This window comes from Maritimimonas rapanae (genome assembly GCF_057837205.1).
Genome location: NZ_JBYQFI010000001.1, coordinates 1,499,459 through 1,556,535 on the forward strand (window position 1 = coordinate 1,499,459; position 57,077 = coordinate 1,556,535).

60 protein-coding genes, 2 tRNA genes and 1 other RNA gene (2 of these 63 running past the window's edge) are annotated in these 57,077 nt (G+C 31.6%); 34 read left to right on the forward strand and 29 right to left on the reverse strand.

Going from position 1 to position 57,077, the window contains the following annotated elements; translation table 11 throughout:
* Window positions 1-635, reverse strand: the 5' portion of a protein-coding gene (bamJ, locus tag AC3IF2_RS07145; RefSeq protein WP_489166388.1) for a BamJ family beta-barrel-assembly machinery protein. It extends 94 nt beyond the left edge of the window; 635 of the gene's 729 nt are visible here — the first part of the coding sequence; its start codon is at window positions 633-635; the stop codon falls past the left edge of the window.
* Window positions 636-763: 128 nt separating this feature from the next.
* On the opposite strand from bamJ, the gene ftcD reads away from it, so the two are divergent.
* The 3 genes from ftcD to AC3IF2_RS07160 all read left to right on the forward strand — a co-directional run bounded on the left by ftcD (window position 764) and on the right by AC3IF2_RS07160 (window position 3,485).
* Window positions 764-2,455, forward strand: coding sequence for a glutamate formimidoyltransferase (ftcD, locus tag AC3IF2_RS07150; RefSeq protein WP_489166389.1), 1,692 nt, complete (start codon window positions 764-766; stop codon window positions 2,453-2,455).
* 72 nt (window positions 2,456-2,527) lie between these two features.
* On the forward strand, window positions 2,528-3,031 hold the full coding sequence (locus tag AC3IF2_RS07155) for a MarR family winged helix-turn-helix transcriptional regulator (RefSeq protein ID WP_489166390.1): 504 nt from the start codon (window positions 2,528-2,530) through the stop codon (window positions 3,029-3,031).
* Window positions 3,018-3,485, forward strand: a complete 468-nt coding sequence (locus AC3IF2_RS07160; RefSeq protein WP_489166391.1) for a GNAT family N-acetyltransferase — start codon at window positions 3,018-3,020, stop codon at window positions 3,483-3,485. The genes AC3IF2_RS07155 and AC3IF2_RS07160 overlap by 14 nt, the downstream gene beginning before the upstream one ends.
* Here the strand turns inward: AC3IF2_RS07160 and aroQ are convergent.
* The gene (gene aroQ / locus AC3IF2_RS07165; RefSeq protein ID WP_489166392.1) at window positions 3,482-3,898 is read right to left on the reverse strand and encodes a type II 3-dehydroquinate dehydratase; all 417 of its coding nucleotides are present in this window, start codon (window positions 3,896-3,898) and stop codon (window positions 3,482-3,484) included. The two genes, AC3IF2_RS07160 and aroQ, sit on opposite strands and share 4 nt — an antisense overlap.
* Window positions 3,899-3,959: 61 nt before the next feature.
* Window positions 3,960-4,451: an outer membrane beta-barrel protein gene (locus tag AC3IF2_RS07170; protein WP_489166393.1), complete on the reverse strand. Its 492-nt coding sequence runs from the start codon at window positions 4,449-4,451 to the stop codon at window positions 3,960-3,962.
* Window positions 4,452-4,752: 301 nt separating this feature from the next.
* On the opposite strand from AC3IF2_RS07170, the gene AC3IF2_RS07175 reads away from it, so the two are divergent.
* The gene (locus AC3IF2_RS07175; protein ID WP_489166394.1) at window positions 4,753-5,232 is read left to right on the forward strand and encodes a DUF3575 domain-containing protein; all 480 of its coding nucleotides are present in this window, start codon (window positions 4,753-4,755) and stop codon (window positions 5,230-5,232) included.
* Between the two features lie 51 nt (window positions 5,233-5,283).
* Here the strand turns inward: AC3IF2_RS07175 and AC3IF2_RS07180 are convergent, their stop codons facing one another.
* Window positions 5,284-5,865 (reverse strand): porin family protein, encoded by a 582-nt coding sequence (locus AC3IF2_RS07180; protein ID WP_489166395.1) that lies wholly within the window; start codon window positions 5,863-5,865, stop codon window positions 5,284-5,286.
* Window positions 5,866-5,921: 56 nt separating this feature from the next.
* Between AC3IF2_RS07180 and xerD the strand changes: the two genes are divergently transcribed.
* Window positions 5,922-6,818 carry a site-specific tyrosine recombinase XerD gene (xerD, locus tag AC3IF2_RS07185; RefSeq protein WP_489166396.1) on the forward strand — a complete coding sequence of 299 codons (897 nt, stop codon included), beginning with the start codon at window positions 5,922-5,924 and terminating at the stop codon, window positions 6,816-6,818.
* A 57-nt stretch (window positions 6,819-6,875) separates the two neighbouring features.
* On the opposite strand, the gene rny is transcribed toward xerD, so the two are convergent.
* The 4 genes from rny to AC3IF2_RS07205 all read right to left on the reverse strand — a co-directional run bounded on the left by rny (window position 6,876) and on the right by AC3IF2_RS07205 (window position 9,237).
* Complete coding sequence (gene rny / locus AC3IF2_RS07190; protein ID WP_489166397.1) at window positions 6,876-8,441, reverse strand: ribonuclease Y; 1,566 nt, start codon at window positions 8,439-8,441, stop codon at window positions 6,876-6,878.
* Between the two features lie 47 nt (window positions 8,442-8,488).
* Window positions 8,489-8,597: non-coding RNA, 6S RNA (gene ssrS, locus AC3IF2_RS07195), on the reverse strand.
* 51 nt (window positions 8,598-8,648) lie between these two features.
* Complete coding sequence (locus AC3IF2_RS07200) at window positions 8,649-8,939, reverse strand: cell division protein ZapA (RefSeq protein ID WP_489166913.1); 291 nt, start codon at window positions 8,937-8,939, stop codon at window positions 8,649-8,651.
* 7 nt (window positions 8,940-8,946) lie between these two features.
* Window positions 8,947-9,237, reverse strand: coding sequence for a hypothetical protein (locus AC3IF2_RS07205; protein ID WP_489166398.1), 291 nt, complete (start codon window positions 9,235-9,237; stop codon window positions 8,947-8,949).
* Window positions 9,238-9,400: 163 nt separating this feature from the next.
* Between AC3IF2_RS07205 and AC3IF2_RS07210 the strand changes: the two genes are divergently transcribed.
* The 7 genes from AC3IF2_RS07210 (at window position 9,401) to AC3IF2_RS07240 (ending at window position 16,419) form a co-directional block, all read left to right on the forward strand.
* Entirely contained in the window at window positions 9,401-11,095 is a 1,695-nt protein-coding gene (locus tag AC3IF2_RS07210; protein ID WP_489166399.1) for a M23 family metallopeptidase, read from the forward strand.
* Window positions 11,096-11,120: 25 nt separating this feature from the next.
* The gene (locus AC3IF2_RS07215) at window positions 11,121-13,580 is read left to right on the forward strand and encodes a carboxypeptidase-like regulatory domain-containing protein (RefSeq protein ID WP_489166400.1); all 2,460 of its coding nucleotides are present in this window, start codon (window positions 11,121-11,123) and stop codon (window positions 13,578-13,580) included.
* 56 nt (window positions 13,581-13,636) lie between these two features.
* Complete coding sequence (locus tag AC3IF2_RS07220; RefSeq protein ID WP_489166401.1) at window positions 13,637-14,176, forward strand: RNA polymerase sigma factor; 540 nt, start codon at window positions 13,637-13,639, stop codon at window positions 14,174-14,176.
* Window positions 14,177-14,215: 39 nt separating this feature from the next.
* The gene (locus AC3IF2_RS07225) at window positions 14,216-14,809 is read left to right on the forward strand and encodes a hypothetical protein (protein WP_489166402.1); all 594 of its coding nucleotides are present in this window, start codon (window positions 14,216-14,218) and stop codon (window positions 14,807-14,809) included.
* Between the two features lie 7 nt (window positions 14,810-14,816).
* Window positions 14,817-15,284, forward strand: a complete 468-nt coding sequence (locus AC3IF2_RS07230; protein ID WP_489166403.1) for a sensor of ECF-type sigma factor — start codon at window positions 14,817-14,819, stop codon at window positions 15,282-15,284.
* A 51-nt stretch (window positions 15,285-15,335) separates the two neighbouring features.
* Complete coding sequence (locus tag AC3IF2_RS07235; RefSeq protein ID WP_489166404.1) at window positions 15,336-15,662, forward strand: DUF6515 family protein; 327 nt, start codon at window positions 15,336-15,338, stop codon at window positions 15,660-15,662.
* Between the two features lie 97 nt (window positions 15,663-15,759).
* Window positions 15,760-16,419 (forward strand): hypothetical protein, encoded by a 660-nt coding sequence (locus AC3IF2_RS07240; RefSeq protein ID WP_489166405.1) that lies wholly within the window; start codon window positions 15,760-15,762, stop codon window positions 16,417-16,419.
* Between the two features lie 39 nt (window positions 16,420-16,458).
* Here AC3IF2_RS07240 and AC3IF2_RS07245 read toward each other — a convergent pair whose 3' ends face one another.
* A complete protein-coding gene (locus AC3IF2_RS07245) occupies window positions 16,459-17,016 on the reverse strand; it encodes a DUF6252 domain-containing protein (protein ID WP_489166406.1) in 558 nt (185 codons plus the stop codon).
* 90 nt (window positions 17,017-17,106) lie between these two features.
* Window positions 17,107-18,723 carry an ABC-F family ATP-binding cassette domain-containing protein gene (locus tag AC3IF2_RS07250; RefSeq protein ID WP_489166407.1) on the reverse strand — a complete coding sequence of 539 codons (1,617 nt, stop codon included), beginning with the start codon at window positions 18,721-18,723 and terminating at the stop codon, window positions 17,107-17,109.
* A 155-nt stretch (window positions 18,724-18,878) separates the two neighbouring features.
* Here AC3IF2_RS07250 and AC3IF2_RS07255 point away from each other — a divergent pair, with 155 nt between their 5' ends.
* Window positions 18,879-20,279 carry a TlpA family protein disulfide reductase gene (locus tag AC3IF2_RS07255; protein ID WP_489166408.1) on the forward strand — a complete coding sequence of 467 codons (1,401 nt, stop codon included), beginning with the start codon at window positions 18,879-18,881 and terminating at the stop codon, window positions 20,277-20,279.
* A 115-nt stretch (window positions 20,280-20,394) separates the two neighbouring features.
* The gene (locus AC3IF2_RS07260; RefSeq protein ID WP_489166409.1) at window positions 20,395-22,137 is read left to right on the forward strand and encodes a DEAD/DEAH box helicase; all 1,743 of its coding nucleotides are present in this window, start codon (window positions 20,395-20,397) and stop codon (window positions 22,135-22,137) included.
* A gap of 63 nt (window positions 22,138-22,200) precedes the next feature.
* On the opposite strand, the gene AC3IF2_RS07265 is transcribed toward AC3IF2_RS07260, so the two are convergent.
* Both AC3IF2_RS07265 and AC3IF2_RS07270 read right to left on the reverse strand, forming a co-directional pair.
* Window positions 22,201-23,496, reverse strand: a complete 1,296-nt coding sequence (locus AC3IF2_RS07265) for an MFS transporter (protein WP_489166410.1) — start codon at window positions 23,494-23,496, stop codon at window positions 22,201-22,203.
* A 66-nt stretch (window positions 23,497-23,562) separates the two neighbouring features.
* Window positions 23,563-24,381, reverse strand: coding sequence for a M48 family metallopeptidase (locus tag AC3IF2_RS07270; protein WP_489166411.1), 819 nt, complete (start codon window positions 24,379-24,381; stop codon window positions 23,563-23,565).
* 60 nt (window positions 24,382-24,441) lie between these two features.
* Here AC3IF2_RS07270 and AC3IF2_RS07275 point away from each other — a divergent pair, with 60 nt between their 5' ends.
* The 5 genes from AC3IF2_RS07275 to AC3IF2_RS07295 all read left to right on the forward strand — a co-directional run bounded on the left by AC3IF2_RS07275 (window position 24,442) and on the right by AC3IF2_RS07295 (window position 27,542).
* The gene (locus AC3IF2_RS07275; RefSeq protein WP_489166412.1) at window positions 24,442-25,308 is read left to right on the forward strand and encodes an alpha/beta hydrolase; all 867 of its coding nucleotides are present in this window, start codon (window positions 24,442-24,444) and stop codon (window positions 25,306-25,308) included.
* A 3-nt stretch (window positions 25,309-25,311) separates the two neighbouring features.
* Entirely contained in the window at window positions 25,312-25,812 is a 501-nt protein-coding gene (msrB, locus tag AC3IF2_RS07280; RefSeq protein WP_489166413.1) for a peptide-methionine (R)-S-oxide reductase MsrB, read from the forward strand.
* A gap of 67 nt (window positions 25,813-25,879) precedes the next feature.
* Window positions 25,880-26,434: a DUF1572 family protein gene (locus AC3IF2_RS07285; RefSeq protein WP_489166414.1), complete on the forward strand. Its 555-nt coding sequence runs from the start codon at window positions 25,880-25,882 to the stop codon at window positions 26,432-26,434.
* An 8-nt stretch (window positions 26,435-26,442) separates the two neighbouring features.
* On the forward strand, window positions 26,443-26,949 hold the full coding sequence (locus AC3IF2_RS07290) for a DinB family protein (RefSeq protein WP_489166415.1): 507 nt from the start codon (window positions 26,443-26,445) through the stop codon (window positions 26,947-26,949).
* A gap of 68 nt (window positions 26,950-27,017) precedes the next feature.
* Complete coding sequence (locus tag AC3IF2_RS07295) at window positions 27,018-27,542, forward strand: DinB family protein (protein ID WP_489166416.1); 525 nt, start codon at window positions 27,018-27,020, stop codon at window positions 27,540-27,542.
* Here the strand turns inward: AC3IF2_RS07295 and AC3IF2_RS07300 are convergent.
* A complete protein-coding gene (locus AC3IF2_RS07300) occupies window positions 27,539-28,357 on the reverse strand; it encodes a methyltransferase domain-containing protein (RefSeq protein WP_489166417.1) in 819 nt (272 codons plus the stop codon). The two genes, AC3IF2_RS07295 and AC3IF2_RS07300, sit on opposite strands and share 4 nt — an antisense overlap.
* A 159-nt stretch (window positions 28,358-28,516) precedes the next feature.
* Here AC3IF2_RS07300 and AC3IF2_RS07305 point away from each other — a divergent pair, with 159 nt between their 5' ends.
* Window positions 28,517-28,975, forward strand: a complete 459-nt coding sequence (locus AC3IF2_RS07305) for a hypothetical protein (protein ID WP_489166418.1) — start codon at window positions 28,517-28,519, stop codon at window positions 28,973-28,975.
* A gap of 40 nt (window positions 28,976-29,015) precedes the next feature.
* On the opposite strand, the gene AC3IF2_RS07310 is transcribed toward AC3IF2_RS07305, so the two are convergent.
* Together AC3IF2_RS07310 and AC3IF2_RS07315 are read right to left on the reverse strand one after the other, a co-directional pair.
* Window positions 29,016-30,536 (reverse strand): hypothetical protein, encoded by a 1,521-nt coding sequence (locus AC3IF2_RS07310; RefSeq protein WP_489166419.1) that lies wholly within the window; start codon window positions 30,534-30,536, stop codon window positions 29,016-29,018.
* 40 nt (window positions 30,537-30,576) lie between these two features.
* Window positions 30,577-31,596 carry a glutaminyl-peptide cyclotransferase gene (locus AC3IF2_RS07315; protein ID WP_489166420.1) on the reverse strand — a complete coding sequence of 340 codons (1,020 nt, stop codon included), beginning with the start codon at window positions 31,594-31,596 and terminating at the stop codon, window positions 30,577-30,579.
* Between the two features lie 113 nt (window positions 31,597-31,709).
* On the opposite strand from AC3IF2_RS07315, the gene AC3IF2_RS07320 reads away from it, so the two are divergent.
* Window positions 31,710-32,000 (forward strand): type B 50S ribosomal protein L31, encoded by a 291-nt coding sequence (locus tag AC3IF2_RS07320; protein ID WP_480198014.1) that lies wholly within the window; start codon window positions 31,710-31,712, stop codon window positions 31,998-32,000.
* Window positions 32,001-32,105: 105 nt separating this feature from the next.
* Here the strand turns inward: AC3IF2_RS07320 and AC3IF2_RS07325 are convergent, their stop codons facing one another.
* Both AC3IF2_RS07325 and AC3IF2_RS07330 read right to left on the reverse strand, forming a co-directional pair.
* On the reverse strand, window positions 32,106-32,621 hold the full coding sequence (locus AC3IF2_RS07325; RefSeq protein ID WP_489166421.1) for a DUF2892 domain-containing protein: 516 nt from the start codon (window positions 32,619-32,621) through the stop codon (window positions 32,106-32,108).
* 46 nt (window positions 32,622-32,667) lie between these two features.
* Entirely contained in the window at window positions 32,668-33,798 is a 1,131-nt protein-coding gene (locus AC3IF2_RS07330; RefSeq protein WP_489166422.1) for an AAA family ATPase, read from the reverse strand.
* A gap of 163 nt (window positions 33,799-33,961) precedes the next feature.
* Here AC3IF2_RS07330 and AC3IF2_RS07335 point away from each other — a divergent pair, with 163 nt between their 5' ends.
* The 7 genes from AC3IF2_RS07335 (at window position 33,962) to AC3IF2_RS07365 (ending at window position 40,781) form a co-directional block, all read left to right on the forward strand.
* Window positions 33,962-36,205 (forward strand): transglycosylase domain-containing protein, encoded by a 2,244-nt coding sequence (locus AC3IF2_RS07335; protein ID WP_489166423.1) that lies wholly within the window; start codon window positions 33,962-33,964, stop codon window positions 36,203-36,205.
* A gap of 106 nt (window positions 36,206-36,311) precedes the next feature.
* The gene (locus tag AC3IF2_RS07340; protein WP_489166424.1) at window positions 36,312-37,088 is read left to right on the forward strand and encodes a hypothetical protein; all 777 of its coding nucleotides are present in this window, start codon (window positions 36,312-36,314) and stop codon (window positions 37,086-37,088) included.
* 104 nt (window positions 37,089-37,192) lie between these two features.
* Entirely contained in the window at window positions 37,193-37,837 is a 645-nt protein-coding gene (locus tag AC3IF2_RS07345; protein ID WP_489166425.1) for a DinB family protein, read from the forward strand.
* Window positions 37,834-38,106 carry a hypothetical protein gene (locus AC3IF2_RS07350; RefSeq protein ID WP_489166426.1) on the forward strand — a complete coding sequence of 91 codons (273 nt, stop codon included), beginning with the start codon at window positions 37,834-37,836 and terminating at the stop codon, window positions 38,104-38,106. Before AC3IF2_RS07345 ends, AC3IF2_RS07350 begins: the two co-directional genes overlap by 4 nt.
* Before the next feature lie 12 nt (window positions 38,107-38,118).
* Complete coding sequence (locus AC3IF2_RS07355; protein WP_489166427.1) at window positions 38,119-39,702, forward strand: amidase; 1,584 nt, start codon at window positions 38,119-38,121, stop codon at window positions 39,700-39,702.
* Between the two features lie 5 nt (window positions 39,703-39,707).
* The gene (locus tag AC3IF2_RS07360; protein WP_489166428.1) at window positions 39,708-40,067 is read left to right on the forward strand and encodes a cupin domain-containing protein; all 360 of its coding nucleotides are present in this window, start codon (window positions 39,708-39,710) and stop codon (window positions 40,065-40,067) included.
* Window positions 40,068-40,073: 6 nt separating this feature from the next.
* Window positions 40,074-40,781, forward strand: coding sequence for a DUF4197 domain-containing protein (locus AC3IF2_RS07365; RefSeq protein WP_489166429.1), 708 nt, complete (start codon window positions 40,074-40,076; stop codon window positions 40,779-40,781).
* A gap of 6 nt (window positions 40,782-40,787) precedes the next feature.
* On the opposite strand, the gene AC3IF2_RS07370 is transcribed toward AC3IF2_RS07365, so the two are convergent.
* From AC3IF2_RS07370 to AC3IF2_RS07400, 7 genes are all read right to left on the reverse strand, one after another.
* Complete coding sequence (locus tag AC3IF2_RS07370) at window positions 40,788-40,991, reverse strand: hypothetical protein (protein WP_489166430.1); 204 nt, start codon at window positions 40,989-40,991, stop codon at window positions 40,788-40,790.
* 65 nt (window positions 40,992-41,056) lie between these two features.
* Window positions 41,057-43,120, reverse strand: coding sequence for a methylmalonyl-CoA mutase (gene scpA / locus AC3IF2_RS07375; RefSeq protein ID WP_489166431.1), 2,064 nt, complete (start codon window positions 43,118-43,120; stop codon window positions 41,057-41,059).
* Complete coding sequence (locus AC3IF2_RS07380) at window positions 43,121-43,765, reverse strand: hypothetical protein (RefSeq protein WP_489166432.1); 645 nt, start codon at window positions 43,763-43,765, stop codon at window positions 43,121-43,123.
* A 2-nt stretch (window positions 43,766-43,767) separates the two neighbouring features.
* On the reverse strand, window positions 43,768-45,138 hold the full coding sequence (locus AC3IF2_RS07385; protein ID WP_489166433.1) for a methylmalonyl-CoA mutase subunit beta: 1,371 nt from the start codon (window positions 45,136-45,138) through the stop codon (window positions 43,768-43,770).
* A gap of 1 nt (window position 45,139) precedes the next feature.
* Window positions 45,140-45,457: an FtsB family cell division protein gene (locus tag AC3IF2_RS07390; protein WP_489166434.1), complete on the reverse strand. Its 318-nt coding sequence runs from the start codon at window positions 45,455-45,457 to the stop codon at window positions 45,140-45,142.
* Window positions 45,458-45,464: 7 nt separating this feature from the next.
* Complete coding sequence (gene udk, locus AC3IF2_RS07395; RefSeq protein ID WP_489166435.1) at window positions 45,465-46,070, reverse strand: uridine kinase; 606 nt, start codon at window positions 46,068-46,070, stop codon at window positions 45,465-45,467.
* 33 nt (window positions 46,071-46,103) lie between these two features.
* On the reverse strand, window positions 46,104-47,210 hold the full coding sequence (locus AC3IF2_RS07400; RefSeq protein WP_489166436.1) for a PQQ-dependent sugar dehydrogenase: 1,107 nt from the start codon (window positions 47,208-47,210) through the stop codon (window positions 46,104-46,106).
* An 87-nt stretch (window positions 47,211-47,297) separates the two neighbouring features.
* On the opposite strand from AC3IF2_RS07400, the gene AC3IF2_RS07405 reads away from it, so the two are divergent.
* The 5 genes from AC3IF2_RS07405 (at window position 47,298) to AC3IF2_RS07425 (ending at window position 51,556) form a co-directional block, all read left to right on the forward strand.
* Window positions 47,298-47,372 (forward strand) — tRNA-Pro (locus AC3IF2_RS07405).
* A 51-nt stretch (window positions 47,373-47,423) separates the two neighbouring features.
* Window positions 47,424-47,498, forward strand: a tRNA-Pro gene (locus AC3IF2_RS07410).
* Window positions 47,499-47,634: 136 nt separating this feature from the next.
* Entirely contained in the window at window positions 47,635-49,665 is a 2,031-nt protein-coding gene (locus tag AC3IF2_RS07415) for a protein-disulfide reductase DsbD family protein (RefSeq protein ID WP_489166437.1), read from the forward strand.
* Between the two features lie 88 nt (window positions 49,666-49,753).
* Window positions 49,754-51,262 carry an aminotransferase class V-fold PLP-dependent enzyme gene (locus AC3IF2_RS07420; RefSeq protein ID WP_489166438.1) on the forward strand — a complete coding sequence of 503 codons (1,509 nt, stop codon included), beginning with the start codon at window positions 49,754-49,756 and terminating at the stop codon, window positions 51,260-51,262.
* 168 nt (window positions 51,263-51,430) lie between these two features.
* A complete protein-coding gene (locus tag AC3IF2_RS07425; protein ID WP_489166439.1) occupies window positions 51,431-51,556 on the forward strand; it encodes a hypothetical protein in 126 nt (41 codons plus the stop codon).
* A gap of 46 nt (window positions 51,557-51,602) precedes the next feature.
* Here the strand turns inward: AC3IF2_RS07425 and AC3IF2_RS07430 are convergent, their stop codons facing one another.
* Entirely contained in the window at window positions 51,603-52,142 is a 540-nt protein-coding gene (locus tag AC3IF2_RS07430; protein ID WP_489166440.1) for a hypothetical protein, read from the reverse strand.
* A gap of 228 nt (window positions 52,143-52,370) precedes the next feature.
* On the opposite strand from AC3IF2_RS07430, the gene trxB reads away from it, so the two are divergent.
* Complete coding sequence (gene trxB, locus AC3IF2_RS07435) at window positions 52,371-53,321, forward strand: thioredoxin-disulfide reductase (RefSeq protein WP_489166441.1); 951 nt, start codon at window positions 52,371-52,373, stop codon at window positions 53,319-53,321.
* A gap of 49 nt (window positions 53,322-53,370) precedes the next feature.
* On the opposite strand, the gene AC3IF2_RS07440 is transcribed toward trxB, so the two are convergent.
* From AC3IF2_RS07440 to AC3IF2_RS07455, 4 genes are all read right to left on the reverse strand, one after another.
* Complete coding sequence (locus tag AC3IF2_RS07440) at window positions 53,371-54,045, reverse strand: hypothetical protein (RefSeq protein ID WP_489166442.1); 675 nt, start codon at window positions 54,043-54,045, stop codon at window positions 53,371-53,373.
* Window positions 54,046-54,190: 145 nt separating this feature from the next.
* Complete coding sequence (locus AC3IF2_RS07445) at window positions 54,191-54,904, reverse strand: head GIN domain-containing protein (RefSeq protein WP_489166443.1); 714 nt, start codon at window positions 54,902-54,904, stop codon at window positions 54,191-54,193.
* Between the two features lie 135 nt (window positions 54,905-55,039).
* Entirely contained in the window at window positions 55,040-55,489 is a 450-nt protein-coding gene (locus AC3IF2_RS07450; protein ID WP_489166444.1) for a nuclear transport factor 2 family protein, read from the reverse strand.
* A 58-nt stretch (window positions 55,490-55,547) separates the two neighbouring features.
* A protein-coding gene (locus tag AC3IF2_RS07455; protein WP_489166445.1) for a PspC domain-containing protein crosses the window boundary here: on the reverse strand, window positions 55,548-57,077 show its 3' portion. It continues 267 nt past the right edge of the window; only the last 1,530 of its 1,797 coding nucleotides appear in the window; its start codon lies off the right edge, out of view — the gene reads right to left on this strand; the stop codon is at window positions 55,548-55,550.

Genomic DNA, 57,077 nt, shown 5'->3' on the forward strand with positions numbered 1-57,077 from the left:
TCTTGAGGTACAAAGAATTTATACTTAGAACCAACAGACATCAATTGCAATCCTTCAGACCATCCTTTAATAACTTGATTTGCAAAAAATTCTTGAGGCTTTCCTCTATCTACAGAACTATCAAAAACTGTTCCGTCTATTAAAGTACCATGATAGTGTACTTTTACTTTATTAGTTGCAACAGGTTTTTCTCCTGTACCTTCATTAATAACAATATACTGCAAACCACTTTCTGTAGTTTCTACTCCTTCTTTAGATTTATTATTTTCTATGAATTTTGCGCCGGCAGCTTTCACTTCTCCAAATTCTTTTTCAGCTTTTGCTAAGGCTTCTTCCTGTTGCTTTTTACGTTGTTCTACTTGTTTCTTGGTCATATATGATCTAACAACATTTGCAACTTTGTCGTAATCAATTAGTAAATTAGTAGAATCTATTCCATTTCTAATACCTTGTAATAAAAGATCTTGATCCACCTCGTCAAATCCTTTTTTTAAGTTACTTGCTATATCCAACCCTATAGCATAGCTTACTGAATCTATTTCGTTATCTAATGACTTTTTTGTTACACTTTGACTATTACAAGAAGCCAACATTGCTATTGTAATAATAGCACTAAAAATTTTAACTAATCTCATCCTTTTATTTCATTTTAATAAGCGCCAAAAATAGAAAATTTAAATGACTATTCTTTATATATTTTTTTAATGATTTTTGGGATAACATTTAGAAAACAATTTTAAATTTGAAAACCTAAATTTCGAAAATGCAAAAGCAACTTATAGAATGTGTTCCTAACATAAGTGAAGGACATGATGAAGAAAAAATAAATGAAGTAGCTCATATCGTTGAAACGGTAGAAGGAGTAAAACTATTAGATATAGATCCTGGTAAAGCTACCAATAGAACAGTTATTACATTTGTTGGTGAGCCCGAACCTGTAATCGAAGCTGCATTTTTATTGATAAAACGAGCTTCTGAACTAATTGATATGAGTAAACATTCTGGTGAGCATCCTCGTTTCGGTGCTACAGATGTATGCCCATTAGTTCCTATTTCTGGTATCTCGTTAGAAGAAACTGCAAAGTATGCTCATAAATTAGGTGAACGTGTAGGTAAAGAATTAGGCATCCCAGGGTATTTTTATGAGAATGCTGCAAAAGAAGATAAGCGTAAAAATTTAGCTAATTGTCGTTCAGGTGAATATGAAGGTTTACCAAAAAAATTAGTTGATCCTGATTGGAAGCCAGATTTTGGTCCAGCCGAGTTTAACGATACTGTTTCAAGAACTGGAGCTACGGCTATTTCTGCGCGTGATTTTTTAATTGCCTATAATATAAATTTAAATACTACATCTACACGACGTGCAAATGCTATTGCTTTTGACATACGAGAGGCCGGTCGTATCAAACGAGAAGGTAATCCAGTAACAGGAAAGAAGGTATTAGATAAAAACGGTGAACCCGTTAGAATTCCAGGTAAATTAAAAGCAGTAAAAGGTATCGGTTGGTATATAGAAGAATATGGTATTGCTCAAATATCATATAATCTAACTAATATATCTATAACATCTATGCATGAAGCTTTTGACGAAAGTTGCAAAGCTGCTCAAGAAAGAGGATTGAGAGTAACAGGTTCTGAGTTGGTAGGCCTCGTACCATTAAAAGCTATGCTAGATGCAGCTGACTATTTCTTAACAAAGCAAGATAGGTCATTAGGCATTGCAGAAAATGAAAAAATTAAAATTGCTATTAAATCTCTTGGTTTAGATGATTTAAAGCCTTTTAATCCAGAAGAAAAAATCATAGAATATATATTACAAGATGATTCTAAGAAGTTAATCGATTTTAAGCTTGATGCTTTCGCTGACGAAACGGCTAGTGAATCTATGGCTCCAGGTGGTGGATCTATATCAGCTTATGTTGGAGCTTTAGGAGTTTCATTAGGTACTATGGTAGCAAATCTATCTGCTCATAAACCAGGGTGGGATGATAAATGGGAATTCTACTCTAAATGGGCAGAAAAAGGACAACAATACAAGGATAAATTATTATTCTTGGTTGATGAGGATACTAATGCCTTTAATAAAATTATTGAAGGATTTAGAATGCCTAAAGGAAACGATAAAGAAAAAGAAGCACGCAAAGAAGCTATCGAGAGTGCCACAAAATATGCAACCGAAATACCTTTTCAAGTAATGCAGACTGCTCATGATTCTATAGAAGTTATGCAAGCTATGGTTAAAGATGGGCTTCCAAGCTCATTATCTGATGCTGGTGTTGGTGCTTTATGTGCTCGAACTGCCGTATTGGGTGCTTATTTTAATGTTCGCATAAACGCAAAAGATATAAAGGATAGAAAATTTGCGGATTCCATCATCAATAAAGCTCAAAAAATCTATCAATCTACTTTAAAAAAGGAAAAAGATATCATTGATTACATAGATAGTAAGATGTAATACTACTACCCTATTTTGATATTTAAATAGAATTTTATAAATTTGTATAAGTATTTATATAAATATTTATATATGTTTAAGCAACAAGATCAATTAGTACAATTTAAAGAACTCGCAATTGGATCGAGACTAAAGCGGTTAAGCGATCTATTGATGAAAGAAACTACTGTTGTTTACAATACTATGAATGTAGATTTCGACCCATATTTTATGCCGATATTTAAATTGGTCAAAGAGCAAAGCGGTTTAACCATAAGTGAAATAAGCACAATTTTAAATGTTACCCAACCTGCAGTTACACAGTATGTTAACGCGCTAATAAAAAAGCAATTAGTGATTTCAAGAGTTGGAAAAATTGACAAAAGAAAGCGAAAAATTGAATTATCAACCAAGGGAGAAAAAGTATATGATCAATTACAACCTATTTGGAACGCAGTAGAAAAAGAGGCTAAAAAAATTACCCATGTTACCAGTAACAAGACCTTGTTAGATCATGTAACCTATATAGAAAATACCTTAAAAGAAAAATCATTTAGCAAACGAATACTTGAAAATTTAAAAAATGATAACAACTAAAATAACCATTGTACCTTTTAAAGATGAATATGCTAGTCATTTTAGAGATCTAAATATAGAGTGGCTAGAAAAATTCTTTTATGTTGAAGAACATGATAAAGAGGTATTAAATAATGCCAAAAAATATATAATAGATAATGGAGGTTATATTTTCTTTGCCTTATATCAAGGAGAGATTGCTGGTACAGTAGCTTTAATAAACGAAGATGAAGGTTACGAGTTAAGTAAAATGGCTGTTTTACCTAAATTTCAAGGGTTAAAAATAGGACAACAATTAATGCAACATTGTATAGATTTTGCAAAAAGAATGGGTTGGAAGGAGATTCTACTCTACTCCAATAGAAAACTTGAAAATGCCATTTATATTTACAGAAAATATGGTTTTAAAGAAGTACCCGTACAAGCTGATAGTCCGTATGAAAGAAGTGATATTAAAATGGTATTAAAGCTCTAATGTAATAATGAATCTATTGCCAGCTCATATCCTCTAAGACCAAATCCTATTATAATGCCTTTTGCATTTGGTGCAATATAAGAATTATGTCTAAACTCTTCACGAGAATATACATTGGAAATATGCACTTCTATAACTGATGTTTCTATTGCTTTGACTGCATCGCCAATACCAACAGAAGTATGTGTATATGCAGCAGCATTTAGAATGATACCATTATAATCAAAACCTACTTCATGTAGTTTATCAATAATTTCCCCTTCTATATTTGATTGAAAATAATCCAACTGAAGTTCAGAATATTTATTCTGTAGCTTTTTAAATAAATCTTCAAAAGTGGTATTACCATAAACTTCTGGTTCTCTTTTACCTAACAGGTTCAGATTTGGGCCATTGATAATTATTAACTTCATATCGCTAAAATAAAAAAAGGAAACTAATGCTTCCTTTTTTAATCAAAATATTATTAGTCTCTTATAATCCGAAATTTACGCCTAAATTAATAGTTGAAAAACTTCCTCCATCAACACTAATACCTCTATAAGAAACTGTAATCTGTGTATTTTCTCCAACATTATATCCAACCATAGGGCGATAGTAAAAACCTCCATCTCCATCTCCAACAGCAATAGCATAACCTAGGTCAGCACCAATTTGAAAATCATCAGATGCGTTAAATCGAGCAGCCCCAGCCAAGGGAATATATTGAAAATCATCAACTTCAATTGATCCTAAAGGGCCTAAATCAATATCATCACCGAATGAATGATTATAACCCGTTGCAACACCTGCTTTAAAATCGTCAGACACCTCCCATAAAGCATCTAAGTCTATTCCCGCATTAAATGTGGAAAGGTCGCCTGCATCTCCAATAGGTAAACCTACTGTTAAACCAGCTCTAAAATTTTGTGCGTTTACACTAGCAAATGCGCAAACTGTCATTACCGCTAAAATTATTTTTTTCATAATTCATGTTTTTTTGAAATTTCATACTTCAAATTATATATTATAACATTAAGAAAAGTGAATTTGTTAACATGTTGTAAACATGGTTATTAACAATTATTGAAACAAAAATCAATAATAAAAATGTATAATATTCTTTCTATTTGATTTTCAGCTATCTACAATAATTAATTAAATTAATATTTTATAAAATATTGATAATCAAATATTTAATAATTTTTGATGAAAAAAGAATTTGTACAATAAAAGCTATTTATAACGTTTATATTAATTCAAAAATTAATCATTAAAACAAAAAATTATGAAAAAATTAATTTTAGCAGCTATTGCTCTAGTAACATTCTCATTTGTTAATGCTCAAGAACAAGCTATTAAAGCTAATCCTATTGGACTTGCTTTTGGTGTAGCTAACGCTGGGTACGAATTCTCTACAAATGATACGCAAACTTTAACGATATCTGGTTTGTATTATAACATTTCTGATGTTTCAGGTTTTGGAGCTGGTGCTGAATATAGATTTTATTTCTCTAGTGGTGAAGCTCTTAGAGGATGGCATGCTGGGCCTTCTGCTGGATACTTTTCTTTAGAAGATGATTTCAATAATTCAGCAGGCTTTTTCACTATAGGAGGAGAAGTTGGCCATCAATGGATTTTCGGTGAACATTTTGCTTTAGATGTTTTTGCAGGCTTAGGTTTTGTTTCTGGTAGCTCAGATGATTTAGCAGTTTCTGTTAATTCAACCGCTATAAGCTTAGGAGTAGCTCTAGGTTATGCTTGGTAAGAAAATATTACTTAAACTATAAAAAAGGCGGCCAGTTAGCCGCCTTTTATATTAATTAAATTTATAGACTAATCCTATTTGAAAAGTATTTACTTTAAGTTCTGGATTGATCAAACCTCCAATAATTGGTATATTTAAATCATCAATAAGGTCAGTTAAACCACTATCAACTCTATTATTTAACCCAACATTATATCTAGCTTGTACCGCAAAATTTTCATTTATATCAAATCCTGCACCAAAACCTAAACTAAATCCTGTTGTTTTAATTGCTCTTTTTTCAAGTTCATTTAATCCTGTTAAAAAGTCTAACTGAGGTCCAGCTTGTAAGTTAAATTTTTCTGCAATATAATATTTAGCCATAACTGGTATTAATATCACTCCTTCTCCATCTATTCCAGCATAAAGTACTTCAGGCTGAACACTAAATTTTTCAGCCACGCCAATGTCAGCTAATAATCCAATGAAGAACCCAGAACCATTCTGTACTTCAGCTACATCAAAACCAGCTACAGTAGCTTTACCAGAGCCATTAATAAAACCACCTGTTACACCAAAACTAGTTTCTCCTTGAGCATTTATAGAAGTTATACTAAAAACTGCTAATAGGATAACTAAACTCATTTTTTTCATAATAATTGATTTAAAGTTATATTGCAATATACTAAAAAAAGAAGTGGTTTTTGGTTATGAATTGGCAGAACGCATTAAAAGATTATCAGTTATATCTTAAAATTGAACGAGGCTTATCGCATAATTCAATTGAAAGTTATGCCAGAGATGTAAAAAAATTAATTTTATTTCTAGAAGAAAACAATATTACCACTTCTCCTTTTAAAATATCAGAAGAAACAATTCAACAATTTGTTTATGAGATTGCCAAATCTGTAAATGCTCGATCACAGTCTCGTACCATATCTGGGCTTCGTAGTTTTTTTGATTATTTAATATTTGAAGATTATAGAAAAGATAATCCTACACAACTAATAGAAACTCCAAAAATTGGCAGAAAATTGCCAGATACCCTTTCTGAAGGAGAAATCAATAAAATAATTAACTCTATAGACCTTAGCCATTCTCAAGGACAACGAAATAAAACTATATTAGAAACTTTGTATAGTTGTGGCTTACGAGTTACAGAACTTATTACTTTACAACTTTCAGATTTGTTTTTTGATGAAGGTTTTATTCGTGTAATTGGCAAAGGTGATAAACAACGTTTTGTACCTATAAACTTACATACACAAAAATTGATTCTAATTTATATAAATCAAGTACGCAATCATATAAAACCTCAAAAAGGGTTTGAAGACACACTTTTCTTAAACCGAAGAGGGAAGCAATTAACTAGAAATATGATTTTCTTAATTGTAAAAGAAGCTTCTGAAAAAGCAGGGGTAAGAAAGAATGTGAGTCCTCATACATTTCGTCATTCCTTTGCTACTCACCTACTCGAACGTGGAGCAGATCTGCGGTCTATACAACAAATGTTAGGACATGAAAGTATTACTACTACAGAAATTTATATGCACGTAGATAAAACTTTTTTAAAGGAAATTGTAGAAAAATACCATCCTAGAAAGTAAAAAGTCCTTTTCAAAAAACTTAAAAAGGACTTTCTACAATATTTGAATTAGTATATTTTACTTAGCTATATTTACAGCTCTTGTTTCTCTAATTACCGTTACACGAACCTGACCTGGATAAGTCATATCGTTTTGAATTTTCTGAGATATATTAAAAGATAATTCTGACGCCTTCAAATCATCGACCTTTTCACTTTCTACGATCACTCGTAATTCTCGACCAGCTTGTATTGCATATGCTTTTTGAACACCTGTAAAACCAAAGGCAACATCTTCTAGATCTTTTAATCGTTGTATGTACGAATCTAACACTTGACGTCTTGCACCCGGTCTTGCACCTGAAATAGCATCACAAACTTGAACAATAGGTGCAATTAACGATTTCATTTCTATCTCGTCATGATGAGCTCCTATGGCGTTACATACATCTTTCTTTTCACCGTATTTTTCAGCCCATTCCATACCCAGTAAAGCATGTGGTAATTCGCTTTCTGTTTCTGGCACTTTACCTATATCATGTAATAATCCTGCTCTTTTGGCAACTTTAGGATTTAAACCTAATTCTGCTGCCATTAAAGCACAAAGATTAGCAACTTCTCGTGAGTGCTGTAATAGGTTTTGTCCATAAGAAGAACGATACTTCATTCGTCCCACAGTTTTAATTAATTCTGGATGCAATCCATGAATTCCAAGATCAATTACTGTACGCTTACCTACTTCAATAATTTCTTGATTAATTTCTTTCTTTGTCTTTGCAACTACTTCTTCTATACGGGCAGGATGTATTCTACCGTCGGTAACTAGTTTATGCATAGACAAACGTGCAATCTCTCTGCGAATAGGGTCAAAACAAGAAAGAATAATAGCTTCTGGTGTATCATCAACAATAATTTCAACTCCCGTTGCAGATTCTAATGCTCTAATATTACGTCCTTCTCTACCAATTATACGTCCTTTAACGTCATCAGACTCTAAGTTAAATACCGAAACGCAATTTTCTACAGTTTGCTCAACACCAACACGCTGAATAGTGCTTAATACAATTTTTTTAGCTTCTTGCTGTGCAGTTAACTTAGCTTCTTCTAAAGTATCTTGTATAAAACCCATAGCATCAGTCTTTGCTTCTTCTTTTAAAGATTCGACTAATTGAGACTTTGCATCATCAGCAGACAGACCAGAAATTACTTCTAATTGTTCTACTTGTTTTTTGTGGAGTTTTTCAGTTTCTACTTTTCTCTTTTCTAAAAATTCTAAGCGATAATTATAATCAGCTTCTTTCGCTTCTAAAGATTTATTTAGCTTCTTATTTTTGTCTAGTTCTTGAGATACTTTAGATTCTTTTTCTCGTATTCTCTTTTCGCCTTCAGAAACTTTCTTATCGCGGGCTAAGATTACTTTTTCGTGTTCTGTTTTAAGCTCTATAAATTTTTCTTTGGCTTGTAATATTTTATCTTTTTTTAGTGTTTCTCCTTCTAATCGGGCTTCTTTTAATATTGAAGAGGCTTGTTTTTTGGCATTTTTAAGTATTAATGATGCTTTATTTTTTTCTAAAGCTTTGGCTATAATAAAACCTATAATTAAACCTACTACGCCAACAAATATTGGCATTATCATTCCTTCCATTTCGTTAATTTTAAGTATAAAAAAACCTACACTAGTTTGGGGTTTTTAAACTCCTTGTAAAACAAGTTTAGGGCTAACTAATTGGTCAAAAATCCACATAAAAGTGGCGCGCTTTCGCAATTAAAACTCACCCTTTTTAATATAATAGTGTTGAGTTTAACAAACAAATAACTAATGTAGGCAGTAAATTGTTATATTTTAAAGAACTTATAAATGGGTGTCTAAAACGGCACTCATTTCTTTTAATTTATCTTCTATTCTATGAGCATCTTGCTCATTATAAATACTTTTAACTTCTTGTAAAGATGCAAACTGTAGTGCACACATAGCTAGCACATCTTGTTTATCTCTTACCTCATAATTCTCTTCAAACTTCTTTATAAGGTCGTTTATTTTCTTTACAGCTTTGCGAATACCCTCTTCTTCACCTTCACTTTTAATTGTTAAGGGGTAAACTCTATCTCCTATCGTAACTTTTATTCTAAGATTGTCATCCATATAGAATTTACTCACCCAACTGAGCTATACATTTATCAATTTCGCGTATTAACGTATTTATTTTTAGTTTAGTTGTATGTTTATCTTCTTTGCTGCCTACAATTGCATTTGCAATTCTTAATGACTCGTATTTGCTTTCTAATTGATGAATAGATTGCTTTTGCGAATCTATCTCTTGAACAAGCTTGTCACTTTTTTCAAGTAATTGTTGATTCTCTATCTGTAACAATTTATATTTAGAAAGTAACTTATCTAATTTACTTTGCAGTGAATCAACTATTTCTAAAACATTACTCATCAATACAAAGAGTATAAACTATATCAACAAATTTAGTATTACTGTTTTAATTAAGCAACTCTTTTAATAATTTATATTAAAACTTATACACAAAATACTGATAAACAAATCATTAATATTTGATTTTTAATTTATATTTTGAATATGTATTTTAGCCGCAATTATGGGGAGAATATTTTTAGTTTTATTATTTCTGGGTACTTGTTTATGGTCTAATTCTCAAATGGCTTATCCAGAAAATTATTTTAGAAAGCCGTTAGATATACCTTTAATTCTTAGTGGAACATTTGGTGAATTAAGAAGTAATCATTTTCACTCAGGGTTAGACATTAAAACCCAGAAGCGTACAGGTTTAAACGTATTCTCTTCTGCCGAGGGTTATATTTCGCGTATTAAAATATCGCATTGGGGTTATGGTAAAGCCTTGTATGTAACGCATCCTAATGGATACACAACTGTATATGGGCATCTAAAAAAATTCTCACCTAAGATTGAAGAGTATGTTAAGAAAAAACAATATGAGAAAGAGAGTTTTGTTATTCAGCTGTTTCCAAAATCTAACGAATTAAAAGTTGAAAAAGGTGAGGTAATTGCCTTTAGTGGTAATAGTGGTAGTTCTGGTGGACCTCATCTGCATTACGAAATTAGAGGTTCGGATGCCAAGCCAATCAATCCTATGCATTTTGGTATTAGTGTTGCCGATACTAAAACTCCTGAAATTAGAGCTGGTGTAGTCTATTCTTTTGGTGATACTTCGCATGTAAATCAAAGTAATCGCATCAAAGAATTAAATATAAATAAGCAACCAGATGGTAGTTTAATAGCTCAAAAAATTGAAGCCTACGGTACAATTGGGTTTGGTATTAATGCTATCGATAAACAAAATGGGGCTTTAAATAATAATGGATTGTTTGATCTCGAAATGAAGGTTAACGGTAGAACTACTTACCAACATACTGTAAATACTTTCTCTTTTAGTGAGTCTCGTTATATAAATACTTTGGTTGATTACAGTCGTTTTTATAAAAAAAGACAACGTATTCAAAAATGTTTTGTTGAGCCTGCCAATAAATTAAGCATTTATAAAAATCTCGTTAATAAAGGATATTTAAAAGTTGAAGATGGGTCTTCATATACTGTGCAAATTATAGCTACAGATTTTAAAGGGAATAAAACAAAACTAATTATTCCAGTAAAAGGGAAAAAAGATTCCATTTATTTAAAGAATCAAGTTAATAAAACACCATATTATTTTAAAAGAAATGTATTTAATAAAGTTTCTGATAGTACAGTTACAGTGGCTTTTCCTAAGCGAAGTTTTTATAGAGACTTTTATTTTGACTTCAAACATGAAAATGATGTTGTAAAGCTTCATAATCCTGGTGTGCCAGTTCATAAAAATTTTACATTAACATTTAACGTTTCTAAATACCAAAAAGCAGAACAAGATAAATTATTTATAGGAAGGATTAATACGAAAGGTATACCGTATTATTCTAATACCAGACGTAAAGAAAATAAACTATATACTTTAAATAAAACATTAGGTAATTATGCTTTATTTTCTGATAATCAAAAACCTAAAATTAAGCCTATAGGTTTTAAAGAAGATCAAGACCTAAGCAAATACAGGTATTTAAAGTTTAGAATTTCTGATAGCCTTTCTGGTATAAAATCATACCGAGCGGAAATTGATGGCGAGTGGATTTTAATGGAATTTGATGCCAAAAAAGGATTATTAACCTATGACTTTAATGATAAAGTTTTAACGGGCGAAAAACATACATTAAAACTAATTGCAGTTGATAATGTTAACAATACGAATACGTATATTGCAACGTTTTATAGAAAATCATAAATTTTAGAACGTAAAGCTTCTTTTTTTGAAAAGTTCGATTGCAGTAATTTTTGTCTTTTTTTTATTTACAACATTCTTGCATGCCCAAACAGGTACTTTAAAAGGTATTATAAAAGATGAAAGTGGTAAACCCATAGAAGGTGTAACTATTCGTTTTGAAGAAAGTGGTACAGCTTCTAATAGTAATGGTGAATATCAACTACAAATTCCATCGGGTAAATTCATTACAATTATATTTAGTCATGTTTCCTTTGAATCTCTTTCCAAAAGAATTCGCGTTCCTAGAAATCGTACAGTAACTTTTTCTCCTAAGCTAAAAACAAGAACAGAACAGATTAAAGAAGTTGTAGTTGAAGATAAAAGAGATAAAGTACAAGGCATTGATAAAGTAGATGTAAAGACTACCAAAGAACTACCTAGCGCAAACGCTGGTATAGAAGCAACTTTACGAAATATTGGCTTAGGTGTTAGTGGAAATAACGAATTAAGTACTCAATACAATGTTCGTGGTGGTAATTACGACGAAAATCTAGTCTATGTAAACGGAATTGAAGTATATCGTCCTTTTTTAGTACGTTCTGGCCAACAAGAAGGTTTAAGTTTTGTAAATCCAAATCTTACCAGGAATGTAAGATTTTCTGCAGGTGGTTTTCAAGCTAAATATGGAGACAAATTATCTTCTGTTTTAGATATTACTTATAAAAAACCAAAGGAATTTAGTATAGAGGCAGATGCTAGTTTGTTGGGAGCTAGTGCAACTATAGAAGGATTAATGTTAGATGAGAAACTATCTGCAATTTTAGGTGTACGCTATAGAAATAATAGTCTTTTTGTGAATTCTAAAGACACCGAAACCAACTTTAAGCCAAATTTCACTGACGCACAAACCTATTTATCTTATAATTTCAATAATAAATTCAACATCGATTTTCTTGGTACGTTTTCATTAAATAATTATGATTATACACCCATAACTCGTAGAACAAATTTTGGTACTATTGCAAATACACAAGCATTGGTTGTAAATTATCAAGGGCGTGAAAATGACAACTATTTGACCTTATTTGGAGCATTAAAAGCTACATATGTAGCTAACGACAATCTTGTATTTAATTTAATCACATCAACATACAATACTCAAGAAGAAGAACATTTTGATATTTTTGGATCGTATGGTATAGGAGAAGTCAATGCAGATTTTGGCAGTGATAACTTCGGTGATGTAGAGTTTGTACAAGCCATTGGTTCTCAATTAGATCATGCTCGTAATGATTTGGATGCTCTCATTTCTAACGTTCAATTAAAAGCTACTATAAAAAAGGATGATAATGTCTTCGAAGTTGGTGTAAAATATCAAACTGAAAACATAAAGGATAGAATTATTGAATGGGAGGTGATAGATTCAGCTGGTTTCTCATTAAGACCTCCTAACCTATTACCAAGAAATGATGAACCTTACAATTCGTTTACAGGCCCTATAGTACCGTTTACAAGTGCTAGAGCTTTTAATGATGTGACCACAAATCGTGTTTCTGGATTTGCGCAATGGAGTCGACAATTTGATATTAATAACCATCAATTATGGATGAATCTAGGTGTTAGAACCCAAAACTGGACCATTAAACCAAAAAATGAAGCTTCAGATAAACATACAGTTGTAAGCCCAAGAGTTCAATTTGCTTTCAAGCCAGATTGGCAAAAAGACATGCTTTTTAGATTGTCTGGTGGGTATTATTATCAACCTCCTTTTTATCGTGAACTTAGAGATTCTCTAGGTACTGTACATCCAGAAGTAAAAGCACAACGCTCTATACATTTTGTATTAGGCAATGATTATAGTTTTAAGCTCTGGGACAGACCTTTTAAATTAGTTACTGAAGCATATTACAAATCATTATCAGATGTAAATCCGTTTACGGTAGATAATGTACAAATTAGATATAGAGCAAGAAATAATGCTAAGGCTTTTGCAACGGGTTTTGATGCTCGTTTAAATGGTGAATTTGTTCCAGGAACTGAATCCTATGTAACCTTTGGTTATTTGGTAACAAAAGAAAATATTGAAGATCGAGGTTACATCTCCAGACCAACAGATCAGCGATTGAAATTTGCCATCCTCTTTCAAGATTATGTACCAAGTAATCCTAATTTAAAAATGTATTTAAACATGGTTTACAATACAGGTGTACCTGGTGGCTCTCCCTCTTATGCCGATCCTTATATCTTCCAAAATAGATTAAAAGATTATTTTAGATCAGATGTTGGTATTTCATATGTTTTAGTAGATCAAAAAAAGAAACCTCAAGCTACTTGGCTACAAAAATTCAAAGAATTTTCTGTAGGCATCGAGCTATTTAATATGTTCGATGTTCAAAACTCTATTACCAATACTTGGGTGCGTGATATCGCTTCACAACAATCTGTAGCTGTACCAAACTTCTTATCGGGTAGAGTATTAAATGTTAAAGCTAGTGTTCGTTTTTAAAATTCAATATTAAACCTTTTTCTTCGTTAATAGTCTAAGTACAAAATCCAAACTTAGTGATAGAAGAATCGGTACTTATCGAACAGTTAAAAAATACTCAAACTCAAGATATTGCTTTCAGAGAATTAATGACGCAATATAAAGAGCGATTGTATTGGCATATTCGTAAGATCGTTATTTCACATGATGACACCGATGATGTATTACAAAATACTTTCATAAAAGTTTATAGAAATATTGATAAATTTAATGCCGATAGCAAGCTTTATTCTTGGATGTATCGTATTGCAACCAATGAATCGATAACATTTATCAATAAAAAAGCAAAAGCTAATAATGTAGATATTAGCGAAATGCAATACAAGCTAACAGAAAGCTTAGAGGCAGATGTACATTATGATGGTGACGAGATGCAATTAAAATTGCAAAAAGCAATCGCTACCTTGCCACAAAAACAGCAGTTAGTATTTAATATGAAGTATTTTGATGATATGAAATACAAAGAAATTTCAGAAGTTCTAGAAACTTCTGTTGGATCACTAAAAGCATCATATCATCATGCAGTAAAAAAAATTGAACATATTTTAACACAATAATATTAAACCATTTAAGTATTTTTTAGTCTAATTGGCGAAATGAAACAGAATATTTTAGACATATTAAAACAAAAAGGCAGCGGATTCAAGGTTCCAAAAGGATATTTTGATACTGTAGAAGATACTGTTATGTCTGAACTAAAAACTGAAAAATTCCCTCTTAAGGAAGGTTACGCCATACCTAAAGGTTATTTTAAAACAGTAGAAGATGATGTATTTAATAAATTAGGAAAAGAATTTATTAAAACCGAAAGTTTTGATATACCAAAAGATTACTTTGAGACATTAGAAGATAGAGTCTTTGATCGATTGAAGGAAGAAAAAGTAAAAGAACCTAAAGTAGTTTCATTAAATTCTAAGATTAAAAAAGTACTTATACCTTTGGCAGTAGCTGCTTCTTTACTACTTATAATCATGGTTAACTATAATAATAATTCTCCTATAAATACTACTGTTGTTGAAGCAGAAGTTGATAAATGGATAGAAGATGATCTAATATCACTAGATAGTTATGAAATTGCAGAAGTTTTTAATGATGTTGATTTAACCGAAAATGATACTTTTGACGATGATACAGAATTGCTAGATTATTTAAATGGCACGGATGTTGAAAGTATGATTCTGGAAAATTAAAAAATTAATGAAAAAGATTTTTTTTATACTACTAATCACCATGTTTTCATTGCAAAGTTTTGCTCAGCAAAATGCTAGAGAAAAAATTAAAGCAATGAAAACTGCATTTATAACAAACGCATTAGATCTTTCATCAAAAGAAGCACAACAATTCTGGCCAGTATATAATGAGTATGATAAAAAAATCTATACCTTAAAAACATTAAAAACAAGAGAATTGACCAGAAGAATGCGAGTAGCAGGTGGTGTTAATCAGCTATCTGATACTGAAGCAAATGCCATTTTAAGCGAATTTATAGAAATAGATTTTAATGTCGCTAAGGCTAAACAAGAATTACAGCAAAAACTTAAAAATATTGTCTCTGGCAAGAAAATAATAATGCTTTTTAAAGCTGAGCAAGACTTTAACAAAAAGTTATTGCGAGACTTTAGAGACAAGCGTAAGAGCAATTTACAAAAACGTACAAGAAACTAACAGAAACTACGTTATTAAACTGAATTAATAATCTAAATTAATCTTGTACAAATGAATAAGTTGAAAAATGTTTTATTAATGCTAATTGCTTTCTTAGGGTTAACTATTAGTCAAGCCCAAGAAAAAGAAACGATTAAGCATACTGAGAAACAAGAAAAAGTTACAAAACATGATGGTATTACCTATTATGTAATTGATGGATTGTGGCATACAAAAATGAATAATAAGTATGTTTTAAAACCTGCACCAAAAGGAGCTCGAATTACATTTTTACCAAAAGGAGGTGAAATTGTTAGCATGGCTGGTAAAAAATATTATAAATGTCGAGGTGTGTTTTATAAAAAAGGAAATGACTACTACGAAGTAGTACGGCTTTAGCATTTTAGAAAATAAATATTAAAATACCTCAATTAAATTGAGGTATTTTTTTTACAATATTTTATATTCGCCTTTTTTAATTTTAAAACCAAAAAACATGAAAAAACTTTTATTTCTATTTTTCTTATTTACTATTACTTTTTCAACTGCTCAAACAAGTCTTTACGAGAACCCTAAATTTGATGAAATAGCAAAAAATCATAAAATAATTGCAGTAGTCCCATTTAAAACTCAAGTAAAATTGCGTCCAAAACAAATGAAGGACATGACTGATGAAAAGCTGCATAGATTAGAAAAAGCTGAAGGAGAAAGCATACAAACAGCTATGTTCTCTTGGTTTTTAAAACGAAAAAAAAGAGGTAAATTATTACATATAACCGTTCAAGACCCAAAAGTTACAACGACATTATTGAAAAAACAAAATATAGATTATGACAATCTGAATGAATATACTCCACAAGAATTAGCAAAAATATTAGAAGTAGACGCAATTATTTCTGGCGAATTCGAAACCAATAAGCCAATGTCTGAAGGTGCTTCAGTTGCTTTAGGGTTATTAATCGGTTTTTGGGGAGCAACAAATAACGCAATTATCAATATGAGTGTTCATAATGCCATCGACGGGGAATTATTGTGGAATTATAATAAGAAAGTACGAGGCAGTATTGGCAGTAGTCCTGAAGATCTAATAAATGTTCTCATGCGCAAAGCATCTAGAAGGTTGGCCTATACAAAACAAGAAAAGGGTAAAAAATAATTATCAAAAGGAAGCTAAAAGCTTCCTTTTTTACTTTTATTAATTTGCTCTTAGCAAAATGTATTCTATATTTCGAAATAATCCTTCAGTAATTTCTAGATCTTCAGGATATCCTAAAGGATCATTTGGATCATCTTTAAAATAATATTCACCTGAAAAAGTGCCCGAAACTTTACTCTCAGAACAAGAAGTTACTGAGGCAAACTCTTGAGGGATACCATCATTATTTTCAACTGCATAGTGTACTGAAAATGAATTGTTATTTTCTTGATTTTTAAAATAAATAACCATTAAAACTTCTGTACCATTACCATAATTGTCATAACTACCCGATGGCATACATTCATTAAGATTTCTATTAGCTATGGCAAATTGTATTTTGTATTTATCGTTTTCTGCAGTAATATCAAAACGTTGTCCATTAGAATATTGAATTATGGTAGATTGAGATAGCTTAGTAGCTTCAAATAATTCACCATTGATTCTAGCACTAAAATAAGGGTCGCCGCTATCAACACTTTCGTCGCTAGAACAAGATGTACACAAGATTACTAAAGTTATGGCTAACATAGCCATAATTGATTTTTGGTTTTTCATTTTTGATTTATTTATTATAAATATAAGTTATATAACGAAAAAAACCGATTGAGATTTCAATCGGTTTTTAAATTTATATTAATAAGCTATTTAAGAATACATCTTACTTCTTAACTCTTTTATCTTAGCATCTTGAAAATACTCATCAAAAGTCATATAACGATCTATAACACCACTAGGTGTTAATTCAATAATGCGATTACCAACAGTCTGTGCAAACTCATGATCATGTGTAGAAAATAATACAGTTCCTTTAAAGTTCTTTAATGAGTTATTAAAAGCCTGAATAGATTCTAGATCTAAGTGATTTGTTGGTTCATCTAGTAACAAAACATTCGCTCTAATCATCATCATTCTAGAAAGCATACAACGTACTTTTTCTCCACCAGATAAAACATTACATTTCTTTAATGCCTCCTCTCCACTAAAGATCATTTTTCCTAAAAATCCGCGTATATAGACTTCTTCGCGCTCTTCTTCAGTTGTTGCCCACTGACGTAGCCAATCAACCAAAGTTAGATCGCTTTTAAAAAACTCAGAATTATCTAATGGTAAGTACGATTGACTTGTAGTAACACCCCAAGAGTATTTGCCAGAATCAGATTTTAAATTATCATTTAAAATCTCATAAAAAGCAGTAACAGCCTTAGAATTTCTAGAAAAAACAACAACTTTATCTCCTTTAGTTAAGTTTATATGAATGTCTTTAAATAATAGTTCTCCGTCAAGAGTTTTACTTAATCCCTCTACATTTAGAATTTGGTCACCAGCTTCGCGATCACGATCAAAAATAATAGCAGGATACCTTCTGCTCGAAGGTTTTATATCTTCTATATTTAATTTTTCAATCATCTTTTTTCTACTAGTTGCTTGTTTAGATTTTGCAACATTGGCAGAAAAACGACGAATAAATTCTTCTAGTTCTTTTTTCTTATCCTCAGCCTTTTTGTTTTGCTGAGCTCTCTGACGTGCAGCTAATTGACTTGATTCGTACCAAAATGTATAATTACCAGAGTAATGATTTATCTTACCAAAATCAATATCGGAAATATGAGTACAAACAGCGTCTAAAAAGTGTCTATCGTGGGAAACTACAATTACAGTATTATCATAATTCGCTAAAAAATGCTCTAACCAAGAAATAGTTTCGTAATCTAAATCGTTGGTTGGCTCATCCATAATTAATACATCAGGGTTTCCAAATAGTGCCTGTGCTATTAACACACGTACTTTAGATTTACCATCCAAATCACCCATTAACGTATAATGAGCATTTTCTTTTATACCTAGATTAGATAACAAGGCAGCTGCATCACTTTCGGCATTCCATCCATCCATTTCTTCATACTGTACTTGCAATTCTCCTATTCTATCAGCATTAGCATCCGAATAATCGGCATACAGTTTATCCATTTCAGTTTTTACTTCATACAAAGGCTTATTCCCTTTTAAAACAGTTTCTAAAACCGGAAATTCGTCATAAGCAAAGTGGTCTTGAGAAAGAACTGACATTCTCTTACCCGTTTCTAACGAAACTGTACCAGAAGTAGGCTCTTGCTGACCAGAAAGAATCTTTAAAAAAGTTGACTTACCAGCACCATTAGCACCTATAATACCATAACAATTACCTTTAGTAAAAGTTGTATTAACTTCATCGAATAAAATACGTTTTCCAAATTGTACTGATAAGTTAGAAACAGTTAACATATTGCTTATTTTAAAATTTTGGCAAAAGTAATGAAATAGCATGTGTTTTAACTATAATTAACTATATAATTTAACATCTAATTAACAGGTTTGAACTGGTCAGATAATTACTTTTGCTGTGTAGAAAGATTATGTTAGATTTGGACTCATTATAAATGAAAAAGCTATTGAAATATAAATTACTATTACTACTTTTTATTATTCTCTCGGCTTGCGTTGGTGAAAAAGGTGTCACCGATGTTACTTACTTTGGTGGTAAAATCATTAATCCTAAAGATTCTTACATTTTCTTTTTTAAAGGAGAAGAATTATTAGATTCAACAAAACTATCAGAAAAAAATAAGTTCCAATTTAAATTCGACTCTATACAAGAAGGCATGTATACTTTTAGGCATGGTCCAGAAGTACAGTTTATCTTTTTAGAACCAAATGACAGTTTATTGTTACGCCTGAATACATGGGATTTTGACGAGTCTTTAGTTTTTAGCGGAAAAGGAGCCGATAAAAATAATTTATTAGCTAATTTGTTCTTAATCAATGAAAAAGAAGATAAATTATTTTACGATTTCTATAAGCTAAATGATAGTTTGTTCCAATTAAAAATAGATTCCTTACTATTAGAAAAACAAAAATTATTTTATACGCTTAAAGAAGATGCAGTTGATATTTCTCCTTTGTATGAAAAATATGTAGTTGCTGCAATGGAACTGCCCTTATATAGAAAAAAAGAAGCGTATCCTTACCGTCATAAAAAAGCTTTGGGTCTTAAAGAATACCCACATATGAATCCTAAATTTTATAAATTCAGGAAGAGTATTGACTTAAATGATAGCGACTTAATCAACTTATATGCATATCACGATTATATAAAAACATACTTATATCACTTAAGTTTCGAGAAAGAAATATTAGAAGAAGGCAAAAGCCCAATGGCAGTTAACTTTTTGGAAGCTATTGCTGATAATGTTAAAAACGAAAAATTAAAAAACAACTTATTAGGTGAAGGTATGTGGAATATTTGTCTTAGTGATTATATTTCTAAAGAGCAGAAACTTAGAGCTAAAAAAATATTCTTTGAGCATTCTAGTGATGAAAATCATAATAATGAAATTAAAGATCTAATAGCTGCTAATGAAGATTTACCAGATAATACTCAATTGCCAAAGCTTACAGTTTTAAATTCTTATGGAAATAAGATGCTTCTAAATGATGTAATTAAAGGTACAAATGCTGTAATTTATTTTTGGCCAAAAAATCATCGCCAATTAGAAAATATGGTTAAAAGAGTAAATTATTTAGAAAAGCAGTACCCTAAAGTATTATTTATTGGAATAGATGCTAAAAATCCACCTCAAAAATGGAAGTTATTTGTTAATGAATATAAGCTAACTCCTAAAGAGCAATTTCAGTTAGATAAAAATACAGATAACAACTGGTTACACTTAGATCATTCAAGAGCTATTCTTATTAATCAAAATGGTGTTGTAAATAGAAGTTTTACACATCTTTCTAGTCATTACATTAAAAAACAACTTGCAAACTTGGAAAAACACTAGTTGTAGTGTTAATTCAATTAATTTAGTTTACTTTTGCAGCCTGATAAAAACAAGAGGCTTATTTATCTGCTAACGAGCATTTTACTTTGGAGCCTTAGTTTGATAAATTATACATATGTCTCAATTCAATGAACTTGGCTTAAGCCAAGTAATTGTTTCTGCGCTAGATGATCTAGGGTATGAACAACCAACTCCTATACAGGAGAAAACTATTCCGCAAATCTTAATGTCTCCAGATGACTTAAAGGCCTTTGCTCAAACTGGTACTGGTAAAACTGCCGCATTTAGTTTACCTATCATAGAACAAGTAGATACCAGTTCTAATAATACACAAGCTATTATTTTATCACCAACAAGAGAATTGGCTATTCAAATTGGCAAAAACATAGAAGAGTTTTCGAAAAATTTGGGTAATCTAAATGTAATTACTGTCTATGGCGGTGCTGATATTGAAAAGCAAATTAGAGGATTAAAAAAAGGTGCTCAAATTGTTGTAGGTACGCCTGGTAGAACAGTTGATCTCATTAAGCGCAAGAAATTAAAATTAAGTAATATTAAATGGGTTGTTCTCGATGAAGCCGACGAAATGCTTAATATGGGCTTCAAAGAAGACCTAGATAAGGTTTTAGAAGTTACTCCAGACAATAAACAAACATTGTTGTTTTCGGCCACTTTCCCTAAAGAAGTGAATGCGATAGCTAAGAATTACATGCATAATCCGGTTGAGATTGATGCTGGTAAACGTAATAGTGGATCGGATAATGTTTCGCATGAATATTACTTAGTTTCAGAACGAAATAGATATTCAGCTTTAAAACGTCTCGCAGATATCAATCCTGATATTTATGGAATTGTTTTTTGTAGAACTCGTAGAGAAACTAAAGATGTTTCAGCAAAGTTAATTGCAGATGGCTATAATGCAGATGCTCTCCATGGTGATCTTTCACAAGCTCAGCGTGACATTGTTATGGAAAAGTTTAGAAATAAGCATTTGCAAATATTAGTTGCTACCGATGTTGCAGCTCGTGGACTCGATGTAAATAATTTAACCCATATTATCAATTATAAATTGCCAGATGAAGCTGAATCTTATACACATAGAAGTGGAAGGACAGGTAGAGCTGGTAATAAAGGTATTTCTATAGCCATTGTTACAAATGGTGAAAAAAGAAAGCTCTCGCCTATTGAAAAGAAGATTGGTAAAAAGTTTGTTGCAAAGCAAGTGCCGAACGGAAAAGAGATTTGTGAGAAACAATTGTTTAAGCTAATCGAAAAAGTTAAAGAAGTCGAAGTAAATGATAGCCAAATTGAAGGATATCTTGACGGGATTTATTCTAAATTAGAAGGATTAGATAGAGAAGAATTAATTAGAAAGTTTGTTTCTATAGAGTTTAATCAGTTCTTATCATATTACGAGGATGCCCAGGATCTAAATGGTGACACTAGTAAAGAACGTAGAAGAAGTAGTGATGAAAACTTTACAAGATTTTATATCAACCTCGGAAAGATAGATAAATTGAATCCTGCTCGTTTAATTGGCATTATCAATGAAAATTTAGATAAAGGCGATGTTGAAATTGGCCAAATAGAGATATTAAAGAATTTTTCGTTCTTCGAAATTGATAAAAATGTAGAAGAAGCCATTCTAAAATCTTTTAAAAATACAGAATTTGAAGGTAGAGGCGTTATTGTAGAAGTTACTAAAAAGCAAAAACAACAAAGTCGCGGTAGAAAACGTGGTGGTTTTGGCGGAGGAAGACGTCGTTCTGGAGGAGGAGATTTTAACAGAGGTAATCGTTCTTTTCAAGGAAATAGCAATAGAAACCAATCTGGAGGTAGAAGAAGTAGAAAAAGGTAGTTTTAGTGGAAATTTGAATTACCTTAGACCAGTTAGAAACATTCGTTTTTAGCTGGTCGTTTTTTATTGAACATATTTTGTTTTTTTCAAATAGCTCAATACTATAAAAGAAGCCAAAAAGAAAATAGCCAAAAATAATACACTCCACTGCATTGAGTCTGTTATAGCGTAAAGCAACCCATAAACAAAAGTTCCTAACACAATAGCTATTTTTTCGGTTACATCGTAAAAACTAAAATAGGTAGCATGGTCTTCAGTCTCAGGCAATAACTTAGAATAAGTAGATCGAGTTAATGATTGTATTGCTCCTTGAACCAAGCCTAATAATCCACCAAGTCCATAAAAATAAATATGTACATTCTCTTGACTTTTATCTAACATAAAAGCTAAAAAACATACTATAGTCCAAATTGCTAATGTAATTTTTAGTGCCTTTATATTTCCGACACGAGCAGATACTCTAGAAAAAATTGCTGCACCAACTATTGCTACTAATTGTACTACAATTATTGTTATTATGAGGTTTGTTGACGGTAATCCTAACTCACTAGAACCAAAAATTGCCGCCATTAAAATAATAGTTTGTACTCCAACACTCAGTAGGAAAAATGAAATCAGAAAAGTTCTTAATTGAGGATAATTTACCAAGTCTTTTGCAACAATTTGTAATTCTCTAAGGCCTTTCCATATATAATCTTTTTCTGGTTTTTTATGATATACATTATTTGGCAACTTACTAAAAGTAACATGTGCAAAACCCAACCACCATAACCCAATCATAATAAAAGAAATGCGCGAAGCCATTCCAGATTCAATTCCTAATAGTTCTGGCTTCATAATCATTATTAAATTGATAATTAGTAAAATAACCGATCCAGTATATCCATAAATAAATCCTTTAGCACTTACCGCATCTTGCTGTTCCGGGTGTGCAACTTCTGGCAAATAAGCATTATAAAAAACGATACTACCCCAGAAACCTATACTGGCAAGAATCGAAAAAACTATTCCTACCCAAGTGGTTTCATAAGAATCGAAAAAATATAACGCCATTACTGAGAGTGATCCTAACCAGCAAAAGGCTTTTAAAAACTTCAGTTTATTACCCGTATAATCTGCAATCCCCGAAAGGATAGGTGAAATAAATGCTACAATTAAAAAGGAAAATGACAAAGCATAACTATACAAAGAATCTGGATGATCCCAGCTTGTACCCATAAACCAAACTACTTTATCTTTGGTCACCGCTCCATAATACAATGGAAATATGGCTGTTGAAATTGCCAAAGAATACACAGAATTTGCCCAATCGTAAAAGGCCCAGGCATTGATTAGTTTTTTATCTCCTCGTTGTAGCATAAATAAAAAATAAGAGCCGTTCTAAAATTTAGAACGGCTCACAATGTACTAATTTTTCTACTATCTTTAATTAGTCATAGTCTGGGCATTTAGCTTTTTAGCTAAAACTTTAGCTTTAGGAATCCACTCTGTCAATCCTTTAATACGTGTCTGATTGGAAGGGTGTGTACTTAAGAATTCTGGTGGAGCTGCTTGTGCTCCTTTACGTTGACTCATTCGTATCCAAACATTAACTGATTCAGCAGGATTATAACCTGCCATGATCATAAATACAACGCCTAATTTATCGGCTTCTGTTTCGTGTGTTCTACTAAACTTTAGTTGTCCTAACTGAGAACCTATGCCGTAAGCTGTCATCCACATCTGACGTTGCTGAGGGTTTTTATTACCTGTTGCCAAAGCTACACCTAAACCACCAGCTTGTGCCAACATACCTGTAGACATACGCTCTGCACCATGTCTGGCAAAAGCGTGTGCAACTTCGTGACCCATAATAGCAGCAACACCATCAACATTTTTTGCTATTGGCATTATACCAGTATAAAAAACTGTTTTACCGCCTGGCATTGCCCAAGCATTTACTGTTTTATCTTCTATTAAATTAAATTCCCATCGATAAGCATCAGCTTTTTCTGCCATACCATTAGCACGCATGTAACGATCTACAGCTCCAGCTATACGTTTACCCACAGTTTTAATTTGATTTGTCATTTCTGCATCAGTAGATACTTTATTCTGATCTAGAAATCCTTGGTATTGTTGAAATGCCATTGGTAAAATCTGTGCATCACTAACAAGACTAAATTGTTTTCTTCCTGTAATTGGCACTGTACTACAACTCCATAAAAATAAAGAAACTATACTAAGTGCTACTATTTTTTTCATAATACTATTCATTTAATTGATTAAAGTTTAAATATACAAATTTTGTATAAATTCGTAATTATGAATGATAAATCAAAATCTATTCCAAAACAAGGTCATAATATTCCTAGCTCGATAATATCTACAGGAAAAACCTTGCAATTCTTCTCAGCTTCATTGGCAGCTAAGTTTGTTTACAAACTATTTATTACACCTTTTAAGTTCAATACGCCTGAACGTGAACTAATGATGCGCAAAAGTGCAAAGAACATTCTTGAAAAAATTCCTGGAATAGATAAAGATATTATGATATATGAATATGGGTTTTCTAAAACTAAAATTTTATTAGCCCATGGATGGGCAGGTCGTGGTACACAATTATATGAAATTGCTGATAAATTATTAGAGAATGGTATGATGGTAATTGCTTATGATGCTCCTGCACACGGCCAATCGGAAGGGAAAACAACCAACATACAAGAATCTATAGAAACACTTAAATATATAAATGAAAAATATGGTCCGTTTGAAGCGGCAATTGGTCATTCTTTTGGTGGCATCTCTTTATTAAATGCACAATCTGAAAAGCCATTCATTAATAAATTAGTTGTTATTGGCATTGAGGGTTCTATCAATAAAATAATAGATGTCTTGGTTAAAAATTTACAATTAAGACAAAAAGTTTCAGCTAAAGTTAAAAAGCTTATTAATTCAAAATATAATAAAGACATCGAAACTTTTGCAGCTTATAAAGCTGCTAAGAATATCTCAATCCCCACGCTTGTTATTCAAGATACTCAAGACAATGATGTCGATGTAAGTAGTGCTTATAAACTTCGTCAAAATCTTAAGAATGGCCTTTTATTAGTCACCAATGGTCTCGGGCATAGAAAAATTTTACGTGACAAAAAGGTTATCAATAAGATTATTGATTTTATTAAAATTTAAACCATGAAACATATCTTGTCTATTTCTCTACTATTACTTTTTATTAGCTGCACTTCAATTGCTCAAGAGAAAAAAAATAAGAAATCAACGAAAAAACAAATGGCAAAAAAGATAAAAAAAGTAGTAAAAACCGAAGCTCAATGGAAAGCCGAATTAACACCACAAGAATATTATGTACTTAGACAAAAAGGTACAGACAGACCAGGAGATGATGGTTATACCAAGCATTTTGAAAAAGGCACCTATCATTGTAGAGCTTGTGATTTACAATTATTCGAATCTGGTAGTAAATATGAATCTCATTGTGGTTGGCCTTCTTTTGATGATGCTATACCTGGCACTATAGAATTTACAAGAGATACCAGTCATGGTATGATACGTACAGAAATTACTTGTACTAGATGTGATAGTCATTTAGGGCATATTTTTGATGATGGGCCACGTGAAACTACAGGCAAAAGATATTGTGTAAATACAAGTTCTATCAAATTTGTTAAATCGTAGAAAAGCCAAAGATTTTAAGTAAATTAGAGTTCTCTTTTTAGGGGAACTCTTTTTATTTTTAGAAACCATGAGTGAGAATTATATAAATAGTGTAAAAAAGCAATTCAATTATTATAAAAGTTTAGGTGATAGAACCTTTGAGCAACTAACCGAAGAACAACTATTTTGGCAAAGTGGTGAAGAAGATAATTCTATCGCCATTATTGCTAAACATATTGCTGGCAATATGTTAAGTCGCTGGACAAACTTTTATACTGAAGATGGTGAAAAAGAGTGGAGAAATAGAGATCAAGAATTTATAAATACTTTCACCACAAAGGAAGAAGTCATTGCTTATTGGGAATCTGGTTGGAGCTGCTTATTTAATATTACTAATGCGCTTAAGGCGGAAGATCTAGAGCGGATAATTTATATAAGAAACATTGGGCATTCCGTTACAGAAGCTATTAATAGACAATTAAGCCATTATCCATTTCATCTTGGGCAAATAGTCTATTTAGGAAAAATGATGAAAGGTAAAGATTGGAAAAATTTATCTGTACCAAAAAATCAATCTGAAGCTTATAACAAGGAAAAGTTTAGTAAAGAAAAACATCGCGGTCACTTTATTGATGAATTATAAATTAAAATATGGAACGTACTAAGTGGGTCGATAGAAAATTTAATTTAGGTATTCCTGAAGGATGGTTGCCTAATATTTTAACTCGTTTAGACGGGGTAACTATTCGTTTAAAACATTTGACTAAAAACTTACCTGATGATTATTTAAGTACTCAGCTTAATGACAAGTGGAGTATTAAAGAACATATTGGTCATTTAGTAGATCTCGAAGACTTACATATTGGTAGAGTGACTGATTTTATGAATCGAAAAGAAATTTTAAGAGCAGCAGACATGAGTAATAAGAAAACCTATGCTGCAAATCATAATGAAAAATCAATTGAAAAATTGATTGAAGAGTTTGATCTTAAAAGAAATGTTTTAATTGCCTCTTTAAAAAATCTTGATGACGAATCACAGAAATTTGTAGCTACTCATCCTCGTCTACAAGTACCTATGAAAGCTGTTGACATGGCATTTTTTACTGCAGAACACGACGATCATCATATTGCAAGTATCCAAGAAACACTTGAGTAATAGAAGATTACTTAGCTAACTTATTAAGTTTTCCTTTTTTTATATATTTAAAGTGAAATTTGATACTTATGAATAAGGAATCTATCACAAAATTATTAGAAAAAAAACACCAAGATCTATTTAATTGGTTAGAAAATGAACCAAAAGATAAATGGGAAACTGGACCAGAGGGTAAATGGACACCAGGTCAGCATTCTTTGCATCTCTTACAAAGCATCAAAAAAGTGAATGATGCTTTAAGTATGCCTAAATTCTTACTACGTTATAAGTTTGGTAAAGCAAATCGAGAAGTGCGAGACTATGAAGCTATTGTAAAAAAATATCAAGACAAATTGTCTCAAAATCAAGATAAAGCTAAGGTGTTCAATTCTAACGTAAAAGCACCAAAGATTGACGATAAAGGTTACATTATAAACAGATTAAAAACTGAAAATAAAAAGCTGCAATACAAAACCAATAAGTGGAAAGATAAAGACCTTGATAATCTAATTTTACCACACCCTTTAATGGGCAAAATGCCAATTCGAGAAATTATTATGTGGACTGCCTATCATGTAGAACATCACACTAAAACTTTAAAAGAAAAATACTAGATTTTTCTGGCAATCACTTCTCGCATAGCTGGGCAGAAAATCGTGGCCCCTGGCATCTTTTCTAAGTCTTCGAAAGCAACTAACGCCTCATTAACTTCTAGATTAGTTAAATAACCGGCATCTACTAGTTTAGGAAAATAAATATTAAAAAAACTTTTTGGCCAATGCCATGTTAATTGATTAGGTGTTGCCATTTTAGTTAAAGGTCTGGTGCTAATCACCTCAAAGCCACATTCTTCAAAATATAGAGGTAAATTTCTGCCAACATCTATATTTCCATTTTGTTCTCTAAAACTTTGTAAAGCTGCACCAATACCTTTTGCTAAAGCTGGTATATGAGGTTCAGACTGTAATGTAGACCAATCAAAATATTCTTGTGTGACTACTACTCCACCCTTTTTTAAAGCTTTGTGCAAATTTACTAGCACTTCTTTAGCATTAGGTACCCAGGCCAATGCCCAACGATCATATACACCATCTAGACTATTTTCAGTAAGCTGCATATCATTAAAGTCACAACATTGGGTTTCAATACTCAAGTTGAATTGCTCAGCAACTTTATCTAAAAAATCGATAAAATAAGCAGATTTATCTATACCAATCACCTTTCCTTGTTCACCTGCTATATAAGCTAGCTCAGTAGTGCAGAATCCAGGTCCACAACCTAGATCCAGTAATGTTTGACCTTGTGTAAAACCAGCCAACTCCCAACTTTTAATAGCTTCACTTGCCCACACTTGATGTTGTAAACCTAAACGATGTAATTCTGCAGTTTCTGTACCTAAGATATAGGCGTTATTTTCTTGTTGTGACATTAGTTAGAATTAGTTGGTATCTAAATTATAAAATATACTTGAAATGGTTGGCTTTAACTACTTAAAAAACTACCTTAGTTTATCGGTGAATATATTTAATCTATACTCGGTGCAATAGATATATTAAAATGAATATATATTCTTAATACATTAGAAAATATGAAAATAACTACTATACTACTTTTAATTATTATTCTCTTGTCTTGTAAAGGAAAATCTCATAAAACTAATAGCAAAACTCAGCCAACTCAAGAAAAAGAGATTATTATAATTAATGAAAAGTTTAAAACATTAAACTCTAAAAAAATAAATCAGTTATTAAAAGAAAAAAATGAGCATTTATCTTCTAAAGATGTAATGAAATTATTTTATCCAAAAGAAGTAGAAACTGGTGAAGGAAATGAAAAAATAGAAATCTCCGAAAAAAACGTAGAAAATGGAAATAAACTCGTAACCTTAATTCATAATAACCAATTAGATGATTCTATACGGGGAGAAAAATATGTTATGGAATTGAAAAGGGTAAATGGTAAATGGTCAGTAATTTCAATAAAAAAGAATTGGAAATGTTGGGACGGTAGAGGTCATACTAATTGGGGAATAGAATTGTGTAAATAAATCATTAGTTAATAAGGAGTATAGTTCATTACTATGGATATTAGTTCTCTTCGAAAGTAATATGTTGATATGCCCCAATATCTGGTGATGTAGTTCTATTAATACCTAAAATATCAAAAGGAACTGTAGTAGCTCCCGTTAAAGATGCATTGCCATTAGCGTCTGAATCTTGACCAATAATTAGATCATTCTCTAAAGGATTTCTAAAATGAGGGTTTCCATTTAAAATTATATTCTGGTACAGACTTGTGTCGTTAAAGTCGAATAACGGATTAGTTAATAGTTCAGAGTTTGTTGTATCAAATTTTAATAAACTATTTGCCACATTAAAATTAAAATCAGCTCCTTCTACCCTATCTAACACGAATTCTACATTCTGATTACCCTCAATAATACAATTCGTAAAATTGGCAGCTTGCAAGGTTACCGGATTTATAATTTCGTTACCATTATTGATCGAAGTAAAAAAGTTATTTACTAAGACCGTTGGGAATTGCCTAAAACTACCATTCCAATAATTAGCAAACGTACTATGTGTAAAATTATAGGTGCCTCCTACTGTACAAGCTAAAACCGATTGTCCACTATTAGCCAATACTAAATTCTCACCTAAAATATTGGTCTGTCTACCTAAAATACCAAAATTAGATGTATTATAGATTTGTGTATTTTTTACTGTCAGGGTTGGGTTAACTCCATTAATATCATCAACTAATAAACCAATAATTCCGTTTTTAATAATGGCATAATTAATCTCGTTATTCTTGCTACCTTCTCGCAGCCAAATAGTTCCCCATTGTCCAGCTACTTCAGAAAAATTAGGCTCTAAACGATCACCTTCAAAAACTACTTCATTATCGAGTTCTCCGTTTACCTTAAGAGTTCCATCTTCTTGCACTAATAACCCTGAACCATCATGAAAATGGACTTTGGTACCGGCTTCAATCGTTAATGTTTTATCAAACGGCACTCCAACATAACCATAAATAACATAGGGTTTATCATTCTGCCATACAGTGTCATCATCTAGTAAAAATCCGTTAACGGCAATGTCTTCACCCATTTCATCTTGACCTATTACAATAGTTTCTGAAATTCCTTGAGCATCCCGTCGAGGAAATAGAAAATGTGCATCTTGTACTAATGTTACCAGATCTACATCTTGAAAATTATTAGCGGCATCAAAAACAATAGAATCTGTATAAATTGGGTTGGTAACTTGATTAAAATCTATAGTAGCCTCAACAAAAATGTAAATACTATCTCTTGCTAAAATATCTATATTCTGAAATATTTTACCAGGGACACCATCTACATTTAGGCGATAAAAAGAATTCTCACCCCTACCTAAAGCAATTGTTGGAATCGTAATTGCATCATTACTTTTATTGTAAACTTTAAAGCTTCTAGTACTAGAACCAATATTTGTAAAAATGGTATCTAAAAAAATAGTGTCTTTAGAGAATTGAAGTTCTCCTTTACTTAGAATAGTGTCAAAATCTTTGCGACATGAACCAAGTGATAGTAGTAATATTGCTAGAAGAAAAAGGCTAAAACGCATTGTTAGAATTCTGTCTAAATATAACTTTTTTAGGATATCTTTATTGCTTTTTCTTTAGCTTAATTTCGAATACTTTGTTCCAGTTTTTTCCTGTTACAAACAGACGATCATTAGCTGCATCATATGCAATACCGTTCAATACATGGTCGTTACCGGACTGACCTGCTTTAGATTGAAGGCCTTTCATATCAGCTATACCCTCAATAGCTCCACTTTTAGGGTCAACAATTACGATGCTATTACGCTGCCACATATTAGCATATATTTTACCATTTATATATTCTAATTCGTTTAGATCATCAGCTTTACGTTTGTTGGTGTAAATTTCAATAAAATTTTCTTCCTTCTGAGTTTTTGGATCTAAAAACCATATACGTTCGGTACCATCACTTTTAATCAGCTTACTTGCATTATGAGTTAACCCCCAACCTTCTTTACTTTGATTATAAACAAATTCATTTTTTAGATCAAATGTTTCTAAATCGAACACAAATCCTTTTTTATTACGCCATGTTAACATGTAAATATTATTACCAAAAATGGTCATGCCTTCACCAAAATATTGCTGATCTAAATCATGTTTTTGTAAAACCTCACCCGTTTCTAAATTTACCTTTCTCAAAGATGATTCACCATTCTGACCAGTACTTTCATATAAAAATCCGTTATGAAACTCCAAACCTTGTGTAAAAGCATCCTTATCATGCGGAAATTCATTTACAATCTCGTAGTTATATATTTCTGGAGCATTCGCTGCTAAAAAATGTACTGTATTTGTTAATTGTTTTTGCTTATCACCATAAAAAACAGTTGCTGATACTGCATGCTTTCCTAATCTACTGTTAGCAATATCAATGTCTGAATTTGAGTTTAAATGCTTTCCGTCAAGGTAATAACGTACAGAATCAATAGGTTTATTGTTTTTTTCTGTTACTGTAAAACCTAATTTCTGATTGACATTTACTGTCTTAGGAGATGTTAATTTTAACTTATATTGATTACCGCAAGCTGTAAGTAAAAGCGCTAAAACACTAATGATTGAAAGTGATCTTAAGGTCATTATTTAATTTTTGAGTAAAAAGTATTTTTATAGTTTGAATTTTCAAAAATAGTATTAAATTTGCACTCTCAAAACTGGAAAGCAGTTATTTAACAATTAAAAAGAAGATTACGATGAGAAAAGGAATTCATCCAGAAAATTATAGAATGGTAGCTTTTAAAGATATGTCTAATAACGATGTGTTTTTAACACGTTCTACTGCAGATACAAAAGAAACAATTGAGGTTGATGGTGTTGAGTATCCGTTAGTGAAACTTGAGATTTCTAGAACATCGCACCCATATTACACTGGTAAAGTTAAATTGGTCGATACAGCTGGACGTATTGATAAGTTTAAAAACAAATATGCTAAATTTAAGAAAGAGGCTCCTAAAGTAGAAGCAGCTTCTCAAGAAGAAGAATAAATTTGGTAAACTAAAGATTTCTATCCTTTCTCCCCTTTAAGATTGGAAACAAAAAACCTCGAAATGTACATTTCGAGGTTTTTTTATTTTAAGAAACTAATTTGATTAAATCCGTTTCATTTGTTGTTTTAATTGCTGTATCTGCTCTTTAAGCATACCATGTTTGTCTAATTTTTTTGCTTCCGCTATTAAATTAGTTGCCTCTCTTTTTCTACGTTTTGTAGCAGCAACACCAGCCAACTGTAGTTTTGCCATGGCTAAGTCATGATCCATAGACAATCCTAGTTTAATGGCTTTCTTAAAGAATTTTTCTGCTTGTGTTAAATTGGTTTGTGAAACCATAATACCTTGTAGAAAATTATAATACCCTTCTTGCTTCTGTATTAGTGCAGCACTAGGGTTCTTAATATAAGATAACCATTTTGTAGCTCCAGCAAAATCTTGTTTACGCATACGCAAAAAGGCCAATAATAAAAATTCATTTTTAAAATAGAAAAATACAAAGATTCCTGCTAGTAAAATCAATGAAATACCATTACCTATATTACCTTCTACAAACTGATAAATAGCCCAGGCAAAAATGCCCACAGCCAATACTAATTTTATATTTTTATTAAACATCTATCTATTAAAATTTAGAGGCGCAATTTACAAAATGATTTCGGCTTTACCGCATGTAAATACGTTCAAACCACAACTTAAAAAGTGGATCTAAAAATTCAATTGTTCCTCCATAAGCGTCTATGATTTCTTTCTTTATTAAAGCTTTTTTAATAATACTTACGTTAGCCGATGAACCTAAATTATAGCGTTTAATAACCTTGCTAGAACTCATATGTTTCACTTTATTAACTAGCGCTTTTAGATAATTTATTTGTGGATTAGAAAGCGAGTCTATTTCTTTATGAAACAACAAGTCGTATTGTTCAATTAGCTCTTCTATAGCATCGTTAACATTCTTATTTGTGCAATGTGTCTCAGTGTTTCGCCAAACCACATTAGATAACTGTTGTACAAAATAGGAATGGTTCTCTACTGTTAGCGCAATTTTTTCGGCTAGTTTTTCGCTAATCTCTTTTTCTGTTTTTTTAAACTGTTTCGTAATATACTTTACCCAATGATCAGTTTCTATTTTTTTCAGGAATAATACATCACCAAATTTATAGAATGGCATCGATTTACTTTCGAATAATTCAGTCATCATATGCCGTTTACTACCATACAAACAATAGGTAGCTATTTGATGATGTTGCCAATGCGCACGTAGTTTCTTTTGAAATTCTAGATGATTTTTAAAATGACTAATATTTTGAAACTCATCTAGACACACAACAATTTCAATTTTCTTAGCTTTAGAAAGTGATTCGGGTAAGTTTATAATTTCTGAAGGATTCTTCTCCACTTCTTCCCAATCAAAACTCACGGAAAATTCATGTTGTGGATCAACTCCAAAACTGAATTTTGGAATTACCTGTTTGAAAAAATCCTTTGCTTTTCTTATACGTTCTTCCCATTTTGTATAAGATACTTTAAGTAATTCTTCAGTAAAAACCTGATAAAATTCTCGCTCAGTACGCACATTAAACATGTCTATATAGACATATCTAATTGTTTTATTTTTTCTAGCAAGGTCTTTTGAAGCTTTCATAACTAATGACGATTTACCCCAACGACGGGGAGAAATAACTATAGTATTGATCTTAGACTCAAAATTATGTTGCAAATAAGTAATCTCTTTTTGTCTATTTACAAAGAAAGAAGATTCAATTATTTTACCATGTTTAAAAGGAAGTTTCATATATCAAAAATAAGTAATAATATTATTACTAACAAATTTATTACTAACAAATTTATTACTAATAATATTATTACTTAATAAAAACCTCATTATTCCCTTGTAAATAATAATCCTTAAATTAATACGTTTAAAATCAGAGATTTTAAAACTATCCCCAATTTCGATGATAAAAAAGCTATTTAAATTTTTAATTAAGTTATTTTTTATAGGTATTCTGTTCTTGAGTTTATTTATAATAGCGGTATATTATGGCATTTTTGGCCCATTATATTCTACAGAACAGCTTAAAGAATTTAAGAATGAAACTGCTACATTGGTATTATCTGAAGAGGGTTCAATCATTGGTAAATTCTATGCAGAAAATAGAACAAATATCACATACGATAAAATAACTAAGCATCTTGTAAATGCACTCGTAGCTACCGAAGATGCTCGTTATTTTGAACACGAAGGTGTAGATTCTCGAAGTTTGTTGCGTGTTCTATTTAAAACAATCTTATTCAATCAAAAAAATGCAGGTGGTGGTAGCACTATTAATCAACAACTAGCAAAAAACATGTATGGTCGCAAAAGTTATGGGCCATTAACAATGTTAATAAACAAAACCAAAGAAGGTTTTTTAGCACATCGTTTAGAGGGTATTTATTCTAAAGAAGATATTCTTACTTTATATTTAAATACTGTCCCTTTCGGGGAAAATGTATTGGGTATCGAAGCCGCTTCTAGACGTTATTTTAATAAGCCCGTAGAGAAGCTAAAAGTAGAGGAAGCTGCAATTTTAGTTGGTATGCTAAAAGCCAACACCTATTACAATCCTAGATTATACCCAGAGAATGCTATTAATCGCAGAAATGTAGTCTTAGCTCAAATGGAAAAATATGATTACTTAAAATCTTCTGAAAAGGATTCTTTACAACAACTTCCAATAAAATTAGATTATGCTAATCTCGAATCTGAAGGCCCTGCTAACTATTTTTTAGCGGAAGTTAAAAAAGAGGTTAAAGAAATTTTAGAAACTTTTAATAAAAAAAATGGCACAGATTATAGTATAGAAAAGAGCGGATTAACTATCAAAACCACATTAAATCTTAATCTACAGAAATATGCCTTAAATGCTTTTAAGAACCATTTAAGTATTATGCAAAAACGTTTAAGAAGTCAGCATAGAAATGGTGAAAGCAATAAAAAATTAAATCAACTAGTAACTAAAGAACTAAAACGGTTAAAACTTACTAAAAAAGCTAGCGAACATAAGAATAGAGAACTTTTTGATTGGGATGGTTTTTATACAGATTCTATTTCAGTTCGCGACAGTTTAAAACATACACTTACCTTACTACATGCAGGGTTTTTAGCCTTAGAACCTACTACTGGCGCCGTGAAAACTTGGGTTGGTGGTATTGATTTCCGTACACAGCCTTATGATCAAATTTTTGCACAAAGACAAATAGCCTCAACTTTTAAACCTATTTTATATGTATCAGCACTAGAAAATGGCATGTCACCTTGTGATTATTTAGATAACGATAAATTAGTTCTGACCGACTTTAATAACTGGCAGCCTCAGAATTACGATAAATCTATAGGTGGCAATTATACCATGGCAGCATCCTTAACGAAATCACTTAATATTCCAACAGTAAATTTATTTTTAGAAACTCCTTTTTCTACTATTGATAGCACCTGGAATAGCATGGGATTTTCACAAAAGTTGGTAAATAAACCATCATTAGCATTAGGTACATCTAGTGCTAGTATCTACGAAACTGCCATAGCATACGCAGCATTTGCAAATGGTGGTTACAAAATTGAACCTCAAATCATCACATCAATAAAAACTCAAGACGGTAAAACCATTTACAACAACAAATTCTTAAAAAGCAACAATCGTATACTAAATGAAAGATCTGTAAGCCTGTTAAACGCCATACTCCAAAAAGCAATTAACGAAGGCACTGGTAAATCTCTAAAAAATAAATACGGAATAAATGTACCCTTAGCGGGGAAAACAGGAACCTCGCAAGATTATGCAGATGCATGGTTTGCAGCTTACAATCCTAAATTAGTACTAGTTACACGTGTTGGTGCATCCTCGCCTATTATTAAGTTTAATTCAGGTTCAAATGGAGCTGGTAGCACTTTGGCTTTACCATTAGTTGCTAAAACATTACAGCGTGTACAAAAAAACAGTTGGATCAAAAAAAAATATACTGCATCATTCAACCCATTGCCAGAAAATTTAGCCGATAATTTGGTATGTGAAGACTATGAAGAAGATTCTGGTGTTTCTAAGTTTTTTAATAGCATATTTAAGAAAGAAGAAACTACTTTAGATAGAGCAAAAAAGCGAGCAGAACGCAAAGCAAAACGTAAAAAACGACGTGAAGAAAGACGCAATAAGTCTTAAAATACGTGCAAATGGTTAAGAAAAAGCAACCATTTGGCAGTATTAGCGTCTAATTTTTAGTAAAATATCTTATATTTGTCTATTAATAATTATAAATTGCTTAAACATGAAAAGAAATCTACCCCTTGTATTAATTGCTTGCCTTTTAATATTTTCTTCCTTTAATGGTGAAAAAAAATCAAAAAAAGTATGGTATAAAGCTACCGATGGTAGTGGATATATTAGCTTAGAAAGAATTGATATTGATAATGCAGAGTCAATTTTAAAAACAACTGTAAATTCTTACTTTGGTAATGAAAAATTACAGTTTACTACAACTACAACTTGCGAAAGTAACAAGTTAGCAAATGCATCTAAAATACAGTTTAATGGTACTATAGATTCAAATATGAATCCTGTAGTTTATGCTGGTGAGCGTGTAAAAATGAAAAGAAATGCTTCATATTGGAGTTTTCAAGGTGATTTTAAAAATGAAATCACTAACGATCCTGAAGTAAATCAATTTTTATACCCTAATCATAGTGCTGTAATTAGAATGCCTTTAGAAACAATACCATCATTTAATGTATGGGCAATTGTTCCTAATTTACCATTTAATAAAGCTGAAGGTACATTTAAATTTAATTCTTTAGATGAAACAAAATTATATGTAAAGAAAGGACAAACTATCAACTATTTAGGTCAATTTGATACTGATGTTGCTGGTGAAACACAATCTTTACATAAATTTGTACATCAAGGTAAAAAAGTAAAGACTGCTTATTATTGGGTTAACAATGATAGAGAACTTGTAAAAATTCAACTTGACGGTGAATTTGAGTTTGTAAAAAGCACTAAAGAAGAAGCTTTAGGTAAAATCGTTGCCAACATTTCTGAAGACTAATTTTCTTAAAAAGATTATATTAAAAATCCGTAACATTTTGTTACGGATTTTTTTATGCCCAATTTTAGCTTAACTTTAATGACTAAATCATACACTCTCTAAAAATGGAAACATCATTTAACAATCGTAGAAATTTCATAAAAAAAACAGCATTATTAAGTGCAGGAATGGCTATAGCTCCTTCTTTTATTCAAGCAAAAGAACCCATATATAATTCAGAAGAAAATATTTATATGATTGGCCCTCAAGAAGGCTATTCACCACATGTTGGATCATTACTTTCTATGATGACCATGATGCGTTCTTGGGTGATACATCAAGTAAAAGGTTTGACAGTAGATGAACTTGATTATCAAATAGATGCTGAATCAAATTCAATTGGCGCAATGTTACTACACTTGGCTGCAACTGAGAAGTATTATCAACTTAACACTTTTGATGAATTAGAATGGGGGAGCTGGAATGATGACATAAAAAAAGAATGGGATATTCCTATGAGTTTAGGAAAAAACGGCAGAAAGAGCATAAAAGGAAATGACATTTCTTATTATTTAAAAAAATTAGAAGATGTTAGAGAGGTTACAAAAAAGGAATTTGCTAAACGAGATGATAATTGGATTCAAAAATCTGAGCCCTTTTTTCAACAAAAACCAACAAATAATTATTGCAAATGGTTTCACGTTTGTGAGCATGAATCAAATCATCTTGGGCAAATAAAATTTATAAAGAAAAGGCTGCCTAAAAAGTGAGATCTAAACTGAGATATTTAGTCATTGGTTTTTTCTTATTACTAATAGTAATAATGCTCTCGCCCAAAACTATAATTAGTGTTTGTGAAGTATGCGGAGTTCAAGATTATCAAAGATCTCTATTTAATAAACCAATAGAATTTATTAGTGAGCATGAAGTTGATGAGTTAGGTACTCATAAAAAATGGATAGAAGAAAATGGCGAACCACATAATCCTCATATTTGGAAAGAAGTGGACGAATCAACAAAAAAACTGTTAACGCATTAAAATAAATAAACAATGAAAACCACCTTAAAATTTATAAGTGCAATATTGCTTTTAACTGTTTTTGCTTCTTGTAAAACAGAATCTAATAAAAAAGAAAGTACTGTAATCGATTTTCCTTTTGAAGAAGTTACTATAGATCAGCTAAAACAAGGATATGTAGATGGTGAGTATTCAATAGTAGAAATAACTCAAAAATATCTAGACAGAATAGAAGCAATTGATAATAATGGACCACAACTAAATTCGATAATTCAGGTAAATCCAGACGCTTTGGCTATAGCTGAACAACTAGATAAAGAACTTAAAGAAGGTAAATCTAGAGGGGCTCTACATGGCATTCCTATAATTATTAAAGATAATATAGATACCCAAGACAATATGTTTACTACCGCAGGTTCTAGAGCTCTAGAAGGGTCTAAACCATTACAAGATAGTTATGTAGCAAAAAAGTTGAAAGAGGCAGGAGCTATTATTATAGCCAAAGCAAACCTTAGTGAGTGGGCTAACTTTAGAGGTGAAATGTCTTCTAGCGGTTGGAGTGGTATTAATGGTCAAACTAAAAACCCATATGTTTTAGATCGTAATCCATGTGGATCTAGCTCGGGGTCCGGAGCTGCCGTTTCAGCAGGACTAAGCCTTGTAGCAATAGGTACAGAAACTAACGGTTCTATTGTATGTCCTTCAAACGCAAATGGTGTGGTTGGTATTAAGCCAACAGTAGGTTTAATAAGTCGTTCAGGTATTATTCCTATTTCATTTACGCAAGATACAGCTGGGCCAATGGCACGCAATTTAACCGATGCAACAATATGTTTAAATGCTTTAACAGGAGTAGATTCAACAGATACTAAAACATTAGCAAGTAAAGATCATATTCAAAAAGATTATACCCAATTCTTAAAAAAAGATGGTTTAAAAGGAAAACGTATAGGTTTATATAAAAGGCCTTTAGGTAGAAATTTTAAAGTAGACACCATTTTTCAAGAGGCAGTAGCTTATATGAAAAGTCAAGGAGCAGAAGTTATTGAAATTGATAGGGTTGCTGAAAATAATGTTGGGGGTCTGTCATTTCAAATTATGTTATATGAATATAAAGACGGCCTAAATAAGTATTTTAAATCATTAGGGCCAAATGCTAAAATTAAAAATTTGGAAGATTTAATCGAATTCAATAAAAAGGATTCTATTGAATTAGAATTTTATAATCAGAAATATTTAGAAATGGCTCAAGAGAAAGATGGTCTTGATTCTGAAGATTACAAAACAACATTAGCAAGTATGCTCAAAGGCTCACGCGAAAATGGTATTGATCGAGTGATGAATGAACATAATTTAGATGCCATTATTGCTCCAACTGGAGGGCCAGCTTGGAAAACAGATCATCTTAATGGTGATTCTTTTGGTTTAGGAAGCTCTTCGCCAGCTGCGAGAGCAGGATATCCTAATATTACCATACCTATGGGGTTTGTTAGTGAATTACCAGTAGGAATCTCAATTTTTGGTAGAGCATGGAGCGAGCCTGCATTGTTGGAAATTGCTTACTCATACGAACAAGGAACTAAACATAGAAAAGCACCACAATTTTTAGAGAATTAATTAAAATGAAAGTAGTAAATATTAAAGAAAAATTCTCACTATTCAACGAGCATTGGTCACCCAAAATTATCGGTCAATTAAACGGACAAGATGTTAAATTAGCTAAGTTAAAAGGTGAATTTGTTTGGCATAACCATAAAGATGAAGATGAACTATTTTATATTGTAAAAGGTACTTTAATTCTAGAATTTAGAGATAAAACAGTTACACTCAATGAAGGCGAAATGATTGTAATACCAAAAGGAGTTGAGCATAAACCTATTGCTAATGAAGAAGTATGGGTTTTATTATTTGAGCCAAGCAATATTAAACATACTGGTGACGTTCAGCATAAGTTGACTAAAGAATATTATGAAAAAATCTAAAAACACATGAAGTATTTAAAAGCATTATTATTTGTCCCTTTATTTTTACTAACATCTTGTGCAGAACTACAACAAGTAGTTAATCAATTACCTCAGGGTGGAGTGACAAATGCCGATATTATTTCTGGGTTAAAACAAGCTCTAGATATAGGTATAGATAAGCAAGTAAGTAAACTTACTCTTGAGGATGGCTTCTACAAAAATGAGCTTGTAAAAATTTTATTACCTGAAGAGTTACAAAAAGTAGATAAAACATTGAGAGATATAGGCCTTAGTAGTTTAGCAGATGAGGGACTTAAAGTATTGAATAGAGCAGCAGAAGATGCCGTAAAAGAAGCTACACCTATTTTTATAGATGCCGTTAAAAATATAACTTTTGCTGATGCAAGAAACATTCTATTAGGTAATGATAGTGCCGCTACTACCTACTTAGAAACCAATACTTCGCAAGCTCTATATTCGAAATTTCATCCTGTAATAAAAAGTTCTTTTCAGAAAGTAGGGGCTGATGAAATATGGAAGAATCTTATTAACAAATACAATAGCTTACCGATAGTATTCAATAAGGTAAATCCAGATCTAACCGATTATGTTACTAATGAAGCACTAGATGGTGTTTATACCATGATAGCAATTCAAGAAAAAGAAATAAGAACAAATATTGCCTCGAGAACAAATACACTTTTACAACGTGTATTTGCTCTTCAAGACTAAAAATTATTAAGCTTTTTTACCACCAAGCATTCCAACTAGTAAAGCTAGAATACCCAATCCTATAGTAATGTAAGAATTTGTGTTGTCTTGAGCTTCTGCTTTTATAACACCTAAATCTACTGAAGCTTCTGGTGCTACCATAGTGTAAATTCCATATCCTAAAAGGATTACACCTACAACTAAAAGGACTGTTTTGATTGATTTGTTCATAATTATTTGGTTTTATATTCGTGTGAATATAAAAAAATATTTACAAATGGATAAATTAAAGGTAATTATACTTCTTCGGTACTTTCGATTAAAATCTCTAAAATTTCAATAGCTGCCTTTGCAATTTTAGTTCCCGGTCCAAAAACACCTACCACACCTTTATCAAATAAGAACTGATAATCTTGTGGAGGTATTACACCACCAGCTATAACCATAATGTCTTCTCTACCATAATTTTTTAACTCCTCTAAAACTTGAGGGACTAAGGTTTTATGACCAGCTGTTAACGATGAAACACCTAAAATATGTACATCGTTTTCAACAGCCTGTTTTGCAGCTTCTTTTGGTGTTTGAAATAAAGGACCAATATCTACATCAAAGCCCAAGTCAGCAAAGCTTGTTGCCACTACTTTTGCTCCTCGATCGTGCCCATCTTGGCCCATCTTGGCAACCATAATACGCGGGCGTCGCCCTTCTAATTCTGCAAATTTGTCTGCTAGTTCAATGGCCTTTTTAAAAGTATCGTCTTCTTTTATCTCTCTACTATACACACCAGTAATCGAATTTATTGTTGCCTTATATCTGCCAAAAATAGCTTCTAAAGCATTAGAGATTTCTCCAAGTGTTGCTCTTTCTCGAGCAGCCTCTACCGCCAAAGCTAATAAATTTCCATCATTTGATTTTGCACATTCAGTTAATTTATCTAGAGTTATTTTTACTTTGTTAGTATCTCTTTTTGCTTTAAGTCGATTTAAACGTTCAATTTGTGAATTACGAACTTTATTATTATCAACCTCTAAGATATGTAGCGGATCTTCTTGCTTTAATTGATATTTATTTACACCAACAATTACATCTTGACCGCTATCAATTCGCGCCTGTTTTTTGGCTGCAGCTTCCTCAATACGTAATTTAGGAATTCCTTTTTCAATGGCTTTGGTCATCCCGCCAAGATCTTCAACCTCTTGAATAAGCTCCCAAGCTTTATTGGCAATTGTTGAAGTTAATTCTTCTACATAATAGGAACCTGCCCAAGGGTCAACAGTTTTAGTAATCTTCGTTTCTTCTTGAATATATATTTGTGTATTACGAGCTATTCTTGCAGAAAAATCCGTTGGTAAAGCAATAGCTTCATCTAAAGCATTGGTGTGTAGACTTTGCGTACCACCAAAAGCAGCTGCCATAGCCTCAATAGCCGTTCTAGCCACATTATTGAATGGGTCTTGTGCTGTTAGACTCCAACCACTAGTTTGGCAATGTGTTCTTAATGCTAAAGACTTTGGGTTTTTAGGGTTAAACTGTTTTACAATCTTAGCCCAAAGTATTCTACCTGCTCGCAACTTGGCAATCTCTTGAAAATGATGCATCCCTATTGCCCAAAAAAAGGATAAACGTGGTGCGAAGCTGTCTATATCCATCCCAGCTTCAATACCCGTTCTAATATATTCTAAACCATCTGCTAAAGTGTATGCCAATTCAATCTCTGGTGTTGCTCCAGCTTCTTGCATATGATAACCCGAAATAGAAATAGAATTAAACCTTGGCATATTCTTGCTAGTATATTTGAAAATATCAGCAATTATTTTCATTGAAGGAGTTGGAGGGTAGATATAAGTATTACGCACCATAAACTCTTTAAGAATGTCATTTTGAATGGTTCCAGGTAATTTTTCAGGGGTTACCCCCTGCTCTTCAGCTGCTACAATATAAAATGCTAGAATGGGTAATACTGCGCCATTCATAGTCATAGAAACAGACATTTGATCTAATGGAATTTGATCAAATAATATTTTTATATCTTCTATCGAATCAATAGCCACGCCAGCTTTACCCACATCTCCTTGAACACGCTCATGATCTGAATCATAACCACGATGTGTGGCTAGGTCAAAAGCTACCGATAATCCTTTTTGACCAGCTGCTAAATTTCTACGATAAAAGGCATTACTTTCTTCTGCAGTAGAAAAACCTGCATATTGACGAATTGTCCAGGGTCGACGGACATACATAGTTGAATAAGGTCCACGCAAGTTTGGAGCTATGCCTGCAACAAAATTCTCGTGCTCAAAAGTTTTAGGTTTTGAGTTTTTAATTTTTAATTTTATGTTTTGAATATCTTTTCTAGACATTTACAATTTTATCTTTCTAATAAATGGATCAAAATCCATTTCAAATGGTGTCATTATATTTAACAAAAAAGTTTTTTGATTTGATGTAATTAAATAAATGGTATTGAACATTTCATAATTCTCATCGTCCTTCTTTTCATCATAAGAATTATATCTACTTAATCTATATTTTGCCTTAAATACCTGTAGACCTTTATGTCCTATATAAGTCGCTTTTATTTTATTATGATAAATACCTGTTACCTGCTGATATTTTTCATGATTCTTCCTTAGGTAATATAGTAATTGACTTGCATTGCTCTTATTGAAAGGCATATACGGTAACGTATTTACATAAACTTCTGAAAAAAGTTCTTCATTATAATAATCATAATGATTGCCATGGGATATTTTACGTTGTTTATACCCCTGCTCGTAATAATAACGCTCTTCTTCATTTTTAATTGATGCATGAAAGTTTTGAATTTCACTTTCTGACAATTCTTTAAAGCCCTCGGGTAAAAATATTTTTATTTGATCTTTTTCAAGGGAATAATATTGACCCAAATCTACTGGTTGTACTAAATTTTTCTCATTAAAACCTTTTGTTTCTTTTTTACATGAAAAAAATGCTAAGAACACTACTATTAAATACAACTTCTTCATAATTATTCTTTTTCTAATCTTTCTTTCTCCAATTCTTCTGCTAAACGTCTAGCTATAATTGGTTCTATTAACGTCTTTCGTGCTTTTGTTTTCACAAAAGGATAGAGCTCCAATTCATCATTCATTTTATCATTTTGATTAGGATGTTTATTTGTACCTAATAAAACTTCATCTCCGTTATCAAATTGATCTTGTTCTTTTTGCGCACTTTCAGAAATTTTTCGTTGGATTGTTCCTTCAAACAATTGCTTTAAAAACCCACCTGACCTTTCTATGTCTTTAAATAGTTCTAACGCCTTTTCAGCGAATTGTTTAGTAAGAGATTCTATATAATAAGATCCTTCAGTAAATTGAGCTGCTTCTTTAAAGTAACTTTCTTCTTGTAAAATTAATAACTGATTACGAGCAATACGTTCACCAAATTCATTCTTTTTATGATAAATTGTATCATAAGAAACATTCGAAATTGTATTTGCTCCTCCTAATAAGGCACTCATACATTCAGTAGTAGTCCGCAACATATTTGTATTATAATCATACAAGGTTTTATTACGTAAACTTGGCACTACAAAAATCTGTGGCTTTATTGATAACTTATATTCGTCACATAACAACTCAAATAAATAGCTAAATGCTCTTAGTTTAGCTATTTCGAAAAAGTAATTGCTTCCGACTGCAAAGTTGAATTGAATGATTTTGACAGATTGCCACGCTTCACTCGCAATGACGTTAAAGTATTCATTAGCATGGGCCAAAGCATAAGCAATTTGTTGTATGCAATTTGCTCCCGAATTTTGATATAAACTTGCATCTACTCCAATAAGGTTTACATTTTCGGAAGTGCTAGAAAGCAACGACTTTACAATATTAAAATCTTCATTTTTACTGGCAAACCAATTACCGTCTTTAGCAAGATTACCAATAGGATCAATATTTAAGAATATTCGAAATCCTTTCGTTTTTTCGATTAAATCGGAGAGGAAACTCTTAGAAAGAAAATTGAATTTAAAATAAATTGACCCTTCGACTGCGCTAAGATTGATACCTTGTAAAAGTAAATCAATATCAAAAGGTTTATGAGCTTCAAATTGAATAGTGGTAGCTCCTCTTTGCAGAGCATCTTTTGTTAAAAAATTAGCGGTTTGTTCTTCTGAAATAAAAATAGTCTGACATATACCAACATCTTCTAAAACCTTTGGAATATCTAAAGCTTCAAATTCATCTTGATGATAAAATGGTTTTACTTTAATACCTTCATTAGATTCCCAAACTAACGTTTCATTATAATCTAATCCTTTAAGATCAACTTGAATTTTTTGTTTCCATTGTTTTGCAGAAACTTCATCGAATTCATTGAATAAGTTACTACTCATATTATTTTTTTATAGTATCAAATTCGATAATGTATATTTCTTCATTCTTCTTTTTCATCCTATATTCTTCACGCGCAAATTTTTCTAAAGAATCTGGGTGCTGTAAATTCTCTATAATTTTTTTATCGTGTTTGATCTCATCCTTGTAATAATCTGTAGACTTCTCGAGCTTATCAATTTCTTTATCTAGTTCACGATGATTTAAATATGAATTTTCATCAAAAAAAAGCATCCAAACAATAAAAATTAATATGATAATGATATATCTGTTGCTTATAAATTTTATAAAAGGTTTATTTCTAAATTGTTTAAACGTCATTTAAATACTACAATTTTTCATTAATAATTGTCCTCACTATATCTACGGCCACTGTATTGTATTTATTATTAGGTATAATAATATCGGCATATTCTTTCATTGGTTCAATAAACTGCTCGTGCATAGGTTTTAAAGTTTCTTGATAGCGTTGCAAAACTTCATCCATATCTCTACCTCTATCTTGTATGTCGCGCTTTAATCTTCTAATTAAACGCTCGTCTGAATCAGCATGAACATATACTTTTATATCTAATAACTCACGTACTTTACGTTTTGTAAATATTAAAATACCTTCTACAATTACTACCTTACTAGGGTGCGTTTTTATAGTGTCTTTAGTTCTATTGTGAGTAGCAAAAGAATATACAGGTTGTTCAATTGTATTACCATTTTTTAATTGATGTAAATGCTCAACCAGTAATTTAAAATCTATAGCTCTTGGATGATCAAAATTGATTTTCGACCGCTCATCGAAAGTAAGGTTATCTGTTGTTTTATAATAAGAATCTTGAGAAATTACCGTCACTTCTTCGTTTGGTAACTCATTAATTATTTGGTTTACAACAGTAGTTTTACCGCTACCTGTACCCCCAGCGATTCCGATAATTAGCATGAAAATTGGTTTTAGTATTGGGCAAATTTAAGATTATTTCTTTGGAATGATTTTAACGATCCCTAAATTTTCAACACCAACATAAATATAACCATCTGGGCCTTGTCTCATGCTACGAACACGCCCAATACCATCTAAAAGCCTTTCTTCTTTAGTTACCTTATTATCACTAATTATACATCTATTTACGTATTGAAACTTTAACGACCCTACTAATAAATCTCCTTTTAAATTTGGGTAAACATTACTACTTACAAAAGTCATCCCACTAGGAGCTATCGAAGGAGTCCAATAATGAAAAGGTTGCTCCATACCTGGTAGTGATGTATTTTCTGTAAAACTGGTTCCGTTATAATTTATGCCATAGCTTATTTTTGGCCAGCCATAGTTTTTCCCTTTTTGTACGATATTTATTTCATCTCCTCCTTTAGGGCCATGCTCATGTGTCCAAATTTCTCCAGTTATTGGATGTTTTTCCATTCCCTGTGGATTACGATGACCATAAGAGTATATTGCTTTTTTAGCATTGTTATCATTTACAAATGGATTGTCAGATGGAATAGAACCATCGTCGTTCAATCGATACACTTTTCCTCCATCTCTTGAAATGTCTTGAGGATTTACATCTCTATTACCTCTATCTCCAATTGTAAAATATAGAAACCCTTGATTATCAAATTCAATTCTAGAACCAAAATGTTGCCCTCTACTCGTATTTGGAGTAGCCTTATAAAGCAATTGTTTATTAGTAATCTGGTTATTACTTAATTTAAACCTCATTATTGCAGTATTTGCTCCATTACCTCCACCTTCTGCTGATGCATAAGAAATATAGATCCATCCATTTTCTTTATAATTAGGATGTAATTCAATATCCATTAATCCTCCTTGACCTAAAACTTCTATTGCTGGTAATCCTTCAATGGTCGTTTTCTTTCCATCCTTATGATGAATTAATGTACCAGATTTTTCATTAATGAGTAAAGAGTTATCAGGTAAAAAAGTAAACCCCCAAGGGTTATACAAATTGGGCACAACAACTTCGTGCGTATATTCAATGTTTTCAGGAGTATTATTTTGAGCACATGATGTGAAATTAACTAAAAGTATAAACGTGATAATATTAAATAAATGTTTCATTAGAAAAGTATTAGATGCTGGAGTGAATTTACAAATAATTATTTATTGAAACTGTTAAGAAAAAGTATATATTTGCAAACCTTTTTTCGGGGTGTAGCGTAGCCCGGTTATCGCGCCGCGTTTGGGACGCGGAGGTCGCAGGTTCGAATCCTGCCACCCCGACTGAAAGTTCAACATTATCTGTTGAACTTTTTTATTTTTATACAATAAATTCGGGGTGTAGCTTAGTCCGGTTAAAGTGCTGGTCTGGGGGACCAGAGATCGGAGGTTCGAATCCTCTCACCCCGACTTATTGAATTTCATCTAGACTTATTATAAAATTTTCTTAAAAAAACCATTTAGTCTTTATTAATTGTAATGATTTGTAAAGTTTAACGCCTAAGAAGATTATCTTAGCAAAACGATTTCGAATTTAATTTTAGAAATGAAAAAACTATCCTTACTTCTACTCATTCTATTTTCTTCAATAGTCTCTTTTTCACAAATATTAGAACCAGTCAAGTGGTCATACGATTCAAAAAAATTATCTGACAATGAATATGAATTAATCTTTACTGCCAATATAGATGAAAATTGGGCTGTTTATTCTCAACATATTGGAGATGATGGACCTATACCTACCACATTTACTTTTGACAAGAATGACAATGTTGAATTTATAGGAAATGTGATTGAAAGTGACGAAAATAAGGTTACTAAACACGATGCTGTATTTGATATGGAACTTTCTAAGTTCTTTAAAAAAGCCGTTTTCAAACAAAAGGTCAAGCTAAAAAAAGAAGGTGTAATAATTAAAGGATCACTTGCATATATGACTTGTGACGATCAACAATGTTTACCTCCAACCGACGAGCCTTTTGAATTTAGTTTTTCATCTTCTGGTTCTAGTGCATCACAAGGTGATATTGGAAAAGATATTAAAGTTGATGATAATAAAGTAAATCAATTATTATATGGTATTTCCCCTACTGATATCAAAAAATCTGATAAAACTTGTGTAAATGAAGTAGTTTCAAATGCAACAACTATTGAAGAAGGAGGAAAATCATTATGGAGTATTTTTGGTTTAGGCATTTTAGGTGGTTTACTTGCTTTATTAACTCCTTGCGTATTCCCTATGATTCCTTTAACTGTAAGTTTTTTCACTAAAAAGGGAGACCAGAATAAAAGTTCTGGTATATCTAAAGCAATATTATATGGTTTTTTTATACTGGCCGTTTATCTGGTTTTAAGCGTTCCATTTCATCTATTAGATTCAATAAATCCAGATATCTTAAATGATATTTCAACTAACGTATGGTTAAATGTCATTTTCTTTATCATTTTTGTATTTTTTGCATTCTCATTCTTTGGTTATTATGAGCTAACATTACCTGCTAGTTGGACAAATAAAACTACACAAGGAGAAAATGTAGGGGGAATATTTGGCGTGTTTTTTATGGCTTTAACATTGGCAATTGTTTCATTTTCATGTACAGGACCAATTTTAGGTTCTTTATTAGCAGGTTCTCTAACTTCTGATGGAGGTGCTTGGCAATTAACCGCAGGTATGGGGGGATTTGGATTAGCTTTAGGTTTGCCTTTTGCGTTATTTGCAGCTTTTCCAGGTTGGTTAAATTCATTACCAAAGTCAGGTGGATGGTTAAATACAACAAAAGTAGTATTAGGCTTTTTAGAATTAGCATTAGCCTTTAAGTTCTTGTCGGTTGCAGATTTAGTACAACACTGGAATATTCTAAAAATTGAACCTTTCCTAATTATTTGGATTCTTATTTTTGGAGGTTTGGCTTTATATCTTTTCGGAAAAATTAAATTTCCACATGATTCTCCAATAAAAAAGCTATCCTTTTCAAGAATTTCGTTTGGTATATTGGTAGCTGCTTTTACTATTTATCTTATTTCTGGGTTTAGAGTAAATAAAGAGACACAAAGTTTTACACCATTAACATTGTTAAGTGGTTTGGCACCTCCTGTTGGCTACAGTTTTATCTATCCAAAAGATTGTCCTAATAATTTAGATTGTTTTAAAGATTTAAAGGAAGGAATAGCTTATGCAGAAAAAGTTAATAAACCTATTATGCTAGATTTTACTGGATATGGATGCGTAAATTGTCGTAAAATGGAAGAACATATTTGGCCTTTAGAAAAGATTGATAGTTATTTACGAAATGATTATGTATTAATATCTTTATATGTTGATGACAAAAAAGCCTTGCCTGAGGATCAACAAGTTTTTGTTAGAAGAATAAATGGCGGAACAAGAAAATTAGAAGATTATGGCGATAAATGGGCTAACTTTCAAACACAATTCTTTCAAAATAACTCTCAACCTTATTATGTGCTTTTGAGTCCAGATGGTAAAACAATTTTAAATAAGCCAGTTGCCTACACACCAGACGAAGATCAATACGCCCAATTTTTAGAATGTGGTCTAGAAATTTTAAAAGCTAAGTAATAAAGATAATCTTATCATTTTTATAATATTAAAAACACTTTGGTTAATTTTACCAAAGTGTTTTTTGTTAAATAACATATTATAAGTAATGAAAGTATCAACCAAAAATAATCATATTACCAATGTTGAAAATCTTGAATCTCATTTTCAACAATTTAGAAAACATATTATTGGTGATAGTTCTACTTTTGAATCTATCTATGGTAGGCAAAATTTATTATATGCAGATTGGATAGCTAGTGGTAGATTATATGCCCCTATAGAAGAAACCATGCAAAAAGTGATTGGACCTATGGTTGCCAATACGCATTCTTTTTCTAGTGAAACTGGAAAAGCTTCAACTTACGCTTATAAATACGCGCGACAAATCATAAAAGAACATGTAAACGCAAACGATAATGATGTACTTGTAACTGCTGGTACAGGTATGACAGGTGTATTATCTCGTCTACAACGTGTGATGGGTTTACGTTATCCAGATGCTGTTAAAGATAAAATTGAGATTCCAGAAAATGAAAGACCTGTAGTTTTTATAACACATATGGAGCACCATTCTAATCATGTACCTTGGATGGAAACCATAGCAGATGTAGTAATCTTACAATGCAACGAACATAAGCTAGTTTGTCCTCATAAGTTAGAAGAAGCTTTAGAAAAATATAAGAATAGGCCTCTTAAAATTGGTGCTTTTACTGGATGCTCTAATGTTACCGGTATTATAACTCCATATCACAAGCTTGCTAAAATCATGCATCAACATGGTGGTTATTGTTTTATAGATTTAGCTGCTTCTGCTCCTTATGTAAAAATAGATATGCATCCAAAAGATCCTGAAGAACGGTTAGATGCAATCTATTTTTCACCACATAAATTTTTAGGTGGCCCTGGCACTTGTGGTGTATTGGTTTTTAATAAAGAAATGTATAATACTAGTTGTCCTGATGTACCAGGAGGAGGAAATGTAAAATGGACAAATCCTTGGGGAGAATATGGATATTATGATGATATAGAAACCAAAGAAGACGGCGGAACTCCAGGATTTTTACAAGTAATGAGAGCTGCTATGGCTATTCAGTTAAAAGAAAAAATGGATGAAGATAAAATTGCAGATAGAGAGGAAGAATTACTAGCATTGTGTTTTGATGAATTAAAAAAGATAAGTGGACTTTATCTTCTTGGTTATAATGATGAAAAGCGCATCGGTTGTGTTTCTTTTGGTGTTGAAAGAATTCATTATAATTTAATTGTACGACTATTAAATGATCGTTTTGGAATTCAAGTAAGAGGAGGTTGGTCTTGTGCAAGCACTTATAGTCATCATCTATTTGATATTTATGAAGACTCTTCTAAAGAAATTACTGATGGCATTGCTAAAAAGGATTTGACTATTAAGCCAGGTTGGGTACGTTTATCTTTGCACCCTATTACTACCAACAATGAAGTGCTATTCATTTGTAATGCCATAAAACAAGTGGTTGAAAATGTTGATAAATGGAAAGTAGATTATAAATACAACTCTGCCAATAATGAATTTGAATACATCCATGGAAATGATGAAAAGATCATTCAGCAAGTACAAAGCTGGTTTGATATTTAGATAATAAACTCTTACTTATAAGTTCAAAAATGCCTCTAAATCTAAAAGAGGCATTTTTTATTAAATCTTATAATCTTTGCCATTAACAATATTCAATGTAAATTTTACGTTAATTTAATGTAAATTAATTGTAAATATATTTATATATTTGTTTAAAAATCAGGGGTTATGCACTTAGTAAATAAAATTAAAGATATGATTGAGCAAGCATCTATAAGTTATTCAAACTTATGGAATTGGTTAAAATCATACGCTTCAAAATGTAAGCGAGGATATGAAGTGCCATATTGGTAAAACTATATTCATCTAATAAAAAAGCCTGCTTCTGCAGGCTTTTTTATTAGAATTGATATCGTAACCCGAGTGCTATATCTAAATCGAGATCATTATCGCCAAAATCATTGACTAAACCAAACTCTGGTCTAAAGTCTAGAGAGATCAATAACGGAATATCAAAATTATACTCTATACCAACATTTCCGTCTGCATTCACAAATAGTCCGTCATCTAAATTAGCTGTCGTTTTATTATCCCAGCTACCAATACCAGCTCCAAAACCGGCGTACCAATTAAAATTACCATCTATATTCCAAACCCATTGGTAAATAGCAGATAATTTCCATGCATCATAATTCTTATTGTCTCTAAATCCTAAGTCTAATTCAAGTCGATTGTTATTTCTAATACTTTTTTGATAAGACACTTCAACTCCAAAACCATCATTATCTCCCGTTCTTATACCTAAAGCATGCGAAGAAATTTCTTGCGCTTGCATATTCATAAGAAATCCTAAAAGTAATACTGCTGTAAAAATTAATTTTTTACTCACCAAAAATTTATTTGTTTTTCTGTGCTCGTGATTTTTCTTTGAAAAGTTCATAAGTAACATTTTAATTAGATATTAATTTAAAACAATATCAGTTTACAATTATTATGCCTTTCTTGTATTAATTGTAAACAAATTTAATTATTACGACTAAGCATATCGATAACTTTTAATTGTCATTTTTATAAATAATGTATGCTTATAATTAGATTGTAAAAAGTTATTTTATAAGGTTTTAAAAAGTAAAAAATACTATAAATTAGCCACTCAAAAATTTAAAAAATGTCTGAAGCAATAGAAAGAATAAAATGTTTAATTATAGGCTCAGGGCCTGCAGGTTATAGTGCAGCTGTGTATGCCGCAAGAGCTGATCTAAATCCAGTAATGTATACAGGTTTAGAGCCAGGTGGCCAATTAACAACAACAACAGAAGTTGATAATTATCTCGGATACCCTGATGGCGTAGATGGTACAGCAATGACTGAAGACTTTAAGAAACAAGCATTACGTTTTAATACAGATATTCGCTTTGGCTTAGTGACAAAAGTTGAATTAAATGATAAGGTTGGTGGTATACATAAAGTAACTGTTGATGGCAATAAAGAACTTGAAGCCGAAACAGTAATTATCTCTACAGGTGCCACAGCAAAATATTTAGGATTAGAAAGTGAAGAGCGTTTAAAAGGTGGTGGTGTATCTGCCTGTGCAACTTGTGATGGTTTTTTCTATAAAGGACAAGATGTAGTTGTAGTTGGCGGTGGTGATACAGCCGCTGAAGAAGCTACTTTCTTATCAAAGCTATGTACAAAAGTAACAATGCTAGTTCGTCGTGACGAAATGCGTGCTTCTAAAGCAATGCAACATAGAGTTAATGCCACGCCTAACTTAGAAGTGTTGTATAACACTGAGCTTGATGAAGTATTAGGCGATACTGTTGTGGAAGGTGTTCGTGTTGTAAATAATCAAACTAAAGAAAAGAAAGATATTCCAGTTACTGGTGTATTTATTGCCATAGGCCATAAACCAAATACAGATCTATTTAAAGGAGTTTTAGATATGGATGATGTTGGTTATCTAATTACTAAAGGAAAATCTACAAAGACCAATTTACCTGGTGTATTTGCTTCAGGAGATGTTCAAGATAAAGAATATAGACAGGCTATTACTGCTGCTGGTACAGGTTGTATGGCTGCGTTAGATGCTGAACGTTATTTAGCTGCTTTAGAAGGATAAAACACAGCTATTAAAATTAAAAAGCCGCTATAAAGCGGCTTTTTTTATTCTAGTTTTTTTGTAATCTCTTACCATGGTACGGACAGAATGTCCATGAACCATCTAATATTTTTTGGTCTACAGGGCATTTTTTAGGTTTTAACAACGACCCTAGTGGTAGTTGCCATTCAAACTGCTCTTTATTCAATTTAACTGTAAACTTTTCTTTATTCTTTGGATTTACAATTCTATCCATAGGATTATCAGTCTTTTGAAATAAGAAGAAATGCATATTCTCACCCAATTTACCAAGCATATTAGATAATAAGGGTTTCATAATAGTTATTAAGCGTCTTGTATCAACATCAATTTGGTCGTTAGCTAATGGTGAAAATTCATGTTGTTTATCATCTATAATTTTTAATTTATTAAAAATTGCATCTTCACTAACATATTGAATGTTTCCATCAGCACCAATATCTCCATCTATGGTAGCAATCATAGTATATTTTTCAAAATTTTCTAACATCGCATTAGCTTCTTCTTCAGGTATGGTTGCATCCTGTGAAAATATAGCTTCCCAGAAATCAGTAGGTATCCACCACACCAATCGCATTTTATCTGGCGAATTTGATAATTGCTGCGTTTCTTCTGTTAACTTGTTAATATTAACTTTAAAGTCTTGTGCAAAAGCCTTCCCCGAAAGGGTAACAATTAGAAATAGAATTGTAATTTTTCGAAACATACTTAAATAAATTATCATATTATAACTACGTTTCGTTACATTTTAGTATATAAATAGGTGATTTTTCTACACAAAAAAGGCTGCCTTTTACAAGACAGCCGCCATTTAACAAAAAAATGGAAAAAACAACTCAGTTTTAAATATTTTAACCTCTAACATCTCCGCCAGAGGAACTATTCTTTCTTATTTTTTTAGGATTGCCAGTATATCTTATATCGCCACCACTAGTTGCACTAGCATCTAATTCTTCTGTTACATTTACTGAAATATCTGCACCGCTAGTAACACGAGCTTCACATGTTTTAGCTTCTAGCCCTGATGCTTTAAGTCCGCTACCACTCGTAGACCTTGCAACAAAGTGATCAGCTCTTCCATTTAATCGAGCATCAGATCCACTTGTTGTAGAGCAAGATAAATTTGTTACATCTACAATAAGTCTTACATCTGCACCACTAGTTGTGCTTACTTTTAAATCTTCTCCTTCAATAGTGTTCTCTGAAATTAATTCAGCGCCACTAGTAACTTTAATTTCGTTTACATCCTTTGTGGTTAGATACACTTTTTTACTTTTTGCACTCCAAATATTGATGTTGTCTTCGGTATAAATGCGTAATACACCATCTTCTACTTCTGTAAGAATAATATCATGTAAATTTTCGTCTGCTTCTAAGGTTATTGAACTGTTGTTACCCATAGTTAAATAAACATCTATACCATTGCTTACTCGAATGGCTTCAAAGTCTGAAGAAATATTACGCTTTTGTGTTTGTACATTTCTATTACCCTTTACTCCATTGAACATACATGAAGTTGTTAAAAAAAGGATTAATACTGCCGAGATCTTTGTTGTTGTTTTCATTTTGTTTTTGTTTAAGGTTGTTAATTTTGGTTGATTCTTGGTTTAGCTTGGTTAATTTCTATTCAAATCTATGATTGACTGAACTCTTGTAAAATTTTATGATGATGAACTGTTCATTTTTATTACTGAAATGTATTAATGTAAACTAACAACTTTAGTCAATTTCCAATCATCTTTATTTTGTTTCCAAAATAGGATAAACTTTGACGGCTTAGAAATACTGTTTTCTACTAGATTATGAAACTTATGATACCCTATAACTACTACTCCATAGTTCGGTATTTTGTGTACTTCTAAACTACCTGGCACAAGCTTTCTTTTTACTTTGCCGCATATATTATTTTTAATAGATTTAACTAGTTCGGTTTTTGAAGTCTGTAAGCCTCCCATGTCATGAAAAAACTCAATATCATCAGAATAAAAAGAAGCATGTTTAGCTAAATTTTCTGAGCAAGTATTATAAGCATCAAACAATTCTTTATCTAAGCTTTCAACTTTTTTATATAATTCAGACGATTTGTCTACCTGAGCGTATAGCATAGTTGATGTTAATATAAGTAAGCTAAGCGCAATAAATTTTTTCATTATAGTATTGAATTATTATAATTAAGACGTTTTTAAATTATTTTAGGTTTCAAAAATTTTAGTTAATTCTTATACCATTTTCATCAACTTTAACTTCGGCTTTTTCACCCTCATCGTTAATTTCAATTTTCAGTCCGTTCTCATCTACATTTACATTGACTTCATGCTTACCATCTTGATCCTCATCTTCACTTCTCCACTCATCATCATCACAATTAAGGCATTCTAAACCATCGTCAGTCATTTTAAAATAATGTTCTGGCATATCTCTTCTATACATATCATTAGTAGTATCTACCCATCCTAAAAAACTTCTAGTAGATTCATCTAAATACAATGTCTGACCTTTTGGTACATAAATAGTTACTCTTACATCTTGGTTTCTGTAGGCATTTTTTGCATCTGTTAAGAAATATCCATCAAGTAAAAGTGTATTTCCTATTTGTTTAAAATTATATACAATCTCTTCTGCATTTCCTTTTGCAACTAGTCTTGTTCTACCACTAGCTTCTTTCTTAATTTTAATATATGCCTCTGCACTGTCAGATTCTTTAAAATATACACTCAAATCATTTGAATAAAGTTTAGAGTTATCATTTTCGTCTAAAACCTTTTTAAAGCCAGAACGGTGTCTAAAATTATATGAATCTGAAAGCACTTCATTATCTACCATTTTAATAGTAAGAGTGTCTAACGGTATTGCAGTAAAGTCTCTAGTTTCTATAACATGACTTTCTCTTGCAAACTCAGCACCTTGTTTAACACCTATAAAAATGGCTCCTAATAAGGCTATTAACCAAATACCAAGTAACACTAGTTTAGCTGTTCTACTCAATATTTTTGTTTTGCCAGAAATAATGAAGAGACCTAAAAAGAATAACATTAAAAATGGAATACCAACAAGAACTAAGACTAATAATGAAATAATCCATATTGGTAAATTGGTTGGATTTATTACCTGAAAATCTCCATCAAATATCCAATCGGCTCCTATAAAGTCAGCTGTACCTGCAGTAAATAATCCAACTACTAAACTTATAAGGGTGGCAACTGCAACAATAATTAAGATCACCCCAATAAACTTACCTATGATCTTAAAGAATGTAACTATAATTTTTCCAATAACGTCAATGAACTCTTGTATGCCAGATCTGGCTTTACTATCTCTGCGTCTTAGTTGTTTTTTTTTTAATGAATCTGAGACATTTTCATAACCTTCCTTTACAGCTCCAGTAACATCATCTACAGCATCTTTTACTCTTACAGAAGCATCCTCAAATTCTGATCTTACACGCTTTTCAATATTGCTAATAGTTACAGGTTCTCCCTCCATTTGTAACTTCTCAGCAGTAGTTCTGGCTTCAGGTAAAATGATCCATAGTATTATATATAATAATGGCCCAAAACCAAGTCCGAATGTTGCAACAAGCCATGCTAATCGAATCCAAATAACATCTACATCAAAGTAATAAGCAATACCAGATGAAACACCTCCTAAGAATTTATCATCGCTATCGCGAAATAACTTTCTTCTACGTGATCTGTCTCTACTATATGTTTTACCACTTTCGTCTGTAAATATTTCTTC

What these genes read in the sequence shown, in the direction of transcription:
- ftcD (WP_489166389.1), top strand. Translation starts at nt 764, where the DNA reads ATGCAAAAGCAACTTATAGAATGTGTTCCTAACATAAGTGAAGGACAT.
- AC3IF2_RS07155 (WP_489166390.1), top strand. Translation starts at nt 2,528, where the DNA reads ATGTTTAAGCAACAAGATCAATTAGTACAATTTAAAGAACTCGCAATT.
- AC3IF2_RS07160 (WP_489166391.1), top strand. Translation starts at nt 3,018, where the DNA reads ATGATAACAACTAAAATAACCATTGTACCTTTTAAAGATGAATATGCT.
- aroQ (WP_489166392.1), bottom strand. Translation starts at nt 3,898, where the DNA reads ATGAAGTTAATAATTATCAATGGCCCAAATCTGAACCTGTTAGGTAAA.
- AC3IF2_RS07170 (WP_489166393.1), bottom strand. Translation starts at nt 4,451, where the DNA reads ATGAAAAAAATAATTTTAGCGGTAATGACAGTTTGCGCATTTGCTAGT.
- AC3IF2_RS07175 (WP_489166394.1), top strand. Translation starts at nt 4,753, where the DNA reads ATGAAAAAATTAATTTTAGCAGCTATTGCTCTAGTAACATTCTCATTT.
- AC3IF2_RS07180 (WP_489166395.1), bottom strand. Translation starts at nt 5,865, where the DNA reads ATGAAAAAAATGAGTTTAGTTATCCTATTAGCAGTTTTTAGTATAACT.
- xerD (WP_489166396.1), top strand. Translation starts at nt 5,922, where the DNA reads ATGAATTGGCAGAACGCATTAAAAGATTATCAGTTATATCTTAAAATT.
- rny (WP_489166397.1), bottom strand. Translation starts at nt 8,441, where the DNA reads ATGGAAGGAATGATAATGCCAATATTTGTTGGCGTAGTAGGTTTAATT.
- AC3IF2_RS07200 (WP_489166913.1), bottom strand. Translation starts at nt 8,939, where the DNA reads ATGGATGACAATCTTAGAATAAAAGTTACGATAGGAGATAGAGTTTAC.
- AC3IF2_RS07205 (WP_489166398.1), bottom strand. Translation starts at nt 9,237, where the DNA reads ATGAGTAATGTTTTAGAAATAGTTGATTCACTGCAAAGTAAATTAGAT.
- AC3IF2_RS07210 (WP_489166399.1), top strand. Translation starts at nt 9,401, where the DNA reads ATGGGGAGAATATTTTTAGTTTTATTATTTCTGGGTACTTGTTTATGG.
- AC3IF2_RS07225 (WP_489166402.1), top strand. Translation starts at nt 14,216, where the DNA reads ATGAAACAGAATATTTTAGACATATTAAAACAAAAAGGCAGCGGATTC.
- AC3IF2_RS07230 (WP_489166403.1), top strand. Translation starts at nt 14,817, where the DNA reads ATGAAAAAGATTTTTTTTATACTACTAATCACCATGTTTTCATTGCAA.
- AC3IF2_RS07235 (WP_489166404.1), top strand. Translation starts at nt 15,336, where the DNA reads ATGAATAAGTTGAAAAATGTTTTATTAATGCTAATTGCTTTCTTAGGG.
- AC3IF2_RS07240 (WP_489166405.1), top strand. Translation starts at nt 15,760, where the DNA reads ATGAAAAAACTTTTATTTCTATTTTTCTTATTTACTATTACTTTTTCA.
- AC3IF2_RS07245 (WP_489166406.1), bottom strand. Translation starts at nt 17,016, where the DNA reads ATGAAAAACCAAAAATCAATTATGGCTATGTTAGCCATAACTTTAGTA.
- AC3IF2_RS07250 (WP_489166407.1), bottom strand. Translation starts at nt 18,723, where the DNA reads ATGTTAACTGTTTCTAACTTATCAGTACAATTTGGAAAACGTATTTTA.
- AC3IF2_RS07255 (WP_489166408.1), top strand. Translation starts at nt 18,879, where the DNA reads ATGAAAAAGCTATTGAAATATAAATTACTATTACTACTTTTTATTATT.
- AC3IF2_RS07260 (WP_489166409.1), top strand. Translation starts at nt 20,395, where the DNA reads ATGTCTCAATTCAATGAACTTGGCTTAAGCCAAGTAATTGTTTCTGCG.
- AC3IF2_RS07265 (WP_489166410.1), bottom strand. Translation starts at nt 23,496, where the DNA reads ATGCTACAACGAGGAGATAAAAAACTAATCAATGCCTGGGCCTTTTAC.
- AC3IF2_RS07270 (WP_489166411.1), bottom strand. Translation starts at nt 24,381, where the DNA reads ATGAAAAAAATAGTAGCACTTAGTATAGTTTCTTTATTTTTATGGAGT.
- AC3IF2_RS07275 (WP_489166412.1), top strand. Translation starts at nt 24,442, where the DNA reads ATGAATGATAAATCAAAATCTATTCCAAAACAAGGTCATAATATTCCT.
- msrB (WP_489166413.1), top strand. Translation starts at nt 25,312, where the DNA reads ATGAAACATATCTTGTCTATTTCTCTACTATTACTTTTTATTAGCTGC.
- AC3IF2_RS07285 (WP_489166414.1), top strand. Translation starts at nt 25,880, where the DNA reads ATGAGTGAGAATTATATAAATAGTGTAAAAAAGCAATTCAATTATTAT.
- AC3IF2_RS07290 (WP_489166415.1), top strand. Translation starts at nt 26,443, where the DNA reads ATGGAACGTACTAAGTGGGTCGATAGAAAATTTAATTTAGGTATTCCT.
- AC3IF2_RS07295 (WP_489166416.1), top strand. Translation starts at nt 27,018, where the DNA reads ATGAATAAGGAATCTATCACAAAATTATTAGAAAAAAAACACCAAGAT.
- AC3IF2_RS07300 (WP_489166417.1), bottom strand. Translation starts at nt 28,357, where the DNA reads ATGTCACAACAAGAAAATAACGCCTATATCTTAGGTACAGAAACTGCA.
- AC3IF2_RS07305 (WP_489166418.1), top strand. Translation starts at nt 28,517, where the DNA reads ATGAAAATAACTACTATACTACTTTTAATTATTATTCTCTTGTCTTGT.
- AC3IF2_RS07310 (WP_489166419.1), bottom strand. Translation starts at nt 30,536, where the DNA reads ATGCGTTTTAGCCTTTTTCTTCTAGCAATATTACTACTATCACTTGGT.
- AC3IF2_RS07315 (WP_489166420.1), bottom strand. Translation starts at nt 31,596, where the DNA reads ATGACCTTAAGATCACTTTCAATCATTAGTGTTTTAGCGCTTTTACTT.
- AC3IF2_RS07320 (WP_480198014.1), top strand. Translation starts at nt 31,710, where the DNA reads ATGAGAAAAGGAATTCATCCAGAAAATTATAGAATGGTAGCTTTTAAA.
- AC3IF2_RS07325 (WP_489166421.1), bottom strand. Translation starts at nt 32,621, where the DNA reads ATGTTTAATAAAAATATAAAATTAGTATTGGCTGTGGGCATTTTTGCC.
- AC3IF2_RS07330 (WP_489166422.1), bottom strand. Translation starts at nt 33,798, where the DNA reads ATGAAACTTCCTTTTAAACATGGTAAAATAATTGAATCTTCTTTCTTT.
- AC3IF2_RS07335 (WP_489166423.1), top strand. Translation starts at nt 33,962, where the DNA reads ATGATAAAAAAGCTATTTAAATTTTTAATTAAGTTATTTTTTATAGGT.
- AC3IF2_RS07340 (WP_489166424.1), top strand. Translation starts at nt 36,312, where the DNA reads ATGAAAAGAAATCTACCCCTTGTATTAATTGCTTGCCTTTTAATATTT.
- AC3IF2_RS07345 (WP_489166425.1), top strand. Translation starts at nt 37,193, where the DNA reads ATGGAAACATCATTTAACAATCGTAGAAATTTCATAAAAAAAACAGCA.
- AC3IF2_RS07355 (WP_489166427.1), top strand. Translation starts at nt 38,119, where the DNA reads ATGAAAACCACCTTAAAATTTATAAGTGCAATATTGCTTTTAACTGTT.
- AC3IF2_RS07360 (WP_489166428.1), top strand. Translation starts at nt 39,708, where the DNA reads ATGAAAGTAGTAAATATTAAAGAAAAATTCTCACTATTCAACGAGCAT.
- AC3IF2_RS07365 (WP_489166429.1), top strand. Translation starts at nt 40,074, where the DNA reads ATGAAGTATTTAAAAGCATTATTATTTGTCCCTTTATTTTTACTAACA.
- AC3IF2_RS07370 (WP_489166430.1), bottom strand. Translation starts at nt 40,991, where the DNA reads ATGAACAAATCAATCAAAACAGTCCTTTTAGTTGTAGGTGTAATCCTT.
- scpA (WP_489166431.1), bottom strand. Translation starts at nt 43,120, where the DNA reads ATGTCTAGAAAAGATATTCAAAACATAAAATTAAAAATTAAAAACTCA.
- AC3IF2_RS07380 (WP_489166432.1), bottom strand. Translation starts at nt 43,765, where the DNA reads ATGAAGAAGTTGTATTTAATAGTAGTGTTCTTAGCATTTTTTTCATGT.
- AC3IF2_RS07385 (WP_489166433.1), bottom strand. Translation starts at nt 45,138, where the DNA reads ATGAGTAGTAACTTATTCAATGAATTCGATGAAGTTTCTGCAAAACAA.
- AC3IF2_RS07390 (WP_489166434.1), bottom strand. Translation starts at nt 45,457, where the DNA reads ATGACGTTTAAACAATTTAGAAATAAACCTTTTATAAAATTTATAAGC.
- udk (WP_489166435.1), bottom strand. Translation starts at nt 46,070, where the DNA reads ATGCTAATTATCGGAATCGCTGGGGGTACAGGTAGCGGTAAAACTACT.
- AC3IF2_RS07400 (WP_489166436.1), bottom strand. Translation starts at nt 47,210, where the DNA reads ATGAAACATTTATTTAATATTATCACGTTTATACTTTTAGTTAATTTC.
- AC3IF2_RS07415 (WP_489166437.1), top strand. Translation starts at nt 47,635, where the DNA reads ATGAAAAAACTATCCTTACTTCTACTCATTCTATTTTCTTCAATAGTC.
- AC3IF2_RS07420 (WP_489166438.1), top strand. Translation starts at nt 49,754, where the DNA reads ATGAAAGTATCAACCAAAAATAATCATATTACCAATGTTGAAAATCTT.
- AC3IF2_RS07425 (WP_489166439.1), top strand. Translation starts at nt 51,431, where the DNA reads ATGCACTTAGTAAATAAAATTAAAGATATGATTGAGCAAGCATCTATA.
- AC3IF2_RS07430 (WP_489166440.1), bottom strand. Translation starts at nt 52,142, where the DNA reads ATGAACTTTTCAAAGAAAAATCACGAGCACAGAAAAACAAATAAATTT.
- trxB (WP_489166441.1), top strand. Translation starts at nt 52,371, where the DNA reads ATGTCTGAAGCAATAGAAAGAATAAAATGTTTAATTATAGGCTCAGGG.
- AC3IF2_RS07440 (WP_489166442.1), bottom strand. Translation starts at nt 54,045, where the DNA reads ATGTTTCGAAAAATTACAATTCTATTTCTAATTGTTACCCTTTCGGGG.
- AC3IF2_RS07445 (WP_489166443.1), bottom strand. Translation starts at nt 54,904, where the DNA reads ATGAAAACAACAACAAAGATCTCGGCAGTATTAATCCTTTTTTTAACA.
- AC3IF2_RS07450 (WP_489166444.1), bottom strand. Translation starts at nt 55,489, where the DNA reads ATGAAAAAATTTATTGCGCTTAGCTTACTTATATTAACATCAACTATG.